Genomic DNA, 56,848 nt, shown 5'->3' with positions numbered 1-56,848 from the left:
CTCCATCGTGAGGTTGCCGTCAGGATCGGCCGTGGTGGCACGGATGATCCCGACCTGGATCGGGAAGGCCTTGTAAAACAGGTAGTCCTCGCCATCGATCGGCATGACACGCACCAGATCCTCGGTGGTGCGCGCATTGAGCTTGCCACCGCCGTGACGCGGATCCACAAACGTGTCCAGCCCGACCCGCGTGAGCGTGCCGGGCTTGCCGGCGGCGATGTCGCGAAACAGGTGCGTGATCACACCCTGCGGCAGACACCAGGCTTCGATCAAGTTGTCCACCGCCAGCTTCTGCACCGTCGGCACCAGGCCCCAGTGTCCGCCGATCACGCGGCGCAGCAGGCCGGGGTGGCCCAGGTGGTTGAGGCCTCGCGTCTTCCCATCGCCCTGTCCAGCCGCATAAACCAAGGCCAGGTCGCGCGGCTGCTGGGTGGCCACATAGCGCTCTTCCAGCGCCACCGCGATGGCCTCGGCAAAGCCGATGCCGACAAAGCCGCCGGTGGCCACCGTGTCGCCGTCATGGATCAGCTGCACCGCCTCGGCCGCGCTGACGATCTTGTTCTTGTAGGGGCTGTGGCTGGCGTGGTGGGACTGGATATGGGCGGGCATGGCAGGCTGGAGTGCAGGCAGGAAGGAGCCCCAAGGCTACACCGTGCGCGCCGTCGCGGGCAAGCCGCAGCGTCAACGCCGGCGGGGTCCGGCACCACCGGGCATCAGGCTGGCCGGCACCAGCCCATGGAACAGGGGGGTGAGTTCGGCCAGTGTCGCCGCGGCGGCGGCCTCGCCACAGCGGCGCGACAAGGCCTGCATCAATTCGCTGCGGAAATACCAGAGTGTCTGCGCATCCGCCGCCATGGCAATCTGGCGCGCGAGCACGGACACCCCACCGGCCGGGCCCTGCATCAGTTCACGCAGCATGCGCTCGCGGATGCGGTGGGTGCGCCGCTGGGCATCGGACCGCTCAGGGGATGCGGCGCCGCCGAGCCAGCCAAAGAAGCTGTCGCGCAAGCTGGGTTTGCCGATTCGCATGGTGGATGTCCGTGGCCTGGTTGACCTGACGCCCGCCGTCAGGTTCGATCCTTGCATTGCATGGGATGTGCCAGACCTGAATGACTGAAGAACATCCATATGAATCAAGCACTTGCAACCATGCCCCACCCAAAGATGGGGGAAATCACGCAGACCACCCCCGGAGAATTGGGTGAAATCACCCAGTTGGCGTAGAGTGCCCCACCGGAGAACCCCCAGCATGGCCCCCGATTCCCGCCCCATCCCGCCGCTGAACCTCAAGCGGCGTTTTGCCGTGACGAGCCTGGCGGTGATCGTCATCATCGCCCTGGGGCTGGGCTGGCTGCTGTCGAACATGCTGACGCAGCGCATGCTGCAACGCGAAGGCGAAGTCACGATGGACTTCGTGCAGAACCTGCTCACCACCGACCACTCGGGCGGCTTCTTTCTGAACCCGCAGGACCCGGAGCTGCGCACGCGCTTTCTCAGTTCGATGGAGCACGTGACCAGCATGCGCGAGCCGGTGCGCGCCAACGCCTACAGCCGTGATGGCACGATGCTCTGGTCCACCGACGCCGCGCTGGTGGGCCGGCGCTACCCAGTGAACGACGAGCTCGACGACGCGCTCAAGGGAGAGCTGGTGGTGCATTCCGGGCGCCTGGGCAGCGACGGCCCGGCCAAGGCCGAGCACGAGGGCCTGGCGCTGCGCGCGCCGTTCTTTGTCGAGAGCTACATCCCGGTGCGCGACGCCCCCGGCGGACAGGTCGTGGGCGTGATGGAGTTCTACAAGGTGCCAGTGCAACTCAACGAGGCGATCCGCGAAGGCCTGATCCAGCTCTGGCTGGCCTGCGCGGCCTCGGCACTCGGCCTGTTCCTGTCGCTGTACTGGATCGTGGCGCGTGCCGACCGCACCCTGCGCGAGCAGCAGGCCCGGCTGGCCGAGACCCAGACCCTGGCCACCGCCGTCGAACTGGCGGGGGCCGTGGCGCACAACCTGCGCAACCCGCTGGCCTCGATCCGGGTTTCGGCCGAGATGCTGCAGGACGGCACCTCCGAGCCGGCGGAAACCACCGAGCACTGCCAGGACATCACCTCGGCCGTGGACCGCGCCGACCGCTGGATCACCGAGCTGGTGCGCGTCTCGCAGGCGCCGCAGCTGCAGGACGAGGCCGTGGCGCTGGGCCCGCTGGTGCGCGCCTGCCTGGAGGAGATGGGCGCCGAGATGATGCGCCGCAACATCCGCTGGCAGGCACCCGAGCACGACCCGGCTCCGGTGCGCGCGCACCCCGCCATGCTGCGCCAGATCGTGCTGAGCCTGATTGCCAACGCCATCGACGCCATGCCCGACGGCGGCGAAATCACGGCCACCCTGCAGCAGACCGGCGCACGCTGCGTGCTGCGCCTCACCGACACCGGCCACGGCATTTCCGACGAGGTGCGCCAGCGCCTGTTCCGCCCCTTCTTCAGCACCAAGAGCGGCGGGCTGGGCATCGGGCTGGCACTGGTCAAACGCATGGTCACGCAATGGCAGGGCGAGGTCACGCTGAGCGCCAATTCGCCGCGGGGCACCTGTGTCGAAATCGTGCTGCCCCGCGCCGCCACCTCCTGAGGACGCCCCATGGCCATGCTGCTGATCATTGAAGACGAGGCCGTGCTGGCCCGCAACGTTGCCCGCTTTTTCGAGAAGCTCGGGCACACCGTGGAGGTCGCTCACGACGGCCCGGCCGGCGTGGAGGCGGCACGCCGCGTCATGCCCGACGTGGCCATCGTGGACTTCCAGTTGCCGGGCCTGGATGGCCTGGAGGTCATCGGCGCGCTGCGCAAGATCGACGCCGAGCTGCGCTGCGTGATGGTGACGGGACACGCCAGCGTGCCGGTGGCGATCGACGCGATGAAGGCCGGCTACATGGACCTGCTGACCAAGCCTGTGGCGCTGGCCAGCCTGAAGGCCGTGGTGGACCGTGCGCTGGCCGAGCGCGGCACGCGCCGGGCGCTGGACTACTACCAGAAGAAAGAGGCCGACGAATCCAGCCTGGAGGCGCTCGCCGGCGACTCGGCGCCCATGCAGGCGCTGCGCGACCTGGTGCGCACCATGGCCCTGAGCGAACCGGCCGATGGCTCCCCCGGCGCGCCAGTCCTGGTTCTGGGCGAGACCGGCGCCGGCAAGGAGCTGGTGGCGCGCGCCTGCCACTACGCGGGTCCGCGCGCCTCGGCCCCGTTCGTGGAAATCAACTGTGCCGCGCTGCCGGCGCACCTGATCGAGGGCGAGCTGTTCGGCCATGAGAAGGGCGCCTTCACCGACGCGCAGGCGCGCAAGATCGGCCTGATCGAGGCCGCCGACGGCGGCACGCTGTTCCTGGACGAGATCGGCGAGCTCGACCTGTCGCTGCAGGCCAAGCTGCTGCGCGTGCTGGAGAACTTCCGCGTGCGCCGCCTGGGCGCGCTGCAGGACCGGCTGGTCAACGTGCGCGTGGTCTGCGCCACCAACCGCGACCTGGACCAGCTGGTGGAGGCCGGGCGCTTTCGTGCCGATCTGCTGTACCGCCTGCGGGTGTTCCAGATCAACATCCCCCCGTTGCGCGCGCGCGGCGACGACGTGCTGCTGCTGGCGCGGCGCTTCCTGGCCCAGATGGCGCAGCGCTATGGCAAGGCACCGCCGATGCTCGATGCGTCGGCCTGCGACGCCTTGCGCGCACACACCTGGCCCGGCAACGTGCGCGAGCTGCGCAACGTGGTGGAGCGGGCCGTGCTGCTGAACCAGGGCCAGCCGCTGGGCGCGGCCGATCTGGCGCTGGGCCCGCGCCCGGCAGCTCCGCGCGCGGCGGCCGCCGCCCCGGGGCCGGCCGGCGGCGCCTCGCTGGAGGCCGTTGAGCGCCAGCACCTCATCCAGGCCCTGGAGCAGGCCCAATGGAACGTGACGCGCGCCGCCCGGCTGCTCGACATCAGCCGCGACACCCTGCGCTACCGCATCGAAAAACACGGCCTGCAGCGGCCGGCGGGCCAAACCATCGTCGATTAGGTTTATTCTTGTCACGGATAAACCACTATCGACTGCATCAATAGGCAACGAGGTTTCGAATACAGTGCGGGCATGGACAAACCCCATGCGCCCCGTCACGACGCACCGGCACCGCGCGCCGTGCTGTTCGACGCCTACGGCACCTTGTTCGATGTGTACAGCGTGGCGCAACTGGCCGAACAGCTTTTTCCCGGCCGAGGGCAGGCGCTGAGCCTGCTCTGGCGCGACAAGCAGATCGAATACACACGACTGGTGACCACGAGCCGGCGCTACGGCCAACTGGGCACGCCCGACATCAGCCCGCCCTTCTATCGGCCCTTCGGCGAACTGACGCGGGCCGCATTGGTCTATGCCATCAAAAAGATAGCAGGAAATGACCCAGCGACGCTGGGGAAGGCTGAAATGGATTCGAATGTTGACCGGTTGATGGCCCAATACCGCAAGTTGGACGCCTTCGGCGATGCACGCGAGGTGCTGACGGCCCTGAAGGCGCGCGGCATTCCCACCGGCATCCTGAGCAATGGCGACCCCGAGATGCTGGGCGCCGTGGTGCGCAACGCGGGGCTGGCGGACCTGCTCGACCACGTCATCAGCGTGGACCGGGTGCGCCACTACAAGACCCATCCCGAGGCCTACGCGCTCGGCGTGCATGCCATCGGCGCGCCCCCTGAGAAAATCGTCTTCGTCAGCTGCAACAGCTGGGATGCGCTGGGCGCCGCCTGGTACGGCTACACCACGCTGTGGGTCAACCGCGCCGGCCTGCCGTTCGAGGAGCTTGGCACCCAGCCCACACGAACGGCCTCCACGCTGGGCGCCGTGCTTGATTTTTTCCCGGCCTGACGGCCCGTCAGACCTTTTCTTTCCATTCTTCTCGAGGTTTCACACCATGACCGAACGCACCCCCGCGCACCGCCTGCAAGTCGCCACCGAGCTGCACCAGTTCATCGAAACCCAGGTCCTGCCCGGCACCGGCGTCGACAGCGCCGCCTTCTGGAAAGGCTTCGACGCCATCGTGGCCGACCTGGCCCCGAAGAACATCGCCCTGCTCGCGGAGCGAGACCGCCTGCAGACCGAACTGGACGCCTGGCACAAGGCCAACCCCGGCCCGATCGCCGGCACCCGCGGCATGAAGGCCTTTCGCAAGTTCCTGGAGAAGATCGGCTACCTGGTGCCGGTGCCCGAGAAGGTCAAGGCCACCACCAAGAACGTCGATGCCGAGCTGGCCCTGCAGGCCGGGCCGCAGCTGGTGGTGCCGATCACCAACGCCCGCTACGCACTGAACGCGGCCAACGCCCGCTGGGGCAGCCTGTATGACGCCCTGTACGGCACCGACGCCATCTCCGAGGCCGACGGCTGCGAGAAAGGCCCCGGCTACAACGAAAAGCGCGGCGCCAAGGTCATCGAATACGCGCGCCATGTGCTGGACCGTTGCGTGCCGCTGAAGAAGGGCTCGCACCTTGACTCCACCGGTTACGCGGTGGTGGACAACCAGCTGGCCGTCACCCTGAAAAACGGCCAGATGGTGGGCCTGAAGAACCCGGCCCAGTTCGTCGGCTTCCAGGGCGAGATGGGCGCGCCGTCGTCGGTGCTGCTGTCGCACCACGGCCTGCACATGGACATCATCATCAACAAGACGCACCCCATCGGCAAGACCGATCCGGCCGGCGTCGCCGACCTGGTGCTGGAGTCGGCCCTGTCCACCATCCTGGACCTGGAAGACTCCGTGGCCGTGGTCGATGCGGCCGACAAGGTGCTGGCCTACGGCAACTGGCTGGGCATCCTGAAAGGCACGCTGACCGAAGACGTCAGCAAGGGCGGCAAGACCTTCAAGCGCGGCCTGAACCCCGACCGCCAGTACACCGGCCCGCGCGGCGAGGACGTGGCCCTGCACGGCCGCTCGCTGCTGTTCGTGCGCAATGTGGGCCACCTGATGACCAACCCGGCCATCCTCTGGACCGACGCCCAGGGCACCGTGCGCGAGATCCCTGAAGGCATCCTGGACGCGGTGATCACCACCACCATCGCACTGCACGACCTGCAGGGCCATGGGATCAACGGCATCCGCAACACCCGCCGGGGCAGCGTCTACATCGTCAAGCCCAAGATGCACGGTCCGGCCGAGGTGGCCTTTGCCTGCGAGCTGTTCAGCCGCGTGGAGCAGGTGCTGGGCCTGCCCGACAGCACCGTCAAGCTCGGCATCATGGACGAGGAGCGCCGCACCAGCGTCAACCTGAAGGCCTGCATCGCCGCCGCGAAGAGCCGCGTGGCCTTTATCAACACTGGCTTCCTGGACCGCACCGGCGACGAGATGCACACTGCCATGCACGCAGGGCCGATGATGCGCAAAGGCGACATGAAGTCCAGCGCCTGGATCCAGGCCTATGAGAAGAGCAACGTGCTGGTGGGCCTGGAATGCGGCCTGCGCGGCAAGGCCCAGATCGGCAAGGGCATGTGGGCCATGCCCGACCTGATGGCCGACATGCTGAAGATCAAGATCGGCCACCCCAAGGCCGGCGCCAACACCGCCTGGGTGCCCAGCCCCACCGCCGCCACGCTGCACGCGCTGCACTACCACCAGGTGGACGTGTTCAAGGTGCAGAAGGAGCTGGAAAAGACCGACGTGGACGCCGAGCGCGACGCCATCCTGACCGGCCTGCTGACCATCCCCGTGGTCAAGACGCCGAAGTGGACGGACGCCGAAAAGCAGCAGGAGCTGGACAACAACGCCCAGGGCATCCTGGGCTATGTGGTGCGCTGGGTGGACCAGGGCGTGGGCTGCTCCAAGGTGCCCGACATCCACAACGTGGGCCTGATGGAAGACCGCGCGACGCTGCGCATCAGCAGCCAGCACATGGCCAACTGGATCCAGCACGGCGTGGTGACCAAGGCGCAGGTGAAGTCCACGCTCAAGCGCATGGCCAAGGTGGTGGACAAGCAGAACGCCAGCGATGCGCTCTACAAGCCGATGGCCGCCAACCCCGACGGCGCCGCCTTCCAGGCCGCCAGCGACCTGGTCTTCAAGGGCCTGGCCCAGCCCAGCGGCTACACCGAGCCGCTGCTGCATGCGTGGCGGTTGAAGGTGAAGGCGGGGGCCTGAGGGCGCGGCTCACCCCGCGCCGGCCGGTCGCCTGCGCGGTTTGCCATGGGTTCGGTCGCCGTCCGCACGCGGCGACCGCACCGCTGCTGTCATGGTTTCCGTCAGGCCGCTTCACGCCCGCCTTGGGAAGCCATTCCTGACGAATGGCTGGAATTGCAGACTTAGAATCAAGTCGAACCCCTGCCGGTTCGTCGCCGGCTTCTACGGCACGGAAGGAGCGAACATGATCAGACTGCTCAGCGCCGCCCTGCTGCTCACCCTCGCGGCGTGTGCGTCAACCCCTCCTGTCGCCGGCCCATCCGATTGCGCCAAGTACGGCCATGGATCCATGCAATGCCAGATCGAGATGTATTCGAAAGCCGGTCAATGAGGCCTGGCAGGCGCTGACCGCCGGACGCCGCGGCAGCATGCGTCACGATTGCAGGTCAAGGCCCGGCATGAGGCGCCCTGCGGTTCGTCGGTCAGTCCTGAATTCATAGCTTCTCATGGCCAAACGGCGCCGGGATCAGGCTGCTTTGATCTGAAAAACGCTGCAACGCCATGACGATGGCGCTGGCGGGCGCCCTTGTCATGGGGTGCGCAAGCTCTCACCCCGCGTTGCGGATCACCAACCCCTCGCGGATCGCCGCGCCGCTGCGTACCAGTTCGGCAACCAGCTCGTCGATCCACTGCCCAAAATCCGGCCCGGAAAGATGCCGATCAAACATCATGCGGAAGTACGGTGTGGCCTGCACCCAGGCAATGAAGGCGGCATACGGTAGGCTCTGCACCTCCAGAAGCTTGAACTTCAGCAGCACCTTGGCCGCGTGCCGGGTGTGCTTGGCCGGGTTCGCCAGAAAGCCGTTCAGGCGCTCGCGCGCAATGGCGATGGCTTTGTCCACCTCGGTGAAGACCGCGCCGTGCCCCGGGATCACGGTGGCGGGGGCCAGCGATTCGATCAGGTCGAGCGTCTCGCCCAGTTCGTCGAACGCGTCGTCGCCTTCGAGCTCGGGGAACACCACGCCGAAGCCGCGCTCCCACAGCGCGTCGGCCGAGACCAGGATGCGCTCGGCAGCCTCGAACAGGATCACCGAATGGGTGTCGTGCCCAGGGGCTGCGTGGATCTGCCACTGACGGTCGCCGAGCCGGATGCCGCTGCCGGGCTGCAACAGCGCCTCGTAGCGAAACGGCGGGCAGCTCTGTCCGGTGGGCGCGTAGGTGAGCGCCACCGGGTCCCAGTTACGCACGTGTTCGGCGAGGCCCGGTGGAATCGAAGTCCGCACGGCCGGCCAGGCGGCCTGCAGCGCCGCGTTGCCGCCGCAATGGTCGCTGTGCAGGTGGGTGTTGACCAGCAGGTCGAGCGGCCGGTCGCCTAGCGCCGCGCGAACCAGCGCGACAGTCTGCGCCGCGTGCGTGGCATAGCCGCTGTCGATCAGCGCCGTGGACTGCGCGCCGCGGATCAGGATGTTGTTCGACGAGAGCCAGCCGCGCTCGAAGACAGTGATATCGGGAGGAAGCAGGGGCAGAGGCGAGGTCATCATGCAAGTATCGCAGTCAAGGCCGACCCGGTGCGTGGCCGGGGCCACCCGAGGCGACAGCTGAAAAGGCTTTCAGCCCGGGCTCCTGCGCCATGTGGGCGAAATCCCCCACCCGTTGCGGCAGAAGCCCCGAATGCCCCGTGGCCAGAGCCCCAAGAAAAACACAACCCGTTGATTTGATTGAACTTTTTGCCTGGCATGGCTCCTGCAACGAAGAAGTCGTCACCTGCCGCTTGCGGTGGCGACGTTCGATCCCTTTCATACTTTCAAGGAGCCCTGCCATGTTCAAGTCCCTCACCTCCCGCGCCCTGCTGGCCACCACCCTCATCACCGTCGTCGGCGCGCTGGCACCCGCCACGGCCATGGCCCGCGAAGGCGCCCAGAGCGTTGGCAAGGGTCTGAAGTGCTACACCATGGCAGTCAAGCAGCCGGACGGCACGATCACCTACGAACGGATTTGCTACAAAGGCATCTGACCCACGGGCCGCACTCGCAGGTCAGGCTGTTCGACGGCCTAGACCTGCAGCATGTGTCCCAGGCGCGGGTCGCCACGGCCCGACAGCACCTGGCCATAGGCGGCCTCCACGGCCGCGCGTCCATGGTGGGTCTGCGTCACAAGCCAGGGCGTGCCGGGCTGCGCCACCGCCTTTGAAAAAGCTTGCCAGGCCGCGACCAGGCGCTGGTTCAGCCCTGCCGGGCCCCATTCGGCCGCCCGTTTCTTGATCTGGGCCGGTGCAAAGAACAGCGTGGCGCGCGGGCCAGGCAGGTCTTTCGCGGCGCCCAGGTGCTCGACGTGCGTGCCGCCGATGGAACTGCTGTGCTTCAGGTTCACGAACCGGGTGTGAATGGCGCGGCGCAGGTCGCTGTTGCCGGCAAAGTCCACATACACGCAGGCCGCTTCGGCATCGATGGCGTCGAGCTGGTCGTAGGTCAGCACGCGGTCGTAGCAGCCCAGGCTTTCACAGAACGCCACGTTGCCCGGCGAGGTCAGCCCGACCACCTCGATGCCCTCGCGCTGCGCCAGCTGGAAGGCGGTGCCGTAGGCGGTCTTGCTCGACGCGCTGGACAGCAGCATGACGCGGGCACCGAAGAAATCGTTGTCGGCCAGGAAATCATCGATCAGCCAGGAGGTGATGAACAGCGGTCGCAGCAGCGCCTGCACGTCCTCGGTGTCCGGCGTGTAGAACGGGTCGGTCGCGCAGCGCGTGAGCTGGTTGTAGACCGGGTGCAGTTCGGCGCGGTGCGGTGCGCCGTCGGCCCAGCCCCCTGCACTCACGCGCACCGGCGTCAGCACGGTGTGCGACGCCATCGGGAGATAGCCGTAGACCCGTTCACCGACCGGCACCTCGGGATGCGTGGACTCGACCACGGTCGCAAAGCCCCAGACCGGGATGACGCCCCACCCCTCCTCGCCGGTCGGGTAGAAGCGCCAATAGTTCATCGCCTCGCCGAACGCGGCGTAGGTGATGTTGTTGGAGGTCAGCGCGAAGCGGTCGATGCGCACGCGAACCTGGCCGGGGGCCAGGGGTTCGTCCGCGCGTTCATGCCAGCGCGTGGTGGGCAGGTGGTCCTTGCGGATCTGGAGGATGGTGGTGCTCATGGTGCCACCGTACCCAAAACCCAGCCGGTCGGCAATCGGGCGCGGCCGCGCAGGTGACACGGTGTTCTGGCCCGCCCGTCCATCGCCGACACCCAACCGCCCGGCAGACGGGTGTAACCCTGCTTGACCGGCCGGTTACAGTCCGTCACGATGGCGGGTCAAAAATCGGAGCACGGGATGAAAACGAAATTCTTGAAATGGGTGGGCATTCTGGCGGGCCTGGCGGGTGCGCCCCTGGCGCAGGCCCAGGATGCCTGGATCGTCGGCCAGTCCGCGCCGCTGACCGGCAGCAACGCCGCCTTCGGCAAGGACATCCGTGACGGTGCCCTGGCCTGGTTCAAGTCGGTCAATGCCCGCGGCGGGGTTGGCGGCAAGCCGATCGAGCTGGTGACGCTGGACGACGCCAACGACCGCAAAACGGCGGGCGCCAACACCCAGAAGCTGCTGACCGCCAACGGTGCCGTCGCACTGTTCGGCTATGCCTCGGCCACCCTGAGCCTGGATGCGATGCCGCAGGCTGACAAGGCCGGCGTGCTGTTCTTTGCGCCGTTCTCTGGCGCCAACCCGGTGCGCCAGGCGCCCCCGGTGGTGTTCACGGTGCGTGCCTCCTATGCCGACGAGCTGGAGAAGATGCTGGCGTTCTGGACCGGTGTCGGTGCCAAGCAGGTGGTCGTCGTCCACTACGACGACGAGGTCGGCAAGCAGAACCTGGCCGTGGTGGTCGACTACCTCAAGAAGCAAGGCAAGACGCCGGCCGCATTTTCGATCCAGCGCAATGCCAAGCTCGATGCAAACAACATCGCCCAGTTGATGGCGCTCAAGCCCGATGTGATCATCAGCACGGTGCTGTCCGGGCCGGCGGCCGACATCTCGAAGCAGATCGCCGCGCGCGGCGCGTTCGTGCCGACCTCCAGCCTGTCGTTCGTCGGCGCCCAGCAGTACATCACGGCCGCGGGCGAGGCCGCCGCCGGCGTATCGATCACTCAGGTGGTGCCCAACCCCACAGCACGGCTGCCGGTCGTGGCCGAATGCGCCAAGGCGATGCAGGAGGCCGGCATGGCCCAGGCGATGAACAGCACCCACCTGGAAGCCTGCATCGGCGCCAAGGTGCTGACCGAGGCCATGCGCCGCAGCAAGAAGGCCGATGCGCGTTCGCTGGTCGCCTCCATGCAGAGCCTGGGCCGCTACGACCTGGGCGGTTTCACGGTGAACTACGGTCCGGGACAAAACCACGGCAGCAAGTTCGTCGAACTCGCCATGGTCACGCGCGACGGCAAGCTGAAGAACTGAATCCGCCGCCATGGACCTTTCACGCTTTCCCCGCCGCCGCTACACGCCGTTTGTCACCCCGCTGGAGCCCCTGCCGCGCTTTTCCGCCGCGCTGGCCGCCACTTGCCCCGATGGGCAGGGCCCCGAGGTCTGGATCAAGCGCGACGACATGCTGGGGCTGTTCCCCGGCGGCAACAAGACGCGCAAGCTGGAGTTCCTGGTGGCCGACGCGCTGGCCCAGGGTGCGGACACCCTCATCACCTGTGGCGCCCCCCAGTCCAACCATTGCCGCATCACGCTGGCCGCGGCCGTCAAGGAAGGGCTCAAATGCCGCTTCGTGATCGAGGAGCGCGTGCCCGGCAGCTTCCACGAGGATGCCAGCGGCAACCACTTCATGTTCCGGTTGCTGGGCGTGGAGGCCATCACCGTGGTGCCCGGCGGCTCCAACATGGCGGCAGCGATGCAGCTGGTGGCCGACGAATTGGCCAGCCAGGGCCGCAAGGGCTACATCATTGCCGGCGGTGGCTCCAATGCGATCGGCGGCCTGGGCTACGTGGCCTGCGCGCAGGAGCTGCAACAGCAGCTGTTCGAGCAGGGCGTACAAATCGACCGCCTGGTGGTGGGCTCCGGCAGCTCCGGCACCCACGGCGGGCTGGTGGCCGGCTTCCTGGGCAACCACATCCACATTCCCATCGTGGGGATCGGCGTCAGCCGCGACCCCGCCGACCAACAGCCGCTGGTGCTGAAAGAGGCGCAGGCGGTGGCCGACCTGCTGGGCCTGGGCCTGACTTTGAAGCCCGAGCACGTGACCTGCGTCGGTGGCTACTGGCAGCCCAAATACTCGGTGCCGAACGCGAAGATGGTCGAGGCGGTGCAGCTGCTGGCCCGCACCGAGGCGATTCCGCTGGACCCGGTCTACACCGGCAAGATCATGGCCGGCCTGATCGGGCTGGCGCGCCAGGGTTACTTCAAGCCGGGTGAGCGCGTGCTGTTCCTGCACACCGGCGGCCTGCCGTCGCTGCACGCCTACGAGGGCGAGGTGCTGGGCCGCACGCCCGTGGCGGACTGAGCGCCCGCCAGCCAGCCCTCTTCGGGGCTGGTTGAGCCCGGCAGGCCGGCCTGGCTGCCAGAAAAAGGGGCTCCCAGCCAGTTTTCGGCGCAAATTGGCGACTTCCCGGCGTGGAATGGTCATTAGCAGCTATCAATTTTAAAGTCTTGCAGGGCAGCTCGGCCGGGCCTTGCTCATTTTTCGTCGATCTATGCTCGTTTTCCTTAGTTCCAAACGGCCGTCAAATTGTTAACAATCTCATGATTGACAATTTCTTGGAGCCGTCATGCATAAAGTTCGATCCGAAATCACCGGCAGCGTCTGGAAGGTGGAAGTGGCCGTCGGCCAGGCCGTGGTCGAGGGCGACACGCTGGTGATCGTCGAGTCCATGAAGATGGAAATTCCCATCAGCGCGCCGGCCTCGGGCGTGGTCACCGAGATTTTTGTGGCCGAGGGCGAGCCGGTGGCCGACGACCAGGTCGTCATCCATCTCGACTGAGGCGGCCATGAACCCCGGTGATCTTCCGCCCGACCTGTTCAGCCCCTGGGAAGGCGCCGTGGCCTTTCGGCTGTTTGCCGACCAGACCGATCCGACGCTGACCGTCTCCGAGCAGATCGCCGCGCGTGTCGGCGACCGTATCCTTTCGGGGGCCATGGCGCCGGGCGCGCGCATCGGCGAGCAGGAACTGGCCGATGAATTCAGCGTCAGCCGCGGCCCGATCCGCGACGCACTGCGCATCCTGGAGCGCGAGGGGCTGGCCACGCTGCTGCCCCGGCGCGGCGCCATCGTCACCGAACTCAGCGCCGACGAGTTGCGCGAGCTGCTGGAGATTCGCGCCGGCCTGTTCGAGATGGTGGTGCGCAAGATTGCCGCACAGCCCAACGCCGAGTTGCTGGCCATGCTGGAGGCCGGTGTGGCGCGACTCGAAACCCTGGCCGAGATCCCGGATGCTGGCCATGACTACGCCGAGACGACCTACCGCCTGCTGATCCTGTGCGCGCGCCAGTGCGGCAACCAGCGGCTGCAGCGCATGCTGACCGCGCTGTCGCTGCAGACGCTGCGCTACAGCAAGCTGGGCCTGGCCACGGTGGCGCGCCGCCAGCAGTCGGCCCGCCTGTGGCGCGAGGCCACCGTCGCCCTGGCGCAGGGCGATGTCGAACGCACCGTGGCCCTGACACGCCAGCGCATCGACGAATCCGGCGAAGAGGCCATCCGGCAGCTTGAAACACCAACACCCCCAGGAGAAGGCCCATGAGCGACCATCCCGCAACTGCCGCCACGGCCGGCACCGGCCCGCTGGCCGGGCTGAAGGTCATCGAGATCTGCACCACGATCGCCGGGCCCGCCTGTACGCGGCTTCTCGCCGATTTCGGTGCCGACGTGATCAAGATCGAACCCCCGGAGGGCGACCCGGTGCGCCAGATGGGCCGGCATGTGGGCGACGTGTCGCTGTACGCGGCCTCCATCCTGCGCAACAAGCGCTCCATCGCGCTCGACCTCAAGACGCCGCAGGGCCGCGAACTGGCCGCCGAGCTGATCGAGCGCGCCGACATCCTGGTGGAAAACAACCGCCCCGGCGTGATGGAACGCCTGGGCCTGGGCTATGAGGCGCTCGCAGCCCGCAACCCCGGCCTGGTGATGGTGCGCATCAGCGGCTACGGCCAGAGCGGCCCCTACGCCGAGCGCCCCGGCTATGGCGCGATCTGCGAGGCCGTGGGCGGCGTGCGCCACATGACCGGCGACCCCGACCGCCCCCCGGCACGCGTGGCGCTGGCCACCACCGACTACCTGTCGTCGGTCTACGCCGCCTTCGGTGCGGTCACCGCCATCCACGCCCGCACGAAGACGGGCAAAGGCCAGGTGGTGGACGTGGCGCTGTACGAGGCCGCCTTCACCCAGATGGAGCCGGTCGTGCCCGCTTACGAGAAGCTGGGGCAGGTGCCGATGCGCGAAGGCGCGAACCTGCCGTCCATGGCGCCCAACAGCTCCTACCCCACGCGCGACGGCGGATGGGTGCTGATCGCGGCCAACAGCCAGCCCACCTGGCGCCGCCTGGTGGCCGTGATGCAGCAGCCCGAATTGCTGACCGACCCGCGCTTCGAGACCATCCAGGCGCGCGGCAAGCCGGAGCACATGAAAGCCATCGACGCCCTCATCGCCGAGTGGACGCGCGGCTTTGATGCCGCGCCGCTGGAGGAATTGCTGCGCGAGGGCGAGGTGCCGACCACCCGCGTCTACACCATCGCCGACATCTATGCCGACCCGCACTTCCGCTCCCGGGCCATGCTGCCCCAGGTGCCGCATCCGGTGCTGGGCCACACCACGCAGTCCGGCGTGGTACCGCGCCTGTCGGCCACGCCGGGTGGCATCCGCCACACCGGCCCCGACCTCGGGGCCGACACCCGCACCGTTCTGACCGACGAACTGGGGCTGGGCGCCGAACGCATTGACGAACTGGCCGCCGCCGGTGCCGTGCGCCTGCCAGTCGGGCATTGACCGCCCCCATTCCAATCCGAATCCCGCAGGAGAAACCGATGAAAAACACCCCTCTCAACCGCCGTCAGTCGTTGGCCGTGCTGGGCAGCACGCTGGCCCTGCCGAGCGCTGTCTGGGCCCAGCCGGGCTGGAAGCCGACGCAGACGATCAACTATGTCATCGGGGTCGCCGCCGGCGGTTCGGTGGACCTGTACGCGCGTGGCATCAAGTCCGGGTTGGAAACGCTGAACCTGGTCAACGGCCAGACCGTGGTGGCCGACAACAAACCCGGCGCCGGCGGTCTGCTGGCGCTGCAGCAGCTGCAGCGCAGCCGCGGCAATGCCCACAACCTGGGCACCTTCCACACCGGTAGCCTGGCCGGACAGGTGACCGGCATCCTGAAGGCCGACATGCGTGAATACGTGCCGGTGGCCATGCTGGTCGAAGAGACCACACTTGTGGCCGTGCGCACCGACTCGCCCTTCAAGACCGCCAAGGACCTGCTCGCCGCGCTCCGGCGCGATCCGGGCTCGGTCAAGATCGCCGTCGCGCCACTGAAGGGCCTGAACACGCACCTGGCCATTGCCAAACCGCTGAAGGTGGCCGGCATCGACATCACGAAGCTGACGGTGGTGCCGTTCCGCTCCTCAGCCGACTCGATGAGCGCGCTGCTCGGCGGCCATGTGGATGTCGTCTCCGCCACGGGCCCCACCGTCGTGCCCATGGCGCAAGCCGGCAAGGTGCGCATCATCGCCAGCGCAGCCGCGGAGCGCGGTACGGGACCGCTGGCCGGCGTGCTGACCTGGCGCGAGCAGGGTGTCGCCGCCGACTACGTGAGCTACAACGGCGTGCTGCTGCCCCCGGGCGTGGACGCCGAGCAGATCCGCTTCTGGGAACAGGCGCTCAGGCAGGTGGCCGCGTCGAAAGACTGGATCGCGCTGGTCGAAAAGTCCGGCAACAAGCCGATGTTCAAGGGTTATGTCGATTCCCACCGCTACCTGCAGGAAGAGCTCAAGGCCACTCAGGCGCTGGTAGCCGACCTCGGACTGGACGCCAAATGAGCACCGCCCCCGCCTTCGAGCCTGCGGGCGAATGGGCCACCGAACTGGCGGAACTGCAATTGCGCCGGGCCCAGGCCCGCGCCATGGGCGGCCCGGAAGCGCTGGCCAAATTCAAGGCCAGCGGCCGGCTCAACGCGCGCGAGCGCATTGCCGCGCTTCTGGATGACGACAGCTTCCGTGAACTCGGCAGCCTGGCCGGCAAGGGCCACTACAGCCGCGAGGGCGTGTTCGAGCGCATCGACCCGACCAATGCCATCGTCGGCACGGGCCGCATCAAAGGGCGCAAGGTGGCCCTGCATGTGGACGACTTCACCATCCGCGCGGGCTCGTCGGAGGCGACGATTGCCGACAAGTGGATCTACATCGAGCGCCTGGCGCACCAGCTGCGTTTGCCGATCATCCGGCTGGTCGATTCCGCCGGCGGGAGCGTCAAGCTGCTGATGCAGATCGGCGGCACCAAGATCCCCGAGTACCCGAGCTGGCCGGCCAACGAACTGCTCAAGACCGTGCCGGTGGTCGGCGTGGCGCTGGGCGCCTGCGCCGGCCAGGGCGCGATCAAGGTGCTGTCCTCGCACTTTTCGGTGATGGTGCGCGAGCAGGCGCAGGTGATGGCGGCGGGGCCCCATGTGGTGCGCCAGGCCTACGCGCAGGACATCGACAAGAACGCACTCGGCGGCCACCTGGTGCACCGCAAGAGCGCACTGGTGCACAACGAGGCGGTGGACGAGCGCGACGCGCTGGCGCAGGTGCAGCGCTTCCTGAGCTACCTGCCGCGCAGCGTGTTCCACACTGCCCCGGTGATGCCGGCCACTGACGACCCGGACCGCGCCGACGACTGGCTGAAAGACGCCATCCCGCGTGACCGCCGCAAGATCTACGACCCGCGCAAGATCCTGTCCTGCGTGATGGACCAGGGCTCGGTCTTCGAGATCGGACGCTGGCAGGGCGGCTCGGTCATCACCGCGCTGGCGCGGCTCAACGGCGTGCCGGTCGGCGTGATCGCCAACGACCCCAAGGTGCAGGGCGGCGCCATGACGATCCAGGCGGCCTACAAGATGGAGCGCCATGTCAACCTGTGCAGCCTGTTCGGCCTGCCGGTGGTCAACTTCGTGGACCAGCCCGGCAACCAGACCGGGCTGGAGGCGGAGGTCGGCGGCACGCTGCTGGGCGCCACGCGGGTGTCGCACGCGCTGCACGAATGCCGCTCGCCCTGGGTGTCGATCCTGATCCGGCGCTGCTTCGGCATGGCCGGCGCCCTGCACGCGCCCAAGTACGGCGAGGCGCTGAACCTGCGCTACGCCTGGCCGTCGGCGCGCTGGGGCTCGATCCCGATCGAGGGCGGCGTGATGGCCGCGCACAAGGCCGAGATCGAGGCCGCGCCCAACCCGGCGGCCAAGCGCGCCGAGCTGGAAGCCTTCTACCTGAACATGACCTCGCCGTTTCGCACGGCGGAGAAGTTCGGCATCCTGGACATCATCGACCCGCGCGATACGCGCTCCATCCTGTGCGACTGGATCGAGGACGCCTGGGAACGCGTGCGTACCGGCCGCCCATCGGCGCCGGACTGAAAAGCACCCTCGCGCCATCGGGCAGGTGCGGCAGGGCCAGGGGGGCGACCGCGGCCCTTACCGCCGCGCGAATTGATCAGGCGCAATATTGATGGTTCAATCCCCGCATGTAATGACCCATCGTCATTGCAGGAGGGGACCGCCATGTTCGAATCCGCCGAAATCGGCCACCGGATCAGCAAGAAGGAATACCGGCAGCGTGAACCGGCGCTGCGTGAGGCCTTGCTCGCGGCCCAGTACGAGCTGCTCGCGGGCGCGCGGTTCCCGGTGATCATTCTCGTCAACGGGGTGGACGGCGCCGGCAAGGGCGAGACCGTCAACCTGCTCAACGAGTGGATGGACCCGCGCCACATTCGCACCGAGGCCTTTGGCGCCATCAGCGCGGAAGAAAGCAGCCGTCCGGAGATGTGGCGTTTCTGGCAGGTCCTGCCCGCCAGGGGGCGCATCGGCATCCTGTTCGGCTCCTGGTACACCGACCCGATCCTGGCCCATGTCATGGGGCACGAGAAAAAGGCGCGCTTCGCCCAGCGCCTGGACGCCATTCGCCATTTCGAGCGCATGCTGGTGGCCGAGGGCGGGCTGCTCATCAAGTTCTGGTTCCACCTGTCGAAGGCGGCAGCGCGCAAGCGCTTCAAGACCCTGGAGGCCGACCCCCGAAACGCCTGGCGCGTGACGCCGCAGGACTGGGAGCACTTCAAGAACTACGACAGCTTCGTCACGGTGTGCGAGCGGGCCTTGCGCAAGACCAGCACCGGCGAGGCGCCCTGGCTGGTGATCGAGGGCAGCGATCCGGCCTACCGGTCGCTCACGGCGGGCCAGTACCTGCTCGACGCGCTGACCCAGCGGCTGGCGGGCCAGGGGCCGGGCGCCGCTGCCGCTGCCCCGGTGCCGCCGCCTGCCATCGACGGGCGCACGCTGCTGGGCGCCTTTGATTACGACCGCGCGCTCACGTCCAGGGACTACCAGCGCCAGCTGGAGGCCTTGCAAAGCCGGCTGAACGGCCTTACCCGTGACCCGCGCATGGCCCGGCGTTCGCTGGTGGTGGTGTTCGAGGGCATGGACGCCGCCGGCAAGGGCAGCACCATCCGCCGGGTGACGCAGGCGCTGGACGCGCGCCAGTACCGGGTGGTTCCGGTGGCCGCGCCCAGCGAGGAAGAGCGCGCCCAGCCCTACCTGTGGCGCTTCTGGCGCCACGTGCCGCGCCACGGCCACGCGGTGCTGTTCGACCGCTCCTGGTACGGCCGCGTGCTGGTGGAGCGGGTCGAGGGCTTCTGCGCCGAGCGCGACTGGATGCGCGCCTATGACGAAATCAATGCGTTCGAGGAACAGCTGGCCGCCTCCGGCGCGGTGGTCGTGAAGTTCTGGATGGCGATCACGCCCGACGAGCAGCTGCGCCGCTTCAACGAACGCAAGGCCACGCCGCACAAGAACTTCAAGATCACCGACGACGACTGGCGCAACCGCGAGAAGTGGCCGATGTACGAACGCGCCATCGGCGACATGATCGACCGCACCTCCACCGACGTCGCGCCGTGGCATGTGGTGGCCTCCAACGACAAGCTGTTTGCCCGCATTGAGGTGCTCACCCGCCTGTGCGAACAGCTCGACGCGGCGCTGGCGTCAAAGGGCCGCAAGGACCGCAATTGATCGAGCTGGGCGCCCTCTTCTCGCGGCATGACACGCTGTGGTGGGCGTCGCTGGTCGTCGCCCTGCTGGCGGGGGTGTTCCGGCTGGCGCGGCCGGCCGAGCGGCGCGCGCTGCGCGCAACCTGGGTGCTGCTGGTGTTCGGCCTGGCCAGTCATGCCGGCACGGCGCTGGCAACGGCCAACCCGCTGCTGGCGCAGACCCTGCTGGGCGCCGCCGTGGTGCTGCTCGGGCTGGCGGCGATCCAGGTCGGCGCCGTGCTGGTGTTCCGCGGGCTGATGCCGATCGTGGGCCTGAATACGCCGCGCATCGCCCAGGACCTGAGCGTCACCGGCTTGTCGATCGCCTGGGGTCTGCTGTGGCTGCGCCTGTCGGGCGTGGACCCGTCGCAGCTGTTCACCACCTCGGCCATCATCACCGCGGTGGTCGCGTTTTCGATGCAGGACACGCTGGGCAACGTGCTCGGCGGCGTGGCCCTGCAGCTCGACAGCTCGCTGCGCGTGGGCGACTGGGTGAAACTGGACGACATCAGCGGGCGGGTGGTGGACGTGCGTTGGCGCTACACCGCCATCGAGACCCGCAGCCGCGAGCTGGTGATCGTGCCCAACAGCTGGCTCATGAAAAACCGCTTCACGGTGATTCGCGCCCGCGGCGACGAACCCCTGGCCTGGCGCCGCGCGCTCGACTTTCAGGTCGATGCCGCAGCCGATCCGGCCGCCGTGATCCAGTCGCTGGAGCACGCCGTGCTGGACGCCGAGATCCCCGGCGTGCTCAGCGATCCCGCGCCCAGCGCCATCCTGGGCGAGGTGGCCGCCGGCTTTGGCCGCTACACGCTGCGCTACTGGCTGGGCGACCCGGGCCGCGACGACCCCTGCGACTCGGCCGTGCGTTTGCATGCGCTGGCGGCGCTGGAGCGCGCCGGACTGCGCCTGGGCGTGCCCCTGGAGGAGCGCCTCATGATCAAGGAAAACGCGAGCTGGCACGCCGCCGCCGAGCAGCGCGAAGCCGACCGGCGCCTGGCCGCGATCCGCCAGACCGCGCTGTTTGCCCGGCTGCCCGAGGCCGAGCAGCGCGAGCTGGCCAGCCATCTGGTGCATGCGCCGTTCGCCGCGGGCGGCACCATCACGCGCCAGGGGGCGGTGGCGCACTGGCTCTACCTCATCATTCGCGGCGAAGTCCAGGTCCTGGTGGACGGCCCGCGCGGCCGGGTGCCGGTCGCCACCCTGCACGACGGTGATTTTTTCGGCGAAATGGGCATGCTGACCGGCGCACCCCGGCACGCCACGGTGGTCGCCGTCACGGCCGTGGACTGTTACCGGCTCGACAAGCAGGGTTTTGCCCGGGTGATCCAGGCGCGCCCGGAGGTGGCGCTGGAGATGTCGGCCATTGTCGAAGCACGCAATGCCGAACTCGGCGCGAACCTGGGCAAGCCCGCCGGGGACGCCGGCGCCAGCGGAGACCTGCTCACCCGCATCCGGCATTTCTTCTCGCTTGGCAGCTGAGCTGATCCCATATCAATAGTGAACAATCACCATTTGACGCTGGGTAGAGGCTGTTTTTGCGTAAATTTCAGGGCTGGGGGGCCCTGCCGGCCCCTCAGAGCCGGATGCGCTGCGCCAGTTCGCGCAAGCGATCGATGCCGGGCTCCTTGCGCGGCCAGGTGAGTTCCACGCCGTCGTTCGCATAGCGCGGCAGCACGTGCAGGTGGGCGTGCGGCACGGTCTGCCAGCCGGCAGGCCGGTTGGCCTGCAGCACCGTGATGCCTTCCGGCGCGAACGCGGCCTGCACGGCGCGGGCAATCTTCCAGGCGGCGCGCATCAGGGCCGCAGCCGTGTCTTCGTCCATGTCCATCAAGGTCTCAAACGGCTTTTTCGTCGCCACGATCACGTGGCCGTCATTGACCTGGCCGGCGTCCATGAAGGCGAACACCCGGTCGTCCTCGTAGACCCTGGCGCATGGCCATTCGCCGGACAGCAGCTTCTCGAACACCGTGCTCATGATTTTTTCCGTTCAAACATTGACCAGTTTTGATTTTAACCGCACATCGCCCCGGCGCCGGTGGCTACACTGGGCTTTTCCGGACCCAGGTTGACCCGACCAGCGAGGAGCCCCATGCACGTTGCACTGCCATCCGACCCCAACCACTGCCCGCTGTGCGGCCAGGCCAACGAATGCGCCATGGAAGTCGAGCGCGCCACCGGCGTCAAGCAACCGCCCTGCTGGTGCAGCCAGGTGAAATTCGAGGCGTCACTGCTGTCACGCATCCCCGAGCACGCGCGCGGCAAGAGCTGCCTGTGCCCGGCCTGCACGCAGGCTGAAGCCCCATGAACTGGCTGGATCGTTTTCCGACCGTCTGGCTGGTGGCCCTGGCGGTCTGGATGGCGGTGGCGCCGGTCACGCCCGAGCCGCACCTGGTCGAGAAGCTGAAGATGCTTTTCGCCGGCACGCTGACGCGCCCGCTGGACATCTTTGACCTGGCCCTGCACGCCGCGCCGCTGGTGTTGCTGGGGCTCAAGCTGTGGCGCCGGCGTTCCGCCCAGGCGGCTTCTTCGGCCGGCGCCGCGGACCGCCAGCCTTGAATCACGGCCCGCCGCGCCGGGACACCGCCCAAACCGCCCATGCCCCCTGCTGACCCGAGCGCCTCGCTGACGGCCCTGCGCGAACGCTATGGCGTGCGCTACCGCTGGCTGCTGCTGCTCTCGGTGATGGTGGGCACCATGGCCTCGATCATGTCGTCCACCATCGTCAACGTGGCCATCCCCGACATGAGCCAGCACTTCGCGCTGGGCCAGGAGCGGGCGCAGTGGGTCACCTCCGGCTTCATGGTGGCGATGACGGTCTCCATGCTGACCACGCCCTGGCTGCTCGCACGTTACGGATACCGCCACACCTACTCGGCCTGCATGGGCCTGCTGCTGGCGGGTGGCGTGGTCGGCGGCTTTTCCAACGACTTCAACTGGGTGCTGGCCGCGCGCGTGGCGGAGGGCCTGGCCGCCGGCATCGTGCAGCCGATTCCGGCGATCATCATCCTGCGCGCCTTCGAACCCAACGAGCAGGGGCGCGCCAGCGGCATCTTCGGCATGGGCGTGGTGCTGGCGCCGGCCATCGGGCCGAGCATCGGCGGCGTGCTGGTGGACTGGTTTGGCTGGCGTTCGATCTTTTTCATGGTGGTGCCGTTCTGCCTGGCGTCCCTGTGGCTGGCGCGCACCTTCGTGCCGGTCACGTCGCCCGGTGGCGTCGCGGCCAATCGCGAGGGGGCCGCGCTGGACTGGCGCGGCCTGCTGCTGGCCAGCGCGGGCACGCTGTGCCTGCTCAATGGCCTGGTGCAGTTGCGCGGCGGGACGCCGTGGGTCGCGGGGAGCCTGTTCGCCGGCTCGCTGGCGGCGCTGGCGGCCTTCCTGGCCCTGCAATGGCGCCTGCTGCACCACCCGGCCCACAGCGCCCGGGAGCCGCTGATGAACCTGCGGCTGTTCGCGCACCGGCAGTTCGCCATGGGCAGCATCGTGTCCTTCATCTATGGCACGGCGCTGTTCGGCTCCACCTACCTGCTGCCGGTGTACATGCAGATGGCGCTGCAGCTCTCGCCGTCGTACGTGGGCACCATCCTGCTGCCGGCCGGTCTGGTGCTGGCCGTGACGATCGCCATCGTCGGGCGCCTGGCGGACCGCCAGCCTACTTACCGGCTGGTCAGTATCGGGCTGGCGCTGCTGGCGGCGTCGTTTGCGCTGATGCTCACCGTGCATCTGGACAGCCGCATCGGGTGGCTGGTGGCCTGGGCCATCCTGGGGCGCATCGGGCTGGGTTTCATCCTGCCCTCGCTCAGTCTCGGAGCCATGCGCGGGCTCTCGCAGGCCCTGATTCCCCAGGGCTCCAGCGTCATCAGTTTCGTGCGCATGCTCGGCGGGGCGGTCGGCGTGAGCCTGTGCGGCATCGCGCTGGAATGGCGCCTGGCCGCGCATGGCGACGCGCTGGCGAATGCGGCGAGCAGTCCGGCGCGGCTCGCCGCCTTCAACGAGGTGTTCATCGGACTGGCGCTGCTGTGCGCGCTGGCCATGGTGGCCGCCTGGCAACTGCGCGAGCACCCCACCCGGCACCCCGCCAGAAAGGACGCCTGACCACCATGTGCCAGCTGCTTGGAATGAACTGCAACACGCCGACCGACGTGACCTTCAGCTTCACGGGATTTGCCCAGCGCGGCGGGCGCACCGATCACCACGGCGACGGCTGGGGCATTGCCTTTTTCGAGGGGCGCGGCGTGCGCCATTTCGTGGACCACCAGAGCGCCTGCGCGTCGCCCGTGGCCGAGCTGATCCGCCGCTACCCGATCAAGAGCCAGAACGTCATCGCGCATATCCGCAAGGCCACGCAGGGCGAGGTGGCACTGGAGAATTGCCACCCCTTCGTGCGCGAGCTCTGGGGCCGCTACTGGGTGTTCGCGCACAACGGCAATCTGGAAAATTTCCATCCGCGCTTGCACGCCGGTTTTCACCCGGTGGGGCGCACCGACAGTGAACGCGCGTTCTGCTGGCTGATGCAGGAGCTGGCCAAATCGCACGCCGACGTGCCCAGCGTGGCCGAACTCACGCTGACATTGCGCGAACTGGTGCCGCGCATTGCCCGGCATGGCACGTTCAACTTTTTGCTGTCCAACGGCCAGGCGCTGTGGGCCCATGCCTCCACCAACCTCTACTACGTGGTGCGCCAGCATCCGTTTGCCACGGCCACCTTGAGCGACGAGGATGTGAGCGTGAACTTCGCCGACCAGACGCGGACCAGCGACCGCGTGGCCGTGGTGGTCACCGCGCCGCTGACCACCAACGAGGTCTGGACACCCTTCACGCCCGGTGAGCTCAGGGTGTTTGTGGACGGTGCACCCGCCTGATTGAAATCCTCTATTGATAGCAAAAAGTGACCATTTGACGCTGGCAAAGACGCCATTTCATTCGAAAGTTCGTCAAGATGTCTGACGCAGGGCCCCGGTTGCAATACCCGGCGCCGCCCGGACTGGGGGAGTGCCGATCTGCGGCAGCTCAACGGGTCATCCCGGAAGAACCTGGCGCAGCGCACGCGAATGACCCCCGAAGCGCCGCCTCCAGTGCGTCGATGAACAGCGCCGCCACGTCGCAGCCGGTCTGGTCGAAGATTTCCTGAAAACAGGTCGGGCTGGTCACGTTGATTTCGGTCAGGCAGTCGCCGATCACGTCCAGCCCCACCAGCAGCAGGCCGCGTGCGGCCAGCACCGGGCCGAGCGTCTCGGCGATCTCGCGGTCGCGGGCGGAGATCGGCCGCGCCACGCCCTTGCCGCCAGCGGCCAGGTTGCCGCGCACCTCGCTGCCCTGCGGTATGCGCGCCAGGCAGAACGGCACCGGCTTGCCGCCGATCACCAGCACGCGCTTGTCGCCATCGACGATCTCGGGCAGGAATTTCTGCACCATCAGGCTCTGGGCGCCGTGGCGGTTCAGCGTTTCGGTGATGGAGCCCAGATTCATGCCATCCGGCCCGACCCGGAAGATGCCCATGCCGCCCATGCCGTCGAGCGGCTTGAGGATGATGTCCTGGTGCTCGGCGTGGAAGCGCTTGATGTCGGCCTCGTCGCGCGTCACCAGCGTGGGGCCGATGAACTGCGGGAACTCCATGATCGCGAGTTTCTCCGGGTGGTCGCGCAATGCGCCGGGCTTGTTGAACACCCGCGCGCCGTCGCGCTCGGCCTGCTCCAGCAGGTGCGTGGCGTAGAAATATTCGCTGTCGAAGGGCGGGTCCTTGCGCATCAGGATGGCGTCGAAGTCCTTCAAGGGCACGGCGCGCGCCCCACGTTCCTCGAACCAGCGGTCCGCGTCGCCGGTCAACCAGATATCGCGCACATGGGCCATCACCCGCGCCCCGCGCTGCCACATCACGTCCTGCGGCTCGCAGGCGGCAACCGTGTGGCCGCGCCGTTGCGCCTCGCGCATCATGGCGAAGGTGGTGTCCTTGTAGGTCTTGAAGGATTCGAGGGGATCGGCGATGAAGAGGATGTTCATAAGGCTTTGCGGGTCCCGACGTCAGGCGGGCCACCGGCTTGTCAAGGGGTCAATCGGAAGTGCGTGACCCGTACTGTTGCACAAGCAGCGCCAGGCTGCCGGCCACCACGCCCCAGAAGGCCGAGCCGATGCCGGCGACCACCACCCCGCTGAGCGTGACCAGGAAGGTGATGAGCGCCGCCTCGCGGTGCGATTCGTCCTTCACGGCCACCGCCAGACCGTTGCCGATGCTGCCCAGCAGGGCCAGCCCGGCAATCGCCGCGACCAGCTCCTTCGGGAATGCCGTCAGCAGCCCCGTGACCACCGCCCCGAACAGGCCCAGAACGGTATAGATCGCCCCGCAGGACACGGCCGCGGTGTAGCGCTTCTTCGGGTCTTCGTGGGCTTCGGGCCCCATGCAGATCGCCGCCGTGATGGCGCTGAAGTTGAGCGCAAAGGCACCAAACGGCGCCAGTACCAGCGTGGCCAGGCCCGTCATCGTGATGAGCCGGGACACCGGCATGTCGTACCCGGTGGCACGCATCACCGCCACGCCCGGCAGGTTCTGCGAGGCCATGGTCACCACGAACAGGGGCAGCGCCAGGCTGACCAGCGCGCTGACGCTGAACTGCGGCGCGGTAAAGACCGGCACGGCCAGTTCGAAACTCACCGCACTCCAGGCCATTTGCCCCTTGAAGGCGGCGAAAGTCACGCCAGCGACCAGCGTGACGGGGACCGCGTAGCGCGGCAGCAGGCGCCGGGCGATCACGTAGCTGGCCAGCATCAACAAAACCAGCGGCAAAGCGGTCTGGGCCGCCGAGAACGCCTGCAGGCCGAATCGCGCCAGCACGCCGGCCAGCAGGGCGGAGGCCAGCGCCATCGGGATGTGGTTCATGACCCGCTCGAACCATCCTGTGGCGCCGGCCAGCGTGATCAGCGCGGCGCAGACGATGAACGCGCCCACGGCTTCGGCCATGGAAAACCCACCCGCCAGGCCCGCCGTGGCCAGCACGGCCGCGCCCGGCGTGGACCAGGCGACCATCACCGGTTTCTTGAGGATCAGCGAGGGGATGGCCGAGCACAGACCCATGCCCAGACCCAGGGCCCACATCCAGGAGGTGATCTGCGCCGGCGTCGCCTGGAACGCCTGTGCAGCCTGGAACACGATGGCCACGGAGCTGGTGAAGCCGACCAGCACGGCGACAAAGCCGGCCGTGAAGGACGACAGGCTGAGGTCCTTGAAGAAGTTCATGGGCACGTATGCAGGCGGGGCCTCAGGAAGGTTCGTGGCCGGCCCACAGAAACTTCAATATCGATAGCTAACAATGACCATCTGACGCTGGGTTTTCAGCAAAAATATGATCAAATTTCAATTTTGGAACCCAATTCGACCACCGCGTTGTTCGGCAGATTCAGGAAGGCCGCCGCACCGCTGGCATTGTGGTGCATCTGGGCAAAGAGCTTCTCGCGCCACTGGGACATGCCACCGCCGATGGTGGGGATCACGATGTCACGCGAGAGGAAGTAGCTCGTCGTCATCGCGTCGAGGTTGCAACCCCGGGTCTTGATCTGCTGCAGCGCCTTGGGCAGATCGGGGTCGTTCTTGAAGCCGTAATTCACGATCACCTGCCAGCAGTCGTGCCCCAGGGATTCGATCTCGGTGCGCTTGTCCATGCCGATCCAGGGCACTTCGTGGTTGCGCACAGTGACGAACAGGTTGTTTTCATGCAGCACCTTGTTGTGCTTGAGGTTGTGCAGCAAGGCGTTGGGCACGGTGCCGGGCTCGGCGGTCAGGAACACCGCGGTGCCATCCACGCGCGCGGGCGGGCTCACGAACACCGCCTCCAGGAAACTATGCAGGTCCAGCGCGTCCTGGCGCAGCGAGTCGTTGAGCAGGCCGCGCCCCTGCTTCCAGGTCATCATCAGCAGGAATATCGCGCCCCCGATCAGCAGCGGGAACCAGCCGCCATCCAGCAGTTTCAGCAAGTTGGACGAGAAGAACGCCAGGTCGACGACAAAGAAGAAGCCCGTGGCGGCAATGCACAGCGCCAGCGGATATTTCCAGCCATAGCGGATCACATAGAAGGTCAAGACGGTGGTGATCAGCATGTCCAGCGTCACCGCGATCCCGTAGGCCGCCGCCAGGTTGCTCGACGAGCGGAACATCACCACCGCCAGCACGATCAGCACGAACAGCCCCCAGTTCACGAACGGCATGTAGATCTGGCCCGTGTCCTTGACGCTGGTGTGCTGCACCTGCAGGCGGGGCAGGTAACCGAGCTGGATCACCTGCTTGGTCACGCTGAAAGCGCCGGTGATCAGGGCCTGGGAGGCGATCACTGTGGCGGCCGTTGCCAGCACCACCAGGGGAATCAGCGCCCAGTCGGGCGCCATCATGAAGAAGGGGTTCTTCACGGCCTCCGGGTTCGCCAGCAGCAGCGCGCCCTGGCCAAAATAATTGAGGGTGAGCGAGGGCATGACGATGGAGAACCAGGCCAGCCGGATCGGCTTCTTGCCGAAGTGCCCCATGTCCGCGTACAGCGCCTCGCCCCCGGTCACGCACAGCACCACTGCGCCAAGGATGATGAAGGTGATGCCAGGGTGATGAAAAATGAACCCCAGCGCGTAATGCGGGCTGATCGCCCACAGGATCTCGGGATGTGAGGCAATGTGGCTGAGGCCCAGAACGGCAATGGCCGCGAACCAGACCAGCGTGATCGGACCGAAAAACTTGCCGATACCCGCCGTGCCATGCTTCTGCACGGCGAACAGCCCGAACAGAATCACCAGCGTCAGCGGAATGACCGCCCGCTTGAAGGTGGGCGACACCACCTCAAGGCCCTCGACCGCCGACAGGACCGAGATGGCCGGCGTGATGACCCCGTCGCCATAAAACAGGCAGGTGCCGAAAACGCCTACCGCCAGGAGCCCTCGCCGCAATTCGGGTTTGTCCTTCACCGATTGCGAGGCCAGCGCCAGCATGGCTACCAGTCCGCCCTCGCCGTGGTTGTCAGCCCGCAGCACGAGCGTGACGTACTTCAGCGAGACGATGACGGTGAGCGTCCAGAAGAAGATGGACAGGATGCCATAGACGTTGTCGGTCGTGAACGGCACATGACCTGAGCCAAACACTTCCTTGATGGAATACAGGACGCTGGTGCCAATGTCGCCATAGACGACACCGATGGCGCCCAGGGTGAGCGCCGCAAGGGAAGATTTGGATGCCGACACAAAAAGGCCCCGCCAGCCAGCGGGGCTCCAGAACTGGGAATCGGCTATTTTGCGCCTGTCAGGGCGCCGTGCAAGTGGGCTGTCGCGGCCAGATGACACCCCGCCCAAAAATATTGCAACGCAGCAACTTTTCGGGCAGGTTTCGCTCAGTCGTAGATTTCGGCGTCCGGGTCCGTCGCTTCCAGCTCATAGCTGGCCGCCACCATGGCCAGGCGGCCGATCACGCCGTACATGTAGAAGCGGTTGGGCGCGCTGGCGCCGGGTTTCATCCCCGGTTGCGGCAAGTGGGTGCTCTGTTCGAAGGCCAGCGGCACAAAGCTGGATCCGGGGGCGTTGAGGTTCTCATCGACGCCGCGCTCCGCATGAATGCGGTAAAAGCCGCCCACCACGTAACGGTCCATCATGTAGACCACCGGCTCGGCCACCGCGTCGTTCATGCGCTCGTTCGTCAGCACGCCTTCCTGGATGATGACGTCGCTGACCTCCTGCCCGTCCTTGATGACACTCATCTTGTTGCGGGTCTTGCGGTTCAAGGCCTCCAGTTCCTTGACATCGCGCACCGTCATGATGCCCATGCCGTAGGTGCCGTTGTCGGCCTTGACGACCACGAAGGGCTTTTCGTTGATGCCGTATTCCTTGTATTTGCGGCGGATCTTGGTCAGCAGCGCGTCCACGTTGCTTTGCAGGCACTCCATGCCCGTGCCTTCCGCAAAATTGACTTCCCCACACTTGCCGAACATCGGGTTGATCAGCCAGGGGTCGATGCCCAGCAGCTTGCCGAAGCGCTTGGACACCTCCTCGTAACTCTGGAAGTGCTTGCTCTTGCGCCGCACGCTCCAGCCCGCATGCAACGGCGGCAGCAGGTATTGCTCGTGCAGGTCTTCCAGGATGCCCGGCGCACCGGCCGAGAGGTCATTGTTGAGCAGGATGGTGCAGGGGTCGAAGCCCTTCAGGCCCAGGCGGCGCTTGCTGCGGATCACCGGCTCCAGCGTGATCTGTTCGCCACCCGGCAGATCGATGACCGTGGTCTCCTTGATCTCCGGGCTGATGGAGCCGATACGCACATTCAGCCCGGCCATGAGAAAAATCCGGCGCAGCTGCACCACGTTGCTCAGGTAGAACGTGTTGCGCGTGTGGTTTTCGGGGACGATCAGCAGGTTGCGGGCTTCAGGGCAGATCTTCTCGATGGCGGCCTGTGCGGCCTGCACCGCCAGCGGCAGCATTTCGGGCGTCAGGTTGTTCCAGCCGCCGGGAAACAGGTTGGTGTCCACCGGCGCGAGCTTGAAGCCGGCATTGCGGATGTCCACCGAACTGTAGAAAGGCGGTGTGTGCTCCATCCACTCCAGGCGGAACCAGCGCTCAATGGCCGGCATGGAGTCGAGTACGCGTTGTTCAAGTTCGTTGATCGGCCCGGTCAGCGCGGTGATGAGATGGGGAACCATGCGGCCCTCTTTATGGAAATAGTGGTCAGGATTTTAGGACTTGGGGCCGGTACGGCCCCGTTCAAGCCCCGATGGCAGGCGTTTCGATCAACGCGGCCGGGGCGCCAACGGCTCGGCGGGTCACCCGCGCACTTCACCGTCACCCAGCACCACGTACTTGAGTGACGTCAGGCCTTCGATGCCCACCGGGCCGCGGGCGTGGAACTTGTCGGTGCTGATGCCGATCTCGGCGCCCAGCCCGAACTCGAAGCCGTCCGCGAAGCGGGTGCTCGCATTCACCATCACGCTGGCCGAGTCCACCTCGCGCAGAAACTGCTGCGCATGCATGTGATCCCGCGTGAGGATCGCATCGGTGTGGTGGCTGCCGTAGTGGTTGATATGGGCAATGGCCTCGTCCACCCCACTCACGACCTTGACGCTGATGACGGGCGCGAGGTATTCCTCGAACCAGTCCTGCTCGGTGGCCGCCTTCAGGCTGGCGCCCGGTACGGCGGCCAGAATCGCCAGCGCCTCGGGACAGCCCCGCATTTCCACGCCCTTCGCCGCGTAAATGGCGCCGATGCGGGGCAGGAACTCCGCCGCCACACCACGGGCCACCAGCAGGCCTTCACTGGCGTTGCAAGGGCTGAACTTGTTGGTCTTCGCGTTATCGGCCACCTTGACGGCCATGGCGATGTCGCAGGGATCGTCTACATAGGTGTGGCAGTTGCCATCCAGGTGCTTGATGACCGGCACTTTGGCGTCGCGCCTGATCCGCTCGATCAGTCCCTTGCCGCCGCGCGGGATGATCACGTCCACGTACTGCGGCATGGTGATCAGATGTCCGACGGCTTCTCGATCGGTCGTCTGGACCAGTTGAACAGCGTGGGCCGGCAGGCCGGACTCGACCAGCGCCTGCTGCACCAGCCGCGCCAGGGCCTTGTTGGACTCGATGGCCTCCGACCCCCCGCGCAGCACGCAGGCGTTGCCACTCTTGATCGACAGGCTGGCCGCCTCGATGGTCACGTTGGGGCGGCTCTCGAAAATCATGCCGAACACACCGATCGGCACGCGCATCTGTCCCACACGAATGCCGCTGGGCTGCTGTTTCATGCCGATGATCTCGCCGATCACATCGGGCATCGCGGCCAGCTGCTCGCAGCCTTGGGCGCAGGTCTCCAGCACCTTCGGCGTGAGCTTGAGCCGGTCCACCATCGGCTCGGCCAGACCGGCGGCGATGGCACGCTCCAGGTCGCGGGCGTTGTCGACCTGCAGGGACTGCACGTTGGCGCGCAACAGGGCGGCCAGCTTTCGCAGAGCGGTGTTCTTCACTGCCGTGGGCGCCTTGGCCATCAGGGCAGAAGCAGTCTTGGCCTGCAAGCCGATGGTCTGCAGGGTTTCGGCGATCGAGTGGGCGGTCATGAGCTCTATTGTCGACGCTATTGCATGAGCCCGCAGATTACACACTGCTGAGAAAGTCCGCTGCGATCATCGCAGCCCTGTGGTGATCACCAGTTTCTCAAAGGGATTCGCCTCGTCGAAAACCACGACCGGTACGCGCGACTTGTCGCCAGCCACTCCGCGCCAGTTCTTGGTCGCAATGGTCTGCCCGTTTCGACCGGCCTGGAACGTCACCGAACCATCCGCTTTGGGTGTCACCAGCAGCACACGTTTTTCGCCAGGCGACAGTCGGTTTGCCGGATCGTATCGGTCGCCTTCCACAATGATGTGCACGGCCTCACGCGAAGCGTTGCGCAGTTCGGCGCTCAGGGTAGAGGCACTGGCCGATGGACTGCCCGTCTTTCCCGCCGAACCCTGCACGGACGGTGCGGCGGGCACTGCCGTTGAAACGGCGCCCTCCGTTCGGGTGTAACGAACGGTCGTCTGCATACCCTCTGGACGGAAAGTGAATGTGCGGGCATCGCCGGACACCGGGCCTTTGACAGTGTCGTAACGTTCAATGGGCTCGCTTCTTGTCGTGCCATCCTTGAAGCGGCACTGGCTCCCCTGCGGCCGAAGGTTCAAGGCGGCTCCCGCGACACTGTACTGGCCACGAATGGTGCAAACCGCCGTTCCTGCCAGCGTATCGGGGCTGACATCCATGGTGTAGGAGCCATCCGTGTTGAATATCGTCTCGCTGACATCGACGATCTTGCCGGCCTCGATGGTTTCCGTCTTCCAGCGCCCAACGACCGGGAAATTCGCCACAACACCCGTTTGTGTTGGGCTCGGCACCGGTGGCTGGGAAGCCGGCTGGGCCGATGTCACCGCAACAGGCGCCGCAGGCCTGGGCGCTGGCGGCGCCGAACCCGTAGCGGACACCGACCCTGTTTCCACGCGGATATGCCCCGCCCCGCCGGTGCCCGCATTCTGTGCCCAGGTGGACGGATCGGAATCGATCACGGTGTAGGTGCCGGGCGCCAGTGTCACCCCCGGTCGAGTGTTCCAGTAGGCATTGGGCACACCGCCCTGGCCCGGCGTGCCGTCGGCTCGCCACGGCCCGTAAGTCCGCCCTGCGGCATCACGAAGCCCGATCGTTCCAGGCGCTGCGCCTCTGGCGTTGTTCCAGTGGTAGGTTTGCAGCAGCGTCAGTACCCGTGGCTCATCGAGCGTGAAAGTGCTGGGCTTGGTGGGCCCATTGCTGACACCAGCGATATTGCCGATGGTCTGGACGGCCGGCGCTGGTGCAGTGGCAACTGGAGCGACCGGCGCTGACGTCGGCTCAGTACCGGAAATGCGGGTCCAGTTTGTTCTGCCGCTGCGCTGCGGACCGTTGAGTTCGCGGACCGTTCCTGCGGCCTGATGGCCCGCCGGGTCAAATATCACTTCATAGATGCCCTTGATGGCCCCGTCGCGGGTCACATAGTCAATCCGGAAAGAACCGGAAGGTGTCCAGACTCCGGGCCCGCTGGCGTAGCCCAATCCGGTTTCCTCAGCAAAGTACTGCCCGTTCGGCAAGCGCCGGATGGTCCAGTTCGCCGAAGGTTCGTGGCGCCAGACACCCACCGGGTTGACCGTCGGCACAACAGCCGCCGGCATGGGCGCCTGAGTGGCGGGGGCAGGCACTGGCAAGGGTTTGGTCTGTGCCAAGCCCGCCTCCAGCTTGCGAACGAAGTCTTCCAGTTCAGGATCGGGCCAAAGGCCCAGACTTTGTCTGTAGCCGGCAATGGCTTCGGCGATGCGCCCTTGCTGCTGCAGCGCCTGCGCCTGGTCGCGCAACTGTCTGGCCTGCGCCTTACGCGCCTGCTGGTCAGCCAACCCTTTTTCCAGCTGTGTCACGAACGCTTGCAGCTCGGGATCAGGCCACAAAACAAGGCTCTGCTTGTACCCGCCAATCGCCTCGGCAATGCGGCCCTGTTGCTGCTGCGCCTGCGCCTGGTCGCGCAACTGCTTCGCTTGCGCCTTACGTGCCTGCTGGTCGGCCAAGCCCTTTTCAAGCTGGGTGACGAAGGTCTGAAGTTCCGGGTCAGGCCATATTGCCAAGCTTTGTTTGTACCCAGCAATGGCCTCGGCAATACGCCCTTGCTGCTGCAACGCCTGCGCCTGGTCCCGAAGCTGCCTGGCTTGAACTTTGCGCGCCTGCTGGTCAGCCTGCGTCCCTTTGAGACGCGCCACATGCGCCTGCAGGCCCTCGTCCCTCTGGATATCCAGACTGGCTGTGTATTGCTCGATCGCCAGCGCCAGATTGCCCTGTCCCTCGGCATCCTGGCCGCGCTTGCGAAGATCATCGGCCTTCGCCACCTGCTCGCGGTCATAGGCGATCTGCCGCCGGAGCCCGTCGGCGGTCTCTGCGCGGTGTTCCCAGTCGTTGAGCATGCGCTCGAGCACCGGAATGGCCGCCCGCATGTCCTTGGCCTTCTGCAGGTCGGACGAGGTCTTCATCGTCGTCGCCAGCGCCTCGTTGTAGGCCTTCTGCAACTCGTCTAGCCGCGTCTTCAGACGCAGGAAGTCCGGATCCTTGATCGCAGGCGGCAGCGGTCGCGTCGGATCCTTGATCATCTGGTATTCCAGCACCTCCAGGTGGCCCCGCGCCTGATCGATCTGTCGCTTGCCCAGCATGGCATCGATCGGCGCAAGCCGCTTTTCCTTGGCCTGCTTCCAGACCGGATCCCAAGCCTTGTATTGCTCCCGCTGCTGCTTGGAGTTGGCCTCGTTCTGAGCGCCCCGAATGCCGACCTTGTCAATCGCCTTGTCCATGTTCTCGACCGCGCGTGGCAGGTTGCCTTTCTCGGCCTGCTTGTAGGCGTGATTGACCAGATGCGGACCGATCATGGCCTTGACCCAGTCGGCGTCATCGGGCAGGAGCAGCGGTTGGATGGCAGCAAACTGATCCGCCACGCGCCGCACCAGTTCCTCGTCGTTTTCGAGGTTGCCCTTGACGATCTCCTGCTTGATCTCAGCCAGCGCCGGCGCCACTGACTGGGCGTTCTCCTTCAGGGCCTGCTGGTGCCACTTGTCAAAGATGTCCTGCGCCTGGTCGTAGCGCATCTTGGTCACCGAGTTGAAGCATGCGTATTCGACTTTCTTGTCCCCCACCGGCAGTGGCGTCTTCCAGATCGTCAACGGGCCGTTGCACTGGCAGGGACCATGCCCGTATTCGCCCTTGAACGAGGGGTTGTAGAGTCCGCCAAGGCTGCCGCCACAACTGCGGCACATACAGTCAAGGAAGAACTTCGCATCTTCGTCGTGCAGGCCCAGCTTGCGCATGCGGGTCATCAAGTCGTCGAACGCCCTGCGATCCAGGATCATCTGCCGCATCACCTTCGCCAGCTCGTTCTGCATCGCAGCATAGGCTTCCATTTCTTTTTCCTGGGTGAATGCCTCCCAAATGGTGCTTGGCAGCGTGAGGATGCCAATGATCGCCTCCTGACCCATGTAGACACCCGTCTTGAGAATGGTGAAGGTAATGTGCTTGAACATCGATGGATCCCGACCGGCCATGATCTCCTTCATATACTTGTCGATTTCCTCCTTTTGCGCACCTTCAAACGCCGGGCCAAGCCCCGTACCCTCCCAGCCTGCGTGGATATAGACGTTCTTGAGGAAGTCCAAAAACGTATCGTCTGCCTTGACTTCGGTGAGCGCGATCTGAACGCCTTGGTAACCGATCAATATGGCACCTCCGGCGGTCATAACTGCCGAAAACTTGGTCGTCGCGTTAAAGCCCGAGAGATCTTTCGCCGCCTCCTTGAAGGCGGCCCATTTCGCTGCCGCTTCGATCTGCTGGACAGCATCTTGCAGTCTGGTCGCTGCCTTGGCGGCGCCCGCTGCCGAGAGTGCTTTCGACTCGGCGGCGATGATCTGCCGGATCTGCGGCAAGCTCCCGGGATTCTTTTTGGCAATCTCCAGCATGCTGCCGATCATGTTGTCGGCTGAGTTCTGCAGCGCTTTTGCGTGCAGGCTCCGGACCATATTGACCTCGGCGGAGCTATACGGATTGCGGCCGATATTTGCAATAGCCCGGCTGACGTCATCCATGGCGCCAGCCTTGTTGGTCAAGCCATATTGACCCCGCAGCTGGTTGTTGACGTCCGTCAGGCGCGCGTGGTACTTGGCGGCCTGGTATTCGTAATTGGAGGCCATGGCTTCCAGGCGCGCCGCCTCTCCTGGATTCGCCGACCGTATAGCTGCCGCTTCTTTGCGCGCTTTGTCAGCAGCAGCCATCTTCGCGTTGGCAAGTTCTTTCACTTCCGAACTAAACGCCCCCGCCTCTTCCACAGTGAGCTTGGCCGCCTTGTCCCCCAGCTTCGCCTGCGCGGAAGCCGCCTTGGGATCCTTGTACATCGTGCCATGGTTGTCGTTGATATGGCCTGAGATTTTCTTGAACTCAGATGGATCCACATGCTCAGGGTGGGGCATGAAGTCGGTATTGGTGTCAACATGGCCTGTCGGCACCTTTGACTTGTCTATACCCGGTTGATTGTGGAAATACTCCTTGATGGCTTTCTGGTATTTGTCCTCAGCCTTCGTGATGTCCTCCAGCTTGATTTTCGTATTCGCACCACTGCTCGGCTTGACGTTGATGTCGGTGTCCGTACCGGGGTTCAACTTCAGTTCGCTGGCGTGCGGGTCAAAACCAGAGCCATCGAAAGCCTGCTTGACGAACTTCTGGTTCAGGTCGTTGAACTGTTGCTGTACGGTTTTGTAGGCATCCAGATTGACCATGCCCTTCTGGGCCATCAAGTTGACTTCCGTGTTGTTCACGAACACCGTCATTTGCTGGGTCGGCGTTGCCGTTCCGGCGGCCACGGCGTTGACAGCCTCCTGCAACCCCTCCGTCCACGCCCAACCCGAAGAAGGCAGGAGCAAAAGGGCGAGTAGCCACCAAACCAGCCGTCGGATCAAGGTCGCAAACATCGCAATCCCCCAATAACAGTCACTGAAATCGACCCCCCATACCAACGTTTCGCGTGCGCGGATCTCCTGAGCCTTCGCCGCGCTCGTTCCATGCTGGTTCAATCGGCTAGGGCATCCTGGGGTGTTCGTCACTCCGTTGGCGCAAAGCCTGTTGACACCTGGCACCTGCCGCGGCGACCGAAGGGACCATCAGCGAACGATGAAGACCTTGTGTTTTTCGAGCACCTTGCGGAACTCAGGGCTGCGTCGCAGGTTTTCCAGGTCGGGATCACGCCTCAATGCGTCGTAGTCGGAAAACCCCTTGGCGAGCGCGGCGTCGATCTCATCGAGCGCAAGGTCAACGTTGCCCCGCAAGGAGTGAAGGCTTGCGTAGTTGTAGCGAATGGACGGGCTGTCCGGACTGAGTTCCTTCGCCTTGCGAAGGTCTTCTTCGGCCTTGTTGAACTTTCGCTGAAGCATGTAGGCGGCCGCCCGATTGGAGTAGGCCTCCGCGTAGCCGGGATCCTTCTGAATCGCCATCGAAAACTCCTTCACGGCGTTTTCGATGCTCTCTTCGCGGATATAGGCCTCCCGGGCATTCTTTGCATTGCTGATGTAGCTGAAGGCTTGCTTGACGTGAGCCTGAACGTCAAGACTGGGTTCCCCCTTGGCAGCGGCCGGCGCTGGCGTCGGAGCAGTTGCAGTGGCGGGTGCTGGCGCGGCTGATGGCGCAGGGACCACGGCAACGGTCGGTGCGGCGACCGGCGCCGGCTGGAACCGGTCACACCCGGCGGCAACCAGAATGGTCGACAGGAAGACGGCAAACGACGCAATGTTAGTGTTCGAATAGCGCATGGCAAATCCCTTTCTGTCGATTTCGTCGACCTATCGGTTACTACGGGTCAAGGGCATGTCCCAGTCCGGGACGGTGGCCATGGCCTGCGGATGCTGGTCAATGTCTGCACCTTTTTCCTGTTTGACGTGACTCGCCACCCTCGGCTTGGCGTAATTGAAGGCCTGCTGAAGGGAGCCGTTGTAGCGGTTCAAACCATCCACCAGGTAGTACGAGAAAATGCTGCTGCGCAGGCGGTCGGATTCCCATGACTGCTCACCGGAGTCACTGGCACCGATCAATACCCGCCCCCACGGCTCGACCGCTTCACCGCCCACAGACTTTGCGGCGCTACGGCTTGGAGCCTCAGGCTCAAGTACCAAGTCCTTGGCGCCCAGCACGCGGCGCCCATAGTCCCGGCTGATGCCATAGCCCTCGCTGTCGCCGGCACCGAGTGATTTCCCTCCAGGTGGAAGAAAGCCCGGAACAGCTCGATACGCCCCGTTGCTGTAACAGGTATCCAGCACCATGACGAGGCGTTTGGCCCGATTGCCATCGACGAACTGGCGCAACATCTCCTCGTTGATGGAGGTGTGCCAGATCCGTTCTCGCGGCTTCACCTCAGTGTCGTGCGTGACGATATTGACGGCACCACGCTTGTCGGGCGGGCTTCCATGACTGCTCATGTAGACCACCACCAGATCATCTTCCCCAGCCACGCGCTGAAGTCTCTCAAGTGCCGTCCCTACGTTCGAGCGAGTCGCGTTTCCATCGGTCAGGAATGTCACGTTGCCCGGCGGGAACTGCCCTCTTCTCGGATCCGTCAGGAACTGGTAGAAATTCATGGCGTCGCGCGCCGCGAACTCAAGCGGCTGGATACCATGTAGAAACTGCCCCACGCCCACGACCAGCGCGTAGCGATTGCGTATGGGCCCAGGGGGCGCGTCGCCCCGGATCGGTGGCTGCAAAACGCTGGACCGCGCAAACAAGCTGCCCAACCGCCGTTCCCACGCCTTCACGCGTATGCTTTCGGGGGTCACAGGTGACACCCACCGAGCGCCAACCACCACTTGCGCCAGTGAAAAGGCCCGGTCAACCTCAACCTCGTCAGCGTACTCCCCCTTGAGGGTCACGCGACCATACGCGTCGCTTTCCACCCGACCTGTGAGAATTCCGTTTCGGGAGAACGCCTGGTTGATGGCCGCCAAATGTTGCGCGGTGACCGGCGCCTGAGCGTCCTGGGCCCAAACCGGCAGCGACGTCAACAAAGCCACCGCCACACACATCTGACGCGCGATCTGAACCCACGACGGCGCCAGCCAAGTCAAGGAAGAGTATTCACGCATAAAAACTCCCCTTAGCCCCAGGCGATGCAAATCAGGACTTGCGAATCACAATTTCCTGGGAAGCCTTGTCTTCCCGCCCAAGAGCGGCAACCTTGAACGTGATGCGGTAGCGCCCTTCCGCCACCTCCTGCGGCATCCCCGTCCGCCCGTCGGAACGCCGCGTTCCCTGGGCAGCGGTGACAGACGACTCCTCGGAGCCCAGTTCCTTCCAAGCGCGCTCCTGTGGGTCGTAAAAATGAACCGTCCGGGTCTCCACAACCTTGACATCACGCTGGCCGTCGGGTGACATGACGTAATAGGAACCTGCAAGATTCAGTGTTCCCCCGGGAGCCACTTGGGCTGGCGTGACAGTGAAGCGCTCAATGCGCACCAGATTGCCTTGACGCGGGTCGTAGCCAATCGTGGTCGCAGTCTGCCGAGCATCCGCCACCGGAAAACTGTTGACGTCCGAGTAAAGCTGGAGACACTTGCCCCACGCGATGCTGTACGCCAGTGCGCCACCGGCAGCCCCGCCGATCAGCGCCCCCTGAACGCGATTGTTACCTCCGGAGATCAGCATGCCCAGTAGCGCGCCACCCACGGCGCCGGCGGCCGTGTATTGAGCCACACAGGTCTTCTGCGCCTCGGCCCGTTGATCAGTGGTAAGCGCCGTTCCTTCTTTCGGCAACTGTGCACAGGCAAGCAGCAGCGCCGGTACCAGTGCCAGCGCAATTCTTCGATGAGTTGAGACTCTCATGGCAACCTCTTACTTTCTGATGGGTCAGCGGTGACGCAGATTGATCTCAAGCGTCAGAATGCCACCACCCGTGATGGCGCCAACAGGTAGCACCCCGTAGTTCATGCCTTCCGGTGTGGTCTCCACAACCAGATCCTTGGCACCACCGGCCACCGCTCTGTAGCCTTGGTTAGAAGAAAGCACAGCGTAGGAACTCTCCAACTGATCCTCGACCATCAAGTCCTTGGCGCCTTTGGCCTTCAGGCTCTTGGCTCCGTTCAGTGAAGCGACCATTGCCGAGTCGGGCGAAGCTGTTTTCATACCAGGCGGCGGCAACATCGCGAGGTTCTCCATGCCGGGCCCGGCACCGACCGGCGGTTGCGGCGCAACGGGCTGCGAGTAGGCCGGCGGCGCAACGGGCTCGGAATAGGCGGGCACCGGTGGGGGCGACGCTGGACCAGGGGCAGGGGCCATCACCTGCTGTGTGCCGGCACCAGAGCCGCCGAAAGGAATGGGCTCATTGGACAACATGAGAAGGATGCGCTCGGTTCCCGCAATGGCGTCGAATCTCAGCGTGCCGCTGGCCGGAATCTGGGTCAGCCGCCGGGCATCGACATATTCGCCAAAAAGAATGTTCATCCTCCCGGATGTTCCAATGTTGGCAACCGTAAGATAGCCGGGTCGATTGGTACTGGCAATAATCCTGATACGTTCGCCGGAGCTGAAGACCCGGCTTTTGGGAACAGCCTTCATCTGTCCATCGGGACCAATCGCCAGGATCTGGTAGGAGATGCCAACATAACGCTCGGGGCGTTCCGTTCGGACCGAAGCATCAACCGTCGCTGCCGGAGCACGAGGTGCCTCGGCGGACATGCCAATGGTGCCGCCATTACCACTGTCAAAGATGGCTTTGGCGCCCTTTGGCGATGCCATCGCCGATACCGAAAAGACCAGCAAACCACCCGCGAATACCGCAGCAACCCGATGAAGCGTTGACGTTTTCATGGACTGACCTCCTGTTGCATCCTCGTAAGAGAAATTCACGCTCTGGAAATCATTCTGATACGCAGGGATTCAAAGTTCGTTGACAAGCATCAACGAGACACCACCTCGTATTCTTCGGAAATCCCGCCCCTGGACGAGGCCACAGGTCGGCGGAGGAAACTCCGCTCGCGGTCGCTATGCGGAAGGCTGCCGCCCCGGCCGGACAACAGCTGTCGCGGCGCTTGGGCTGCCCACGCGGGCAGCCGGGCCGGTCATGCATGCCCGGCACACATCCAGTGCCAGCCGGTGCAGCGCCTGCCAGCCGCTGGCCGGCCAGTCGGGCTGTTTGAGGCCTTTGACGATGCCGTCCACCACATGGGCATCCTGCAGCCACTGCGCCATCTGGCGATCGCTCAGGCGTGGCAGCACGCGCTCGAACAGGCGTTCCCGCGGGCCCCAGACCCGCTCCTCGCGCAGGGCCAGAGGCAGCGGTCGGCCGGCGTTCATGGCGTCCTTCACGCGCTTGAGCGCGCGGATGTCCTCGGCCAGCGTGAAATGAACCAGCACTTCGGCCTCACCCTCGGCCCGCAGGCCGTCAAGCATGCGTTGCGCGCGCGCGATCTGCCCACCCAGCACAGCCTCCGACAGCTTGAAAACGTCGTAGCGGGCCACGTTCAGTACGGCATTCTCCACCTGTTCGAAGCTGAGCTCGCCCTCAGGGTATAGCAGCGCCAGTTTCTGGACTTCCTGATGTGCCGCCAGCAGGTTGCCCTCCACGCGGTCCGCAAAGAACTGCAGCGTGCGCTGGCCCTCTTCGCCGGACGTCACCCTCTGGCGCTGCCGCTGCAGACGCTGCGCGATCCAATGGGGCAGCGCCGCGCGCTCCACCGGGTCGATCGAGATCGTCACACCCGCGTTTTCCAGGGCGACGAACCAGGCGCTTGTGCGGGTGGCTTTGTCCAGCCGGGGCAGGACGAACAGCAGCAGCGTGCTGTCATTATCGCGCGCACTCTCAGCCAGTTGCTGGATGGCCACGCTGCCGTCCTTGCCCGGCTTGCCGGACAGGATGCGGATTTCGACAATCTGCCGCTCGGCGAACAAGCTCAGCGAGCCGCCGGCCGCCAGCACCTCGCTCCAGTCGAAATGCGCTCCGGCCACGGTATGCACGGTGCGCTCGGTGAAGCCCTGGGCTCGCCCAGCCGCGCGAAGGGCATCCCCGGCCTCCTGGATCAGCAGGGGCTCATCACCATGCAAGGTGTAAAGCGAACGCAGGCCTTTTTGGACATGGGCGGGGAGCTGGGCAGCAGCAAGTTGCATGGCGATTCAAAGAAACCCAACGATGGGGCGGCGCGTGGTGCGGCAGTCCCCTGATCGGTTGGGGACAGAGCTGGCGCGCTGCGCGTCGCTGCGGTCTGTCCTACAAGTTCTCATAATTCCCTCACCGCCGCCAGTCGCAGCATGATCTGCTGCACAAGTTCAGACTGCATGCTGCGAAACAACAATGACTCCTCCGCCTCCTTGCCCAGGGCGGCGCTTTCGCTGTAGCTGACGTCGCGCTGTTGCAGCAGCTCCGCGTCCGCGATCAACAACTTTCCCGCCGGCGTGCGCAGGTTGAATCGAACCGTCATGCGCAGCGTGAACTCCTGCACCTGTCCGCTCGAGTTCTGGGCCACCACGACCTTCTCCTGCAGGCTCGACAGCAGCTCCAGCACCACATCTGCTCCGGCCATCTCGCGCGGTTCCATGAGCACCTGCACCTTGTCGGACGTCGCGATGCTGCGCCGCAGTTCGTTGGCCAGCGAAGCGGCGGCGCCCGGGTTGATATAGATGGTCCTGAAGGCGAAATTGGGAGCCTGGCGCAGCTTGAAGCCGCAGGCACCCAGCGTCAGCACGGCCCCGGCAGCCAGCACGCCACGGCGCGACCACGCGAGCAGGGCATGCCGGTCACCCGCACCGCCCAGGAGGCCGGCAGCGGACTGTTTCACCTCAGACCACCACATTGACCAGGCGCCCCGGCACCAGGATGACACGCTTGATGGCGCCCTGGGTGGCCTGATTGAGGAAGGCTTCACTGGACAGCGCAACCGCCTCGATCTCCTCCTTCGACGCCTTCGCCGGCACTCGGATGGAGCCGCGCAGCTTGCCATTGACCTGCAGCATGAGCTCGATCTCGTCCTGGACGAGGGCCGCCTCGTCGACCCGGGGCCAGGGCGCATCAAGCAGTTCGCCGTGTACGCCGGCGTAGCCCAGGGCCTGCCAGAGCGCATGGGTGACGTGCGGGGTGGCCGGGTACAGGCCGCGCAGCAGGATGCCAAAGCCCTCGGCCGTAGCCACAGCGTCCCCTTCGGAGCCATCGGACCTGAAGTCTTCCAGCGCATTGATCATCTTCATCGCGCCCGAGACCACGGTGTTGTACTGCATGCGCTGGTAGTCGTAGTCCACCTGCTTGAGCACCGTGTGGATCTCCAGCCGCAAGGCCTTCGCATTCTTGCCGAATTCAACGATCTTTTTGCCACTTCCCAGCGTCGAATGGTTGTATTTAGCTACATTTTCTGTAGCTTCCAACTTGACGCCGAAGTTCCACACCCGGCGCAGGAAGCGGTAGCTGCCCTCTACGGCTGCGTCGTTCCACTCCAGCGTGGCTTCCGGGGGCGCGGTGAACATGGTGTACAGGCGCGCCGTGTCGGCGCCGTACTTCTCGATCAGGTCCTGCGGGTCGACCCCGTTGTTCTTGGACTTGCTCATCGTGCCCACCCCTTCATAGGTGATGGGGGTGCCGGCAGGCAGGTCGCCCTTGGCCTGCTTCAGCCGGGCGCCGGTGATCTTGCCGCTGTCGTCATGGACGTCTTCCACTTCGTTCGGCCAGAAGTATTCGATGCCGCCCTTCTCGCCCTTGCGCGAGTAAATGTGGTTCAGCACCATGCCCTGCGTCAACAGTTTGGTGAAGGGCTCGTCCACCTTCACCAGGCCCAGGTCGCGCATAACCTTGGTCCAGAAGCGCGCATACAGCAGGTGCAGGATGGCGTGCTCGATGCCACCGATGTACTGGTCCATCGGCATCCAGTAGTCGGCGCCCTCGGCGACCATCGCCTGGTCATTGGCGGGGTCACAGTAGCGCATGAAATACCAGGAACTGTCGACGAAGGTGTCCATGGTGTCGGTCTCGCGCCGTGCCGGCTTGCCGCAGACCGGACAGGTCACGCCGGCATGGAAGCCTTCATGCTTGTGCAGCGGGTTGCCCGAACCATCGGGGATGCAGTCCTGGGGCAGCACGACCGGCAGGTCTTTCTCGGGCACCGGCACCGCGCCATGATCGTGGCAATGGATGATCGGGATCGGCGTGCCCCAGTAGCGCTGGCGGCTCACCCCCCAGTCGCGCAGACGCCAGGTGGTCTTGCGCTCGCCCAGGCCTTCGCGCGCCAGCGCATGGGCCACCGCATGCACCGCCTCCTGGTAGGGCATGCCGCTGAAAACGTCGGAGTTGATCGTGATGCCGCGCTGCTTGTCGGCATACCAGTCCTGCCACTGGTGGTAGTCGTAGTGCAGGCCATCCACATGCACCACCTGCACGATGCGCAGGCCGTACTTGAGGGCGAAAGCGAAGTCGCGCTCGTCGTGCGCCGGCACGCCCATCACTGCGCCGTCGCCGTAGCTCATCAGCACGTAGTTGCCCACCCAGAGATCGATCGGCTTTCCGGTGAGCGGATGGGTCACCTGCAGGCCGGTGGCCATGCCCTTCTTCTCCTGGGTGGCGAGTTCGGCTTCGGTGGTGCCGCCATTGCGGCATTCCTCAATGAACGCTGCCAGTTCGGCATTGGTTTTCGCGGCGTGCACTGCGAGAGGATGCTCCGGCGCCACGGCGCAGAAGGTGACACCCATGATGGTGTCGGCGCGCGTGGTGAAGACGTACATGCGCCCGTCGCCGATCAGGCCGCCCGAGCCATCCTTGATGTCGTGGGTGAACGCGAACCGCACGCCCTCGGACTTTCCGATCCAGTTTTCCTGCATCAGCTTGACGCGTTCCGGCCAACCCGGCAGTCCGGTCTTGACATGCTCCAGCAGTTCTTCGGCGTAGTCGGTGATCTTGAGGTAATAGCCGGGAATCTCCCGCTTTTCCACCACAGCGCCGGTGCGCCAGCCTTTGCCGTCGATAACCTGCTCGTTGGCCAGCACCGTCTGGTCCACCGGATCCCAGTTGACGACCTGGGTCTTGCGGTAGGCAATGCCTTTTTCCAGCATCTTCAGGAACAGCCACTGGTTCCACTTGTAGTAGCTGGGGTCGCAGGTGGCCACCTCGCGGCTCCAGTCGATGGCCAACCCCATCGCCTGCATCTGCTGCTTCATGTAGGCGATGTTCTCGTAGGTCCACTTCGCGGGCGGCACGCCGTTCTTCAGCGCTGCGTTTTCCGCCGGCAGGCCGAAGGCATCCCAACCCATGGGCATCAGCACGTTGAAGCCGTTCATGCGCAGATGGCGCGTCAGCATGTCGTTGATCGTGTAATTGCGCACATGGCCCATGTGCAGCTTGCCGCTCGGATAGGGCAGCATGGAACAGGCGTAGAACTTCTTCTTGCCCGCATCCTCGGTCACGCGGTAGGCATCACGGGCAATCCAGTGGCTGTGCGCGGCGCGCTCCACCTCGGTGTGGTTGTACTTGTCTTGCATGGGAACAATCATGAACGCCGCCGTCGGACGGCGGTGGGTTGGCTACTGCCGACGATTTTAGGCGTTCGGGGCGCAGCCCCGCGCCCAAGGCACCTATCGTTTGGCGGGTGTGGCTTTCAGCGGATCGGCAACAAAGCCGATCCGGGACAGGCCGGCCTTCTGCGCCAGACCGATCACCTCGACCACGCGGCCATAAGGCACGCCCTCGTCCGCGCGCAACTGGACCTCGGTATCGGCGCGCCGGCTGGCCAGCTGGGCCAGACGGGCGCCCAACTCATCGGGTGTGAGCGGCTGGTCGTCCAGGTAGGATTGGCCGGCCTTGTCCACCACCACAGAGACAAACGCGGGCGCGTCTCCGGGCTGCGCGTTCTCGGCTCGGGGCAGGTCCAGCCGGATGGAGCTGGCCATAAGGGGTGCGGTGATGATGAAGATCACCACCAGCACCAGCATCACGTCCACCAGAGGGGTGACATTGATGTCGCTGAAGGGCTGCGGCCCTTCGCGACGCTCAAGCCGTCCGAACGCCATGACGATGCCCGCCTGCGGCAGGGCGCCCCATCCGCGGCGAGCGCCGCATCTCACGATCGCGCTGCAATCCAGGAAGCCCGTTGCCGTTCATCTGGCCACTCCGTCGTGATTGGCCAGCAGTTCACGCAGGTCGCGCGCAAAACCTTCAAGTTCGGCTTCGATACGGCCGATCTGCCGTCCGAAGATGTTGTAGGCCAGCACCGCCGGAATCGCCACGGCCAGGCCAGCGGCGGTCATGATCAGCGCTTCGCCGACCGGGCCGGCCACTCTGTCGATCGTGATCTGCCCGGCGCTCGCGATACTGGTGAGTGCGTGATAAATGCCCCAGACCGTCCCTAGCAATCCCACGAAGGGCGCAGTCGAACCCACCGTTGCCAACAGCACCTGGCCATATTGCAGCTTGTTCACAGCAACATGAAGGGCATCCCGCAACACTCGGGTCAGTTGCTGGGCCCTGTCACCCGCAGCAGCCAGCGTCCCGGACGCCTCCGCCCGCGTGGCCGCGATCAGCGGCAGGACCAGCGCCTCCCGGTCAAATGGGGACAAGCGCTGCCGCGCATCGGCCAGCGACGCCGATTGCCAGAACGCGGCAACGCTGCGCGCGACATCTGTGCGGGCCCGCGGCAACAACCAGACCTTCCAGAGGATCACGACCCAGCTGGCCACCGACATGCCCAGCAGCAACAGCGCCACCAGCCGGCTGACCGCATCGCCCTGCGCGATCAGCTGAAAGTAGCTCACTTCAACCCCAGCACGTCGGCCATGTCGTACAGACCCTTCTTGCGGCCCGCCAGAAACCGGACCGCACGCAGGCTCCCCTGGGCGTAGGTGGCACGGCTTGATGACTTGTGCGAGATCTCGATACGCTCGCCGGTGCCTGCGAACAGCACGGTATGGTCGCCGACGATGTCCCCGCCGCGGATGGTCGCAAAACCGATCGACGAAGGATCGCGCTCGCCGGTGACACCTTCACGGGCATACACGGCACAGTCTTTCAGGTCGCGGCCCAGTGCGCCGGCGATCACCTCGCCCATCTTCAACGCCGTGCCCGAGGGCGCATCCACCTTGTGGCGATGGTGGGCTTCGATAATCTCGATGTCGTAGCCGGTGGACAGCGCCTTGGCGGCCATCTCCAGCAGCTTCAGGGTCACGTTCACGCCCACACTCATGTTGGGCGCCATGACAATGGCGATCTCGCGGGCGGCATCAGCGATTTCGGCCTTCTGCGCCTCGGTGAAGCCAGTGGTACCAATGACCAGATTCACACCCAGCGCGCGACAGACCTGCAGGTGCGCCAGCGTGCCTTCCGGTCGCGTGAAATCGATCAGCACCTGGGCATTCGCCAGCCCGGCCGCCAGATCGGCGGTGATCACCGGGCCCGAAGTCGCACCCATAAAACCGCTGGCCAGCTGGCCGATGGCGGGGCTGGACGCGATGTCCAGGGCGCCGGCCAATTCGCAGTCACCGGACGCGACGATGGCCTCGATGAGCATGTGACCCATGCGCCCGGAGGCGCCGGCCACAGCCACTTGATGATGGGCGTTCGGGGTCATGGTCACAGGCCCTGTTCGGGTCAGCGCAGGTTATTCCAGCGGGGGATAGGTCCCCGGCGTGATGCCGCCTGGCGGCGCCGCCAGGGCAGCGGCGGGCACCGGGTACTTGCCCAGATCCTCCTCGGACGCTTCCAGCAAAGGGATCTTGCGCGAACTCTTCACGGCATCGAAACGGGCAACAAACTCGGCTTCGGTCGGCATGGTGTCGCCGGTGACCCGGTCCATGACGTCCCCATTGAAATAGACCGTCAAGCGGTATTTCTGCGTCTCGGTGCCGCGCCGCTCCAGCGTGAAAACGTAGTCCCAACGATCGGCATGAAACACACTGGCGATCAGCGGCGTGCCCAGGACGTCGCGCACCTGCTGGCGGGTCATGCCCGGCTTGAGGAATTCGACCTGCTCGCGCGATACAAAATTGCCCTGAACCACGTCATTCTTGTAGGGGTCGACCAGCTTGCGCGCGCCGTCCAGATAGCCGCACCCGGCCAGCAAGGCAGCAGCCATCCCGGCTACTGTGGCCAGGGTGAAGGTGCGACGGACGCCGTAACGGAACATGGCAGGCATGGGCATGAAGCAAACGATATGATCGCCTCATTGTAGCGGCTGGGTTCCGGCCGGACAGCCATCCGTGCGACGGAGAAAACACCCTATGGCCAACATTGACGAACTCAAGAGCACCGGGCTCAAGGCCACTCTGCCGCGCCTGAAGATCCTGGAGATCTTCCAGCAAGGCGGCCAGCGCCACATGACGGCCGAAAACGTGTTCCGGGTTCTTCTGGAGGAACGCTCCGACATTGGCCTGGCCACGGTGTACCGCGTGCTGACCCAGTTCGAACAGGCCGGCATTCTCAGCCGCAGCCATTTTGAATCGGGCAAAGCCGTCTACGAACTCAACGAAGGGCAGCACCATGACCATCTGGTCTGCCTGGACTGTGGCAGGGTCGAGGAGTTCTACGATGCCGAGATCGAAAAACGCCAGAACGATGTGGCCACCACCAAAGGCTTCGTCATCGCCGACCATGCGCTGAGCCTGTACGCCCATTGCACGCGTGCCAACTGCACGCACCGGACGAAGTGAGGCGCCCGAAGCCTTTCAAAACCCAAAAAAGACGAAAAAATGGCGCCTTCCCAGCGCCAGATTGTCATATGAAGCTAGCAAAAGCGTAGCAATTTCAATGGCCGTGGCCCTTTTCCATCGCTCGGCGGTGACGCTCGACGAACTCCTGATAGGTATCAATGCCACGCAGCTGAAGGATGGCGCTGCGAACCGCCGCCTCCACCAGCACGGCGATGTTTCGTCCTGCCACAACCTGTATCACCACCTTGCGCACCGGCACGCCCAGCACGTCCTGGGTCAGGGGTTCGTACGGAAGCCGCTCATACTCCCGCTCCATCGTCTCGCGCCGCACCAGATGCACGATGAGCTTGAGGCGCATCTTGCGCCGCACCGCGGTCTCACCAAAAATGGCGCGAATGTCCAGCAGGCCGATGCCGCGGACTTCCAGCAGGTTCTGCAGCAACTCCGGGCAGCGTCCTTCGATCGTGGTCTGGTTGATACGATACAAGTCCACCGCGTCATCGGCCACCAGGCCATTGCCTCGTGAAATCAGTTCAAGACCCAGTTCGCTCTTGCCCAGGCCCGACTCGCCCGTGATCATCACGCCGAGTCCGAGAATGTCCATGAACACGCCATGCATGCTGGTGCGATCGGCGAAATGTTTGGACAGGTAGGCGCGCAGGACGTCAATGACGAAAGCCGACGACTCGCGGGTCGAGAACATCGGCAGTTGCGCTCGCTCGCACATGGACAGCAGCGCGGGCGGCGCGGCCTGTCCGTCGGCCAGAACCAGCACTGGCGGCTCCAGTGTCACGATGCGCGCGATGCGCCGGGCACAGTCCTCGGGGGTGGCGTTCGTCAGGTAAGCAACCTCACGCACGCCCAGGATCTGCAACCGGTACGGATGGATGTAATTCAGGTACCCGACCAGGTCGGCTCCGGAGCGGGCCTCGCGGATGGCGACCTCGTCGAAGCGGCGCTCCGAGGCGCCGAGACCGGCAACCCATTCCCAGTGCAAGGTCCCCCGGTGGTCCTCGAACAAGACATCCGCACTGACGACCGTGGGTTTCAAGGACTCAGGCGGGCTGGGCCGACTGCCATGCGGCAATCATGTGATGCAACTGCACCGAGTCGGCGCAGGACTTGATCCGTTCACGCAAGGCGCTGTCACTGAGCAGCTCGGCGATTTCAGAGAGAATTTCCAGATGCTTTTGCGTGGCCGCCTCTGGCACCAGCAGGAAGATCAGCAGGGCAACCGGCTGTTCGTCCGGTGCGTCAAATCCGATCGGCCGCGAAAGCTGGAAAACGGCAGCCATCGGCGCTTTCAGGCCTTTGATCCGTCCATGGGGAATGGCCACGCCATGACCGAGCCCGGTGGAACCGAGCCGTTCGCGTGCAAACAGGCTGTCGGTCACGACCGCACGACTGAGTCCATGCAGGTTCTCAAACAGCAGGCCCACTTCCTCAAAAGCGCGCTTCTTGCTGGTGGCCTCGACAGTCACAAGGACCTGCGAGGCGGGAAGGATGGCTGCGAGTCGATTCATGGTTCGAAGAAGCCGCATTATGCACGCACCTCTATGGTCGCCCCGTGACGCCTGAATGTCCGGGATCTCGCCGCGAAATGGCACGCGCACGCCAAAAAAAAGCCGCCTGAAGAACCAGGCGGCCCCGTTCCCGGGATGGCCGTGCCCTTACATCAGGCGCTTGGCCGTATCGTGCTTGTGCTCCTGCACCTTGCTCTTGTGCCGGACCACCTGGCGGTCCAGCTTGTCGACAAGTTCATCAACGGCGGCGTACAGATCCTCGTGCGAACTCTCCGCAAAGAGATCGCTACCCTTGACATGGATGTTGCATTCGGCGCGCTGTCGTTTTTCCTTTTCTTTCTGCTTCTCCACGGTAAGCAGCACTTTGACATCAACGACCTGGTCAAAATGCCGGGTGATCCGATCAAGCTTGGTGGTCACGTAGGTACGCAGGGCCGGGGTGACTTCGAGATGGTGACCGCTGATCGTCAAGTTCATGAGGAGCCTCCTGTTGCTCTCTGGGTTGAAAAAGCCGCCTTTTCTTCAAACGGCCAAGGGAATCGAATTCTTCCCTCGCAATGACTATGCCCCCGTTGACGTCGAAAAGCAATCCCGGCCACCCCACACGCCATGCCGCAGGCGGCCCGAATCACCGTCAACCCTGCAAGTGGTTGACGGTGATCAGATTTTTCGGTATCCACCGCCCCCCGGTGCCGGCTTTCCCTTGCGCCACGCAAGGTCAAGCGCGGGGCTATCAAGCGCATGCTGCAATGCGATAATCGCGCGTCGTTTTCTGGAGCCCCTCATGGAACCCTACCCAAGTCGGTAGCTTTCAACTCCCCTGCTGGCATGGGGTTGAAAGCGAAAGTCCCCACTCGCCAGACCCAGCCAACCCCATGGGAGTGAGCCATGCTCAACATATTCACGCTTGCCAACGGGCGCCTGTTCCAGGAAGAGATCGAATCGCTCGAGGAGCTGTCCCGGTTCCAGCCGATCTGGGTGGATCTCGAATCGCCCACGATCGAAGAGAAACGCTGGATCAAACAGTATTACGGCCTGTCCATTCCTGACGACGCAATGTCGGAGGACATTGAGGAATCCGCGCGGTTCTACGAAGAAGACAATGGCGAGCTGCACATCCGCAGCGACTTCCTGATTGCAGACGATGACGCGCCGCGCCAGGTCCGGGTGGCGTTCATCCTGAACCAGCACAACGCCGAGCTCAAGAGCCGAGGCGTCCTGTTTTCGATTCACGACGAGGATGTTCCGGTGTTTCGCCTGTTGCGCATGCGCGCCCGGCGCGCACCGGGGCTGATCGAAGATGCCAAGGAAGTCTTGCTGAAGCTCTTCGACGCCGATGCCGAGTACTCAGCCGACACGCTGGAGGGCATCTACGATGAGCTGGAAAAAGCCGGCACGCTGGTGCTGTCCGGCGACGTGACCGACGCCATGGCCGGCGAGGTACTGGGCGCCATTGCGCGGCAGGAAGACATGAACGGCCGCATCCGGCGCAACATGATGGACACGCGTCGCGCGGTCAGCTTCATGATGCGCAGCAAGATGCTCAATGCCGAGCAATTCGAGGATGCACGTCAGTTGCTGCGTGACATCGACTCGCTGGATTCGCACACCGCGTTTCTGTTCGACAAGATCAACTTCCTGATGGATGCCACCGTGGGTTTCATCAACATCAACCAGAACAAGATCATCAAGATCTTCTCGGTGGCCAGCGTTGCCCTGCTGCCACCCACGCTGATTGCCAGCATCTACGGCATGAACTTTCAGCACATGCCGGAACTCGCCCAGAGCTGGGGCTATCCGTATGCGCTGGTGCTCATGGTGGCCAGCGCCCTGGTGCCCATGTGGTACTTCCGGCGCCGGGGGTGGCTGAAGTGAAGCCCGGGAACCAGCCGGTCATCGGCATTCTGGGTGGCAGCGGCGTCTACGACATCGACGGGCTGGACAACAAGCGATGGGTGACCATCGACACGCCGTTTGGCACACCTTCGGATGCCCTGCTGTTCGGTGACCTGTGCGGACAATCGATGGTCTTCCTGCCGCGCCATGGCCGCGGCCACCGGATACCACCGAGTGAAATCAACTTCCGCGCCAACATCGATGCGCTCAAGCGCGCGGGCGTCACCGACCTCATCTCGGTCAGCGCGGTGGGTTCGCTGCACGAGGCGCTCGCCCCCGGCACCTTCGTGCTGGTCGACCAGTTCATCGACCGGACCTTTGCGCGCGAAAAGAGTTTTTTCACCACCGGCATGGTGGCCCATGTGTCGATGGCGCACCCGGTGTGCTCACGCCTGAGCGGCCATCTGGAGTTGGCCGCGCGGACCGCGGGCATTCCCGTCGTGCGCGGTGGCACCTACCTCGTGATGGAGGGGCCCCAGTTTTCCACGCTGGCCGAATCGGAGCTGTACCGCAGCTGGCGATGCGATGTCATCGGCATGACCAACATGCCCGAAGCCAAGCTGGCCCGTGAGGCCGAGATCTGCTACGCGACCGTGGCCATGGTTACCGACTATGACTGCTGGCATCCCGGCCATGAAGCCGTGACTGTGGATCAGGTCATCCACGTGCTGCTGGCCAACGCCGACAAGGCGCGCAGCCTGATTCGCCAGGTGGCGCCCGCATTGAAACACGACACCGACGCCGCGGCTTGCGGGTGCCGGCATGCGCTGGATCACGCACTGATCACGGCGGAGGCAGCCCGGGACCTAGCCGTCCTGGCGCGGCTCGATGCGGTGGCCGGCCGCGTTCTGAGGGCCTGAATGTCCATACCCGCAGTCAGGTCCGCAGTGCTGGAAGCGCAATTGCGTCAACATCTGGTCGACATCTCGCGTGAGTTGGTCGGGCTCGGCCTGAACCGAGGCACGTCGGGCAATGCAGGTGTCCGCTTGGGCGAGCACTTTCTGGTCACGCCGTCTGGGGTTCCAGCGGCCGACCTTACGCCCCAGGACATGGTCCTTCTCGACTTTTCCGGGGTGATCCTGGGGCCCGGGCGGCCATCGAGCGAATGGCGGCTGCACCGCGATGTGCTCGCGGCACAGCCTGAAATTCAGGCCGTGATCCACACCCATGCACCTTTTGCCACCAGCCTGGCCTGCCTGGGCGCCGACCTGCCGCCTTTTCACTACATGATCGCCGTGGCCGGTGGACGCACCATTCGATGCGCGCCTTATGCGCTGTTCGGCACGCAGGCGCTGTCGGATCGGGCCCTGGTGGCATTGGAGGGACGCAAGGCCTGCCTGCTCGCCAATCACGGGATGATCGCATTGGGCCGAGACCTTGATGAGGCCCTGGCGCTCAGCATCGAAGTGGAATCGCTGTGCGAAATGTATTGGCGCGCCAGCCAGATCGGCGCACCGGTCATCCTGAGCGATGAAGAGATGGACGAGGTGATCGAGCGATTCCAGCACTACGGTCGCCGCAACGGTGAAGCTGAAACCCAATGACGAACCCCAAGGCCCAAACAACGGTCGAAACCCTGCGCTGGCGAAGCGAGCGACTGGAATTGATCGACCAGCGGGTGCTTCCGGCAAAGATCGAATGTGTCGCTTGCGATTCGGCCGCATCCGTGGCACAGGCAATAAGGGACATGGTGGTGCGCGGGGCACCTGCCATCGGCTGCGCTGCCGCCTACGGCGTGGCGCTGGAGGCGTTGCGCCACCGCGATGCCGGCGTTGAACCGTTTCGCGCCGCGATGGCGCAAGCCTTCGAAGTGCTGGCCGCCAGTCGGCCGACCGCCGTCAACCTGTTCTGGGCACTGGCCAGAATGCGGTCGCTGATCCGGCAGAGCGCGGAACTCTTACCGCCGGAATTGGCCGATGCCTTGTTGGCGCTGGCCCATGAAATCCTTGCCGAGGATGTCCGGATCAACCGGGCGATGGGCGCACACGGCGCAGCCCTGCTGGCCGACGGCGCCCGCGTGCTGACGCACTGCAATGCCGGAGCGTTGGCCACAGGCGGTCACGGCACCGCGCTGGGCGTGATCCGCTCGGCTGTTGAGGCCGGCAAGCGCATTCAGGTGATCGCCGATGAAACCCGCCCGTTCCTGCAGGGTGCGCGACTCACCGCCTGGGAAATGGTGCAGGAACAGATTCCGGTCACGCTGATCACCGACAACATGGCGGGCTTCCTGATGAGCCTTGGTGAAGTGGATGCCGTGATCGTCGGGGCCGACCGGGTGGCCGCCAACGGCGACGTCGCGAACAAGATCGGCACTTACATGGTAGCCGTGCTGGCCCGCCGGCACGGCATTCCGTTCTATGTGGCCTGCCCGCTTTCCACCATCGATCTGACGATTGCCGACGGCGGAGCCATTCCGATCGAAGAACGGGCGGCCGCCGAGGTGACCGGCTTTCGCGAATGCCAATGGGCCGCCCACGGCGCCAAGGTGCGCAATCCGGCCTTTGATGTGACACCCGCCGACCTGGTGACGGCCCTGATCACGGAACGCGGTGTCATCCACCGCCCGGACACGCACGCCATCACCGCCCTCATGGCGGAAAGGCCTGCCGCCTGACGGTTGGGGCGTCCGCTTATTTCTTGTCCCGCAACTCGCGCCGAAGGATCTTGCCGACGGGCGTCTTGGGCAACTCCGCTCGGAACTCGATGATCTTGGGCTGCTTGTAGCCGGTGAGGTTGGCCTTGCAGTATTCGCGCACCTTGGCTTCCGTCAGCACGGGGTCCTTCTTGACCACCACCAGCTTCACCGCCTCGCCGGACTTGTCGTCGGCAATGCCCACCGCCGCGCACTCCAGCACCCCAGGACAATCTGCGACGACCTCTTCGACCTCGTTCGGATAGACGTTGAAACCGCTGACCAGGATCATGTCCTTCTTCCGGTCGACGATCTTGAACCAGCCGCGCTCGTCCATGACGCCCACATCACCGGTCTTGAAATAGCCGTCGGCCGTCATGACCTTGGCCGTCTCGTCAGGACGCTGCCAGTAGCCGGCCATCACCTGGGGGCCCTTGATCGCGATCTCGCCGGGCTGCCCGGGCATGGCGACCTCCACGCCATCGTCGTCAAGCAGCTTGAACCAGGTGCTGGGCAGGGGCACGCCTATCGTGCCCGAATACTCGGTGCTGGTGGTGGGATTGCAGCTGGCCGACGGACTGGTTTCGCTCAGGCCGTAGCCTTCGCAGATCGGGCAGCCCGTCTTTTCAAGCCAGAGCCGAGCCACCGCGCCCTGCACCGCGCTGCCCCCTCCCACGGAAACCTTGAGATGCTTCCAGTCCACGGTGTTGAAATCCGGGTGGTTGGCCATGCCGTTGAACAGCGTGTTCACGGCGGGGAAGCTGTGAATGGTGTGCTTGGCCAGTTCCTTGAACACGGCCGGCAGATCGCGCGGATTCGGGATCAGCACCAGCTTGCCGCCCATGCGCATCGACAGCATCATGCCCACCGTGAAGGCAAAGATGTGGTAGAGCGGAATGGCGCAAACGCCGGTGGGTTGCTCGCCTTTCGGGAGCTTGCTCATGACGGGCTGGTTCCAGACCTCGCTCTGCAGGACGTTGGCGATCACGTTGCGGTGCAACAGCACCGCGCCCTTGGAAACCCCGGTGGTGCCGCCGGTGTATTGCAGCACCGCCACGTCATCGCCCTTGATCGCGGGGGTCTTGAACGGTGCCTTGGTGCCTTGGGCGATGGCGGCATTGAAGCGAACGGCACCCGGCAGGTTGTAGGGCGGCACCATCTTCTTGACGTTGCGCACGGCCAGGTTGACCAGGGTGCCCTTCAGCAAGCCAAGCTGGTCGCCCATGGCGCACAGCACCACATGCTTGACCGGCGTATGGGCGATGCACTGCTCCAGCGTGGTCGCGAAGTTCTCGATGATGACGATGGCCTTGGCGCCGGAGTCCTTGAGCTGGTGCTCCAGTTCACGTGGCGTGTACAGCGGATTGACGTTGACCACCACCAGGCCCGCCCGCAGGATCGCCGCCACGGCCACAGGGTACTGCGGCACATTGGGCATCATGATGGCAACACGGTCTCCCTTGCTCAGACCCAGCCCCTGCAGGTAGCCCGCAAAGGCACGGCTCAGGCTGTCTGTTTGGGCATAGGTGATGTCCTTGCCCATGAAGCTGTAGGCGGTACGGCTGGCGTACTTCTTGAAGCTTTCCTCCATCAGTGCAACCAGCGACGGATACTGCGCGGCATTGATGTCAGCCGGCACACCCTCGGGGTAACTGCTCAGCCAGATGCGATCGGTCATTCGAAAGACTCCAAGCGTGTATGTAAAACTACGTATTCTGTCTTGAAACTGACAAGATTTTGGTATGTTTTCCCTAACCCTGCAATGTAGCGAAGGTAAGCGCACGTTTGCAGAGTTGCAGTGCGGAGATGTCTCAGGGCGAATACGAGGGACATACCCGTTTGGAAGCGCAAGATCGCGTTGGAGTTTGACATGTGACGCTACGTGCGCTGGCCTGCCCCGGGTTTCATGGAGGCTGTTTGGTTCAAGTCAGGCGTCCACTGTGGCTGCCTGAATGGCGAGTTGGCGATAGTAGTTTGCCTCAGCTTTTGCCGGAGGGATCAATATCCGATGGGTCCGAGCAGCCTGTGATGGTTGAACCATGACACCCACGCCAGCGTTGCCAGTTCCACGGATTCTCGGCTTGGCCAGGACCGGCGGTGAATCACCTCCGCCTTGTACAGCCCGTTGATCGTCTCGGCCAGGGCGTTGTCGTCACTGTCGCCCTTGCTGCCCACCGAGGGCTCGATGCCCGCTTCTGCCAAGCGCTCGCTGTATCGAATGCTGACGTATTGCGCCCCTCTGTCGGAATGGTGGGTCAAATGCACCATCGCGTTGCGGCTGTCTGTCGTACAGCGCCTGGGCATTCAGGACAAAGTCCGTGTGCATGGGGCTGCTCACACGCCAGCCCACGATGCGCCGTGCGTACACGTCGATCACAAAGACCACGTACAGCCAGCCTTGCCAGGTCGAAACATAGGTGAAATCCGATACCCGGAGCTGGTTGGGCCGATCTGCCTTGAACTGACTGCTGACCCGGTCCTGCGGACAGGGTGCCTTCATGTCGCTGATGGTGGTGCGTACCACCTTGCCGCGGCGCGCGCCCTGCAGCACCAGGCGTTTCATCAGACGCTCCACCGTGCAGCGGGCAATGCAAAAACCTTCGCGCTTCATCTGTTTCCAGACTTTGTCTGCACCGTAGACCTGTTTGTTGGCTTGTCAGACGCGCTCGATGTCAGTAATCAGCGTCTCGTCACGTTGGGCACGCGCGCAGCGCAGCCGCGGATTGCGTTGATGGGCGGCATGGCACCAATAGCCTGACGGGGCGATCTGCAGCACTTCGCAGATCGACTCGACCCCGTAGG

General features: G+C 65.0%; 50 protein-coding genes and 1 pseudogene (1 of these 51 cut by a window edge). 24 read left to right on the top strand and 27 right to left on the bottom strand.

The genetic code is table 11. The features are described from left to right. A protein-coding gene (locus tag ACMUOY_RS03460) for an acyl CoA:acetate/3-ketoacid CoA transferase (protein ID WP_413891125.1) crosses the window boundary here: on the bottom strand, positions 1-609 show its start. Its footprint begins 1,302 nt before the window's first position; the window shows 609 of its 1,911 coding nt (coding positions 1-609); it begins with the start codon at positions 607-609; its stop codon lies off the left edge, out of view. A gap of 72 nt (positions 610-681) precedes the next feature. Beyond that, positions 682-1,029: a hypothetical protein gene (locus ACMUOY_RS03455; protein ID WP_413891123.1), complete on the bottom strand. Its 348-nt coding sequence runs from the start codon at positions 1,027-1,029 to the stop codon at positions 682-684. Between the two features lie 220 nt (positions 1,030-1,249). Here ACMUOY_RS03455 and ACMUOY_RS03450 point away from each other — a divergent pair, with 220 nt between their 5' ends. The 5 genes from ACMUOY_RS03450 to ACMUOY_RS03430 all read left to right on the top strand — a co-directional run bounded on the left by ACMUOY_RS03450 (position 1,250) and on the right by ACMUOY_RS03430 (position 7,494). Beyond that, a complete protein-coding gene (locus ACMUOY_RS03450; protein ID WP_413891121.1) occupies positions 1,250-2,617 on the top strand; it encodes a sensor histidine kinase in 1,368 nt (455 codons plus the stop codon). 9 nt (positions 2,618-2,626) lie between these two features. Beyond that, a complete protein-coding gene (locus tag ACMUOY_RS03445) occupies positions 2,627-4,027 on the top strand; it encodes a sigma-54-dependent transcriptional regulator (protein ID WP_413891119.1) in 1,401 nt (466 codons plus the stop codon). Between the two features lie 72 nt (positions 4,028-4,099). Continuing rightward, a complete protein-coding gene (locus ACMUOY_RS03440; protein WP_413891117.1) occupies positions 4,100-4,867 on the top strand; it encodes an HAD family hydrolase in 768 nt (255 codons plus the stop codon). A 46-nt stretch (positions 4,868-4,913) separates the two neighbouring features. Further along, positions 4,914-7,124, top strand: a complete 2,211-nt coding sequence (locus ACMUOY_RS03435; protein WP_413891115.1) for a malate synthase G — start codon at positions 4,914-4,916, stop codon at positions 7,122-7,124. A gap of 223 nt (positions 7,125-7,347) precedes the next feature. Then, on the top strand, positions 7,348-7,494 hold the full coding sequence (locus ACMUOY_RS03430; protein WP_413891113.1) for a hypothetical protein: 147 nt from the start codon (positions 7,348-7,350) through the stop codon (positions 7,492-7,494). Between the two features lie 217 nt (positions 7,495-7,711). Here ACMUOY_RS03430 and ACMUOY_RS03425 read toward each other — a convergent pair whose 3' ends face one another. Then, the gene (locus ACMUOY_RS03425) at positions 7,712-8,644 is read right to left on the bottom strand and encodes an MBL fold metallo-hydrolase (RefSeq protein WP_413891111.1); all 933 of its coding nucleotides are present in this window, start codon (positions 8,642-8,644) and stop codon (positions 7,712-7,714) included. 278 nt (positions 8,645-8,922) lie between these two features. On the opposite strand from ACMUOY_RS03425, the gene ACMUOY_RS03420 reads away from it, so the two are divergent. Next, positions 8,923-9,117 carry a hypothetical protein gene (locus tag ACMUOY_RS03420; RefSeq protein WP_413891109.1) on the top strand — a complete coding sequence of 65 codons (195 nt, stop codon included), beginning with the start codon at positions 8,923-8,925 and terminating at the stop codon, positions 9,115-9,117. Positions 9,118-9,155: 38 nt separating this feature from the next. On the opposite strand, the gene ACMUOY_RS03415 is transcribed toward ACMUOY_RS03420, so the two are convergent. Continuing rightward, positions 9,156-10,241 (bottom strand): DUF2855 family protein, encoded by a 1,086-nt coding sequence (locus ACMUOY_RS03415; RefSeq protein WP_413891107.1) that lies wholly within the window; start codon positions 10,239-10,241, stop codon positions 9,156-9,158. Positions 10,242-10,418: 177 nt separating this feature from the next. On the opposite strand from ACMUOY_RS03415, the gene ACMUOY_RS03410 reads away from it, so the two are divergent. The 9 genes from ACMUOY_RS03410 to ACMUOY_RS03370 all read left to right on the top strand — a co-directional run bounded on the left by ACMUOY_RS03410 (position 10,419) and on the right by ACMUOY_RS03370 (position 20,809). Next, complete coding sequence (locus ACMUOY_RS03410) at positions 10,419-11,531, top strand: ABC transporter substrate-binding protein (protein WP_413891105.1); 1,113 nt, start codon at positions 10,419-10,421, stop codon at positions 11,529-11,531. A 10-nt stretch (positions 11,532-11,541) separates the two neighbouring features. Continuing rightward, complete coding sequence (locus ACMUOY_RS03405) at positions 11,542-12,579, top strand: D-cysteine desulfhydrase family protein (protein WP_413891103.1); 1,038 nt, start codon at positions 11,542-11,544, stop codon at positions 12,577-12,579. 265 nt (positions 12,580-12,844) lie between these two features. Further along, a complete protein-coding gene (locus tag ACMUOY_RS03400) occupies positions 12,845-13,057 on the top strand; it encodes an acetyl-CoA carboxylase biotin carboxyl carrier protein subunit (protein WP_413891101.1) in 213 nt (70 codons plus the stop codon). A gap of 7 nt (positions 13,058-13,064) precedes the next feature. Then, positions 13,065-13,814: a GntR family transcriptional regulator gene (locus ACMUOY_RS03395; RefSeq protein WP_413891099.1), complete on the top strand. Its 750-nt coding sequence runs from the start codon at positions 13,065-13,067 to the stop codon at positions 13,812-13,814. Next, positions 13,811-15,055, top strand: a complete 1,245-nt coding sequence (locus ACMUOY_RS03390) for a CaiB/BaiF CoA transferase family protein (RefSeq protein WP_413891097.1) — start codon at positions 13,811-13,813, stop codon at positions 15,053-15,055. Before ACMUOY_RS03395 ends, ACMUOY_RS03390 begins: the two co-directional genes overlap by 4 nt. 38 nt (positions 15,056-15,093) lie before the next feature. Beyond that, the gene (locus ACMUOY_RS03385) at positions 15,094-16,095 is read left to right on the top strand and encodes a Bug family tripartite tricarboxylate transporter substrate binding protein (protein ID WP_413891095.1); all 1,002 of its coding nucleotides are present in this window, start codon (positions 15,094-15,096) and stop codon (positions 16,093-16,095) included. Continuing rightward, positions 16,092-17,663 (top strand): acyl-CoA carboxylase subunit beta, encoded by a 1,572-nt coding sequence (locus ACMUOY_RS03380; RefSeq protein WP_413891093.1) that lies wholly within the window; start codon positions 16,092-16,094, stop codon positions 17,661-17,663. Before ACMUOY_RS03385 ends, ACMUOY_RS03380 begins: the two co-directional genes overlap by 4 nt. A gap of 144 nt (positions 17,664-17,807) precedes the next feature. Further along, complete coding sequence (pap, locus tag ACMUOY_RS03375; protein WP_413891091.1) at positions 17,808-19,310, top strand: polyphosphate:AMP phosphotransferase; 1,503 nt, start codon at positions 17,808-17,810, stop codon at positions 19,308-19,310. After that, complete coding sequence (locus ACMUOY_RS03370; RefSeq protein WP_413891089.1) at positions 19,307-20,809, top strand: mechanosensitive ion channel family protein; 1,503 nt, start codon at positions 19,307-19,309, stop codon at positions 20,807-20,809. Before pap ends, ACMUOY_RS03370 begins: the two co-directional genes overlap by 4 nt. A 94-nt stretch (positions 20,810-20,903) precedes the next feature. On the opposite strand, the gene ACMUOY_RS03365 is transcribed toward ACMUOY_RS03370, so the two are convergent. Beyond that, a complete protein-coding gene (locus ACMUOY_RS03365; RefSeq protein ID WP_413891087.1) occupies positions 20,904-21,305 on the bottom strand; it encodes an HIT family protein in 402 nt (133 codons plus the stop codon). A 114-nt stretch (positions 21,306-21,419) separates the two neighbouring features. On the opposite strand from ACMUOY_RS03365, the gene ACMUOY_RS03360 reads away from it, so the two are divergent. The 4 genes from ACMUOY_RS03360 to ACMUOY_RS03345 are packed head-to-tail and all read left to right on the top strand — an operon-like array spanning position 21,420 to position 24,189. Continuing rightward, positions 21,420-21,635, top strand: coding sequence for a cysteine-rich CWC family protein (locus ACMUOY_RS03360; protein WP_413891085.1), 216 nt, complete (start codon positions 21,420-21,422; stop codon positions 21,633-21,635). Continuing rightward, positions 21,632-21,886 carry a hypothetical protein gene (locus ACMUOY_RS03355; RefSeq protein WP_413891083.1) on the top strand — a complete coding sequence of 85 codons (255 nt, stop codon included), beginning with the start codon at positions 21,632-21,634 and terminating at the stop codon, positions 21,884-21,886. The genes ACMUOY_RS03360 and ACMUOY_RS03355 overlap by 4 nt, the downstream gene beginning before the upstream one ends. A gap of 39 nt (positions 21,887-21,925) precedes the next feature. Beyond that, positions 21,926-23,422, top strand: a complete 1,497-nt coding sequence (locus ACMUOY_RS03350; protein WP_413891081.1) for an MFS transporter — start codon at positions 21,926-21,928, stop codon at positions 23,420-23,422. A 5-nt stretch (positions 23,423-23,427) separates the two neighbouring features. Further along, entirely contained in the window at positions 23,428-24,189 is a 762-nt protein-coding gene (locus ACMUOY_RS03345; RefSeq protein ID WP_413891079.1) for a class II glutamine amidotransferase, read from the top strand. Positions 24,190-24,337: 148 nt separating this feature from the next. Here the strand turns inward: ACMUOY_RS03345 and gshB are convergent, their stop codons facing one another. The 17 genes from gshB to ACMUOY_RS03260 form a co-directional block, all read right to left on the bottom strand. After that, positions 24,338-25,327 carry a glutathione synthase gene (gene gshB / locus ACMUOY_RS03340; RefSeq protein ID WP_413891077.1) on the bottom strand — a complete coding sequence of 330 codons (990 nt, stop codon included), beginning with the start codon at positions 25,325-25,327 and terminating at the stop codon, positions 24,338-24,340. A gap of 49 nt (positions 25,328-25,376) precedes the next feature. Then, the gene (locus ACMUOY_RS03335) at positions 25,377-26,558 is read right to left on the bottom strand and encodes a benzoate/H(+) symporter BenE family transporter (protein WP_413891075.1); all 1,182 of its coding nucleotides are present in this window, start codon (positions 26,556-26,558) and stop codon (positions 25,377-25,379) included. A 110-nt stretch (positions 26,559-26,668) separates the two neighbouring features. Then, on the bottom strand, positions 26,669-28,537 hold the full coding sequence (locus tag ACMUOY_RS03330; RefSeq protein WP_413891073.1) for a potassium transporter Kup: 1,869 nt from the start codon (positions 28,535-28,537) through the stop codon (positions 26,669-26,671). Between the two features lie 146 nt (positions 28,538-28,683). Next, on the bottom strand, positions 28,684-29,979 hold the full coding sequence (gene gshA / locus ACMUOY_RS03325) for a glutamate--cysteine ligase (RefSeq protein WP_413891071.1): 1,296 nt from the start codon (positions 29,977-29,979) through the stop codon (positions 28,684-28,686). A gap of 120 nt (positions 29,980-30,099) precedes the next feature. Then, the gene (locus ACMUOY_RS03320) at positions 30,100-31,380 is read right to left on the bottom strand and encodes a glutamate-5-semialdehyde dehydrogenase (RefSeq protein ID WP_413891069.1); all 1,281 of its coding nucleotides are present in this window, start codon (positions 31,378-31,380) and stop codon (positions 30,100-30,102) included. Between the two features lie 66 nt (positions 31,381-31,446). Continuing rightward, positions 31,447-36,417, bottom strand: coding sequence for a hypothetical protein (locus ACMUOY_RS03315; protein WP_413891067.1), 4,971 nt, complete (start codon positions 36,415-36,417; stop codon positions 31,447-31,449). Between the two features lie 87 nt (positions 36,418-36,504). Continuing rightward, positions 36,505-37,149, bottom strand: coding sequence for a tetratricopeptide repeat protein (locus tag ACMUOY_RS03310; protein WP_413891065.1), 645 nt, complete (start codon positions 37,147-37,149; stop codon positions 36,505-36,507). A gap of 30 nt (positions 37,150-37,179) precedes the next feature. After that, positions 37,180-38,472, bottom strand: a complete 1,293-nt coding sequence (locus ACMUOY_RS03305) for a caspase family protein (RefSeq protein ID WP_413891063.1) — start codon at positions 38,470-38,472, stop codon at positions 37,180-37,182. Between the two features lie 31 nt (positions 38,473-38,503). Beyond that, entirely contained in the window at positions 38,504-39,208 is a 705-nt protein-coding gene (locus ACMUOY_RS03300; protein WP_413891061.1) for a glycine zipper 2TM domain-containing protein, read from the bottom strand. 24 nt (positions 39,209-39,232) lie between these two features. Further along, entirely contained in the window at positions 39,233-40,192 is a 960-nt protein-coding gene (locus tag ACMUOY_RS03295; protein WP_413891059.1) for a DUF4384 domain-containing protein, read from the bottom strand. A gap of 174 nt (positions 40,193-40,366) precedes the next feature. Continuing rightward, complete coding sequence (gene holA, locus ACMUOY_RS03290; RefSeq protein ID WP_413891057.1) at positions 40,367-41,488, bottom strand: DNA polymerase III subunit delta; 1,122 nt, start codon at positions 41,486-41,488, stop codon at positions 40,367-40,369. Positions 41,489-41,598: 110 nt separating this feature from the next. After that, a complete protein-coding gene (lptE, locus tag ACMUOY_RS03285) occupies positions 41,599-42,156 on the bottom strand; it encodes an LPS assembly lipoprotein LptE (RefSeq protein WP_413891055.1) in 558 nt (185 codons plus the stop codon). Position 42,157: 1 nt separating this feature from the next. After that, the gene (gene leuS / locus ACMUOY_RS03280; protein ID WP_413891053.1) at positions 42,158-44,836 is read right to left on the bottom strand and encodes a leucine--tRNA ligase; all 2,679 of its coding nucleotides are present in this window, start codon (positions 44,834-44,836) and stop codon (positions 42,158-42,160) included. Positions 44,837-44,929: 93 nt separating this feature from the next. Continuing rightward, positions 44,930-45,364, bottom strand: a complete 435-nt coding sequence (locus tag ACMUOY_RS03275) for an ExbD/TolR family protein (protein WP_413891341.1) — start codon at positions 45,362-45,364, stop codon at positions 44,930-44,932. 87 nt (positions 45,365-45,451) lie between these two features. Beyond that, the gene (locus ACMUOY_RS03270) at positions 45,452-46,036 is read right to left on the bottom strand and encodes a MotA/TolQ/ExbB proton channel family protein (protein WP_413891339.1); all 585 of its coding nucleotides are present in this window, start codon (positions 46,034-46,036) and stop codon (positions 45,452-45,454) included. 65 nt (positions 46,037-46,101) lie between these two features. Then, a complete protein-coding gene (gene dapB, locus ACMUOY_RS03265; RefSeq protein ID WP_413891051.1) occupies positions 46,102-46,917 on the bottom strand; it encodes a 4-hydroxy-tetrahydrodipicolinate reductase in 816 nt (271 codons plus the stop codon). A gap of 30 nt (positions 46,918-46,947) precedes the next feature. Further along, complete coding sequence (locus ACMUOY_RS03260) at positions 46,948-47,481, bottom strand: outer membrane protein assembly factor BamE (protein WP_413891337.1); 534 nt, start codon at positions 47,479-47,481, stop codon at positions 46,948-46,950. Between the two features lie 85 nt (positions 47,482-47,566). Here ACMUOY_RS03260 and fur point away from each other — a divergent pair, with 85 nt between their 5' ends. Next, positions 47,567-47,995 carry a ferric iron uptake transcriptional regulator gene (gene fur, locus ACMUOY_RS03255; protein WP_413891049.1) on the top strand — a complete coding sequence of 143 codons (429 nt, stop codon included), beginning with the start codon at positions 47,567-47,569 and terminating at the stop codon, positions 47,993-47,995. Between the two features lie 94 nt (positions 47,996-48,089). On the opposite strand, the gene hprK is transcribed toward fur, so the two are convergent. From hprK to hpf, 3 genes are all read right to left on the bottom strand, one after another. Next, positions 48,090-49,046, bottom strand: a complete 957-nt coding sequence (gene hprK, locus ACMUOY_RS03250; protein ID WP_413891047.1) for an HPr kinase/phosphorylase — start codon at positions 49,044-49,046, stop codon at positions 48,090-48,092. 4 nt (positions 49,047-49,050) lie between these two features. Further along, positions 49,051-49,518: a PTS sugar transporter subunit IIA gene (locus ACMUOY_RS03245; protein WP_413891045.1), complete on the bottom strand. Its 468-nt coding sequence runs from the start codon at positions 49,516-49,518 to the stop codon at positions 49,051-49,053. Between the two features lie 147 nt (positions 49,519-49,665). Beyond that, the gene (gene hpf / locus ACMUOY_RS03240; RefSeq protein ID WP_413891043.1) at positions 49,666-49,995 is read right to left on the bottom strand and encodes a ribosome hibernation-promoting factor, HPF/YfiA family; all 330 of its coding nucleotides are present in this window, start codon (positions 49,993-49,995) and stop codon (positions 49,666-49,668) included. A 411-nt stretch (positions 49,996-50,406) separates the two neighbouring features. On the opposite strand from hpf, the gene corA reads away from it, so the two are divergent. Genes corA through mtnA form a run of 4 tightly spaced genes read left to right on the top strand, consistent with a single transcriptional unit; the run spans position 50,407 to position 54,028 of the window. Next, the gene (gene corA / locus ACMUOY_RS03235; RefSeq protein WP_413891041.1) at positions 50,407-51,393 is read left to right on the top strand and encodes a magnesium/cobalt transporter CorA; all 987 of its coding nucleotides are present in this window, start codon (positions 50,407-50,409) and stop codon (positions 51,391-51,393) included. Continuing rightward, complete coding sequence (locus ACMUOY_RS03230; RefSeq protein WP_413891039.1) at positions 51,381-52,274, top strand: S-methyl-5'-thioadenosine phosphorylase; 894 nt, start codon at positions 51,381-51,383, stop codon at positions 52,272-52,274. The genes corA and ACMUOY_RS03230 overlap by 13 nt, the downstream gene beginning before the upstream one ends. 27 nt (positions 52,275-52,301) lie before the next feature. Next, on the top strand, positions 52,302-52,958 hold the full coding sequence (locus ACMUOY_RS03225; protein WP_413891037.1) for a class II aldolase/adducin family protein: 657 nt from the start codon (positions 52,302-52,304) through the stop codon (positions 52,956-52,958). Next, positions 52,955-54,028: an S-methyl-5-thioribose-1-phosphate isomerase gene (mtnA, locus tag ACMUOY_RS03220; protein ID WP_413891035.1), complete on the top strand. Its 1,074-nt coding sequence runs from the start codon at positions 52,955-52,957 to the stop codon at positions 54,026-54,028. Before ACMUOY_RS03225 ends, mtnA begins: the two co-directional genes overlap by 4 nt. Before the next feature lie 16 nt (positions 54,029-54,044). Here the strand turns inward: mtnA and ACMUOY_RS03215 are convergent, their stop codons facing one another. Both ACMUOY_RS03215 and ACMUOY_RS03210 read right to left on the bottom strand, forming a co-directional pair. Continuing rightward, on the bottom strand, positions 54,045-55,724 hold the full coding sequence (locus ACMUOY_RS03215; protein ID WP_413891033.1) for a long-chain-fatty-acid--CoA ligase: 1,680 nt from the start codon (positions 55,722-55,724) through the stop codon (positions 54,045-54,047). A 249-nt stretch (positions 55,725-55,973) separates the two neighbouring features. Further along, positions 55,974-56,848: pseudogene (locus tag ACMUOY_RS03210) on the bottom strand (IS3 family transposase); the annotation flags it as partial.

The sequence above is a fragment of the Candidatus Skiveiella danica genome (genome assembly GCF_022705245.1).
Taxonomy (GTDB): Bacteria; Pseudomonadota; Gammaproteobacteria; order Burkholderiales; family Burkholderiaceae_C; genus Skiveiella; species Skiveiella danica.
Note: the sequence above shows the minus strand (reverse complement) of the source record. Positions and strands in the feature narration are given on the sequence as shown.

What these genes read in the sequence shown, in the direction of transcription:
- ACMUOY_RS03455 (WP_413891123.1), bottom strand. Translation starts at nt 1,029, where the DNA reads ATGCGAATCGGCAAACCCAGCTTGCGCGACAGCTTCTTTGGCTGGCTC.
- ACMUOY_RS03450 (WP_413891121.1), top strand. Translation starts at nt 1,250, where the DNA reads ATGGCCCCCGATTCCCGCCCCATCCCGCCGCTGAACCTCAAGCGGCGT.
- ACMUOY_RS03445 (WP_413891119.1), top strand. Translation starts at nt 2,627, where the DNA reads ATGGCCATGCTGCTGATCATTGAAGACGAGGCCGTGCTGGCCCGCAAC.
- ACMUOY_RS03440 (WP_413891117.1), top strand. Translation starts at nt 4,100, where the DNA reads ATGGACAAACCCCATGCGCCCCGTCACGACGCACCGGCACCGCGCGCC.
- ACMUOY_RS03435 (WP_413891115.1), top strand. Translation starts at nt 4,914, where the DNA reads ATGACCGAACGCACCCCCGCGCACCGCCTGCAAGTCGCCACCGAGCTG.
- ACMUOY_RS03430 (WP_413891113.1), top strand. Translation starts at nt 7,348, where the DNA reads ATGATCAGACTGCTCAGCGCCGCCCTGCTGCTCACCCTCGCGGCGTGT.
- ACMUOY_RS03425 (WP_413891111.1), bottom strand. Translation starts at nt 8,644, where the DNA reads ATGATGACCTCGCCTCTGCCCCTGCTTCCTCCCGATATCACTGTCTTC.
- ACMUOY_RS03420 (WP_413891109.1), top strand. Translation starts at nt 8,923, where the DNA reads ATGTTCAAGTCCCTCACCTCCCGCGCCCTGCTGGCCACCACCCTCATC.
- ACMUOY_RS03415 (WP_413891107.1), bottom strand. Translation starts at nt 10,241, where the DNA reads ATGAGCACCACCATCCTCCAGATCCGCAAGGACCACCTGCCCACCACG.
- ACMUOY_RS03410 (WP_413891105.1), top strand. Translation starts at nt 10,419, where the DNA reads ATGAAAACGAAATTCTTGAAATGGGTGGGCATTCTGGCGGGCCTGGCG.
- ACMUOY_RS03405 (WP_413891103.1), top strand. Translation starts at nt 11,542, where the DNA reads ATGGACCTTTCACGCTTTCCCCGCCGCCGCTACACGCCGTTTGTCACC.
- ACMUOY_RS03400 (WP_413891101.1), top strand. Translation starts at nt 12,845, where the DNA reads ATGCATAAAGTTCGATCCGAAATCACCGGCAGCGTCTGGAAGGTGGAA.
- ACMUOY_RS03395 (WP_413891099.1), top strand. Translation starts at nt 13,065, where the DNA reads ATGAACCCCGGTGATCTTCCGCCCGACCTGTTCAGCCCCTGGGAAGGC.
- ACMUOY_RS03390 (WP_413891097.1), top strand. Translation starts at nt 13,811, where the DNA reads ATGAGCGACCATCCCGCAACTGCCGCCACGGCCGGCACCGGCCCGCTG.
- ACMUOY_RS03385 (WP_413891095.1), top strand. Translation starts at nt 15,094, where the DNA reads ATGAAAAACACCCCTCTCAACCGCCGTCAGTCGTTGGCCGTGCTGGGC.
- ACMUOY_RS03380 (WP_413891093.1), top strand. Translation starts at nt 16,092, where the DNA reads ATGAGCACCGCCCCCGCCTTCGAGCCTGCGGGCGAATGGGCCACCGAA.
- pap (WP_413891091.1), top strand. Translation starts at nt 17,808, where the DNA reads ATGTTCGAATCCGCCGAAATCGGCCACCGGATCAGCAAGAAGGAATAC.
- ACMUOY_RS03365 (WP_413891087.1), bottom strand. Translation starts at nt 21,305, where the DNA reads ATGAGCACGGTGTTCGAGAAGCTGCTGTCCGGCGAATGGCCATGCGCC.
- ACMUOY_RS03360 (WP_413891085.1), top strand. Translation starts at nt 21,420, where the DNA reads ATGCACGTTGCACTGCCATCCGACCCCAACCACTGCCCGCTGTGCGGC.
- ACMUOY_RS03355 (WP_413891083.1), top strand. Translation starts at nt 21,632, where the DNA reads ATGAACTGGCTGGATCGTTTTCCGACCGTCTGGCTGGTGGCCCTGGCG.
- ACMUOY_RS03350 (WP_413891081.1), top strand. Translation starts at nt 21,926, where the DNA reads ATGCCCCCTGCTGACCCGAGCGCCTCGCTGACGGCCCTGCGCGAACGC.
- ACMUOY_RS03345 (WP_413891079.1), top strand. Translation starts at nt 23,428, where the DNA reads ATGTGCCAGCTGCTTGGAATGAACTGCAACACGCCGACCGACGTGACC.
- gshB (WP_413891077.1), bottom strand. Translation starts at nt 25,327, where the DNA reads ATGAACATCCTCTTCATCGCCGATCCCCTCGAATCCTTCAAGACCTAC.
- ACMUOY_RS03335 (WP_413891075.1), bottom strand. Translation starts at nt 26,558, where the DNA reads ATGAACTTCTTCAAGGACCTCAGCCTGTCGTCCTTCACGGCCGGCTTT.
- gshA (WP_413891071.1), bottom strand. Translation starts at nt 29,979, where the DNA reads ATGGTTCCCCATCTCATCACCGCGCTGACCGGGCCGATCAACGAACTT.
- ACMUOY_RS03320 (WP_413891069.1), bottom strand. Translation starts at nt 31,380, where the DNA reads ATGACCGCCCACTCGATCGCCGAAACCCTGCAGACCATCGGCTTGCAG.
- ACMUOY_RS03310 (WP_413891065.1), bottom strand. Translation starts at nt 37,149, where the DNA reads ATGCGCTATTCGAACACTAACATTGCGTCGTTTGCCGTCTTCCTGTCG.
- ACMUOY_RS03305 (WP_413891063.1), bottom strand. Translation starts at nt 38,472, where the DNA reads ATGCGTGAATACTCTTCCTTGACTTGGCTGGCGCCGTCGTGGGTTCAG.
- ACMUOY_RS03300 (WP_413891061.1), bottom strand. Translation starts at nt 39,208, where the DNA reads ATGAGAGTCTCAACTCATCGAAGAATTGCGCTGGCACTGGTACCGGCG.
- ACMUOY_RS03295 (WP_413891059.1), bottom strand. Translation starts at nt 40,192, where the DNA reads ATGAAAACGTCAACGCTTCATCGGGTTGCTGCGGTATTCGCGGGTGGT.
- holA (WP_413891057.1), bottom strand. Translation starts at nt 41,488, where the DNA reads ATGCAACTTGCTGCTGCCCAGCTCCCCGCCCATGTCCAAAAAGGCCTG.
- leuS (WP_413891053.1), bottom strand. Translation starts at nt 44,836, where the DNA reads ATGCAAGACAAGTACAACCACACCGAGGTGGAGCGCGCCGCGCACAGC.
- ACMUOY_RS03275 (WP_413891341.1), bottom strand. Translation starts at nt 45,364, where the DNA reads ATGGCGTTCGGACGGCTTGAGCGTCGCGAAGGGCCGCAGCCCTTCAGC.
- ACMUOY_RS03270 (WP_413891339.1), bottom strand. Translation starts at nt 46,036, where the DNA reads ATGTCGGTGGCCAGCTGGGTCGTGATCCTCTGGAAGGTCTGGTTGTTG.
- dapB (WP_413891051.1), bottom strand. Translation starts at nt 46,917, where the DNA reads ATGACCCCGAACGCCCATCATCAAGTGGCTGTGGCCGGCGCCTCCGGG.
- ACMUOY_RS03260 (WP_413891337.1), bottom strand. Translation starts at nt 47,481, where the DNA reads ATGCCTGCCATGTTCCGTTACGGCGTCCGTCGCACCTTCACCCTGGCC.
- fur (WP_413891049.1), top strand. Translation starts at nt 47,567, where the DNA reads ATGGCCAACATTGACGAACTCAAGAGCACCGGGCTCAAGGCCACTCTG.
- ACMUOY_RS03245 (WP_413891045.1), bottom strand. Translation starts at nt 49,518, where the DNA reads ATGAATCGACTCGCAGCCATCCTTCCCGCCTCGCAGGTCCTTGTGACT.
- hpf (WP_413891043.1), bottom strand. Translation starts at nt 49,995, where the DNA reads ATGAACTTGACGATCAGCGGTCACCATCTCGAAGTCACCCCGGCCCTG.
- corA (WP_413891041.1), top strand. Translation starts at nt 50,407, where the DNA reads ATGCTCAACATATTCACGCTTGCCAACGGGCGCCTGTTCCAGGAAGAG.
- mtnA (WP_413891035.1), top strand. Translation starts at nt 52,955, where the DNA reads ATGACGAACCCCAAGGCCCAAACAACGGTCGAAACCCTGCGCTGGCGA.
- ACMUOY_RS03215 (WP_413891033.1), bottom strand. Translation starts at nt 55,724, where the DNA reads ATGACCGATCGCATCTGGCTGAGCAGTTACCCCGAGGGTGTGCCGGCT.